This window comes from Sphingopyxis sp. (assembly GCF_034380315.1).
Classification (GTDB): domain Bacteria; phylum Pseudomonadota; class Alphaproteobacteria; order Sphingomonadales; family Sphingomonadaceae; genus Sphingopyxis.
The window spans coordinates 1-43,246 of record NZ_JAXMPB010000014.1; the positions used below are offsets into that span (position 1 = coordinate 1).

Annotated in this window: 32 protein-coding genes and 1 pseudogene; 22 read left to right on the plus strand and 11 right to left on the minus strand. The window is 63.7% G+C overall.

Annotated elements, in window-relative coordinates:
- Positions 1 to 432: hypothetical protein (locus U0S50_RS17545; protein ID WP_322309973.1), on the minus strand; the 432-nt coding region annotated here is incomplete at its 3' end.
- A gap of 67 nt (positions 433 to 499) precedes the next feature.
- Here U0S50_RS17545 and U0S50_RS17550 point away from each other — a divergent pair.
- The 6 genes from U0S50_RS17550 to U0S50_RS17575 all read left to right on the plus strand — a co-directional run bounded on the left by U0S50_RS17550 (position 500) and on the right by U0S50_RS17575 (position 6,680).
- Positions 500 to 1,186 carry a response regulator gene (locus U0S50_RS17550; RefSeq protein WP_322309974.1) on the plus strand — a complete coding sequence of 229 codons (687 nt, stop codon included), beginning with the start codon at positions 500 to 502 and terminating at the stop codon, positions 1,184 to 1,186.
- 41 nt (positions 1,187 to 1,227) lie between these two features.
- Positions 1,228 to 2,484 carry a sensor histidine kinase gene (locus tag U0S50_RS17555; RefSeq protein WP_322309975.1) on the plus strand — a complete coding sequence of 419 codons (1,257 nt, stop codon included), beginning with the start codon at positions 1,228 to 1,230 and terminating at the stop codon, positions 2,482 to 2,484.
- A 69-nt stretch (positions 2,485 to 2,553) separates the two neighbouring features.
- Complete coding sequence (locus U0S50_RS17560; RefSeq protein WP_322309976.1) at positions 2,554 to 3,687, plus strand: ABC transporter permease; 1,134 nt, start codon at positions 2,554 to 2,556, stop codon at positions 3,685 to 3,687.
- Position 3,688: 1 nt separating this feature from the next.
- The gene (locus tag U0S50_RS17565; RefSeq protein WP_322309977.1) at positions 3,689 to 4,438 is read left to right on the plus strand and encodes an ABC transporter ATP-binding protein; all 750 of its coding nucleotides are present in this window, start codon (positions 3,689 to 3,691) and stop codon (positions 4,436 to 4,438) included.
- A 2-nt stretch (positions 4,439 to 4,440) separates the two neighbouring features.
- Entirely contained in the window at positions 4,441 to 5,343 is a 903-nt protein-coding gene (locus U0S50_RS17570; RefSeq protein WP_322310004.1) for an efflux RND transporter periplasmic adaptor subunit, read from the plus strand.
- A complete protein-coding gene (locus U0S50_RS17575; protein WP_322309978.1) occupies positions 5,340 to 6,680 on the plus strand; it encodes a TolC family protein in 1,341 nt (446 codons plus the stop codon). Before U0S50_RS17570 ends, U0S50_RS17575 begins: the two co-directional genes overlap by 4 nt.
- Before the next feature lie 20 nt (positions 6,681 to 6,700).
- On the opposite strand, the gene U0S50_RS17580 is transcribed toward U0S50_RS17575, so the two are convergent.
- Both U0S50_RS17580 and U0S50_RS17585 read right to left on the minus strand, forming a co-directional pair.
- Positions 6,701 to 7,771: a M14 family metallopeptidase gene (locus tag U0S50_RS17580; protein WP_322309979.1), complete on the minus strand. Its 1,071-nt coding sequence runs from the start codon at positions 7,769 to 7,771 to the stop codon at positions 6,701 to 6,703.
- An 82-nt stretch (positions 7,772 to 7,853) separates the two neighbouring features.
- Positions 7,854 to 8,459 (minus strand): TetR/AcrR family transcriptional regulator, encoded by a 606-nt coding sequence (locus U0S50_RS17585; RefSeq protein WP_322309980.1) that lies wholly within the window; start codon positions 8,457 to 8,459, stop codon positions 7,854 to 7,856.
- Positions 8,460 to 8,666: 207 nt separating this feature from the next.
- Here U0S50_RS17585 and U0S50_RS17590 point away from each other — a divergent pair, with 207 nt between their 5' ends.
- The 6 genes from U0S50_RS17590 (at position 8,667) to U0S50_RS17615 (ending at position 20,267) form a co-directional block, all read left to right on the plus strand.
- Complete coding sequence (locus U0S50_RS17590) at positions 8,667 to 10,838, plus strand: TonB-dependent receptor (protein ID WP_322309981.1); 2,172 nt, start codon at positions 8,667 to 8,669, stop codon at positions 10,836 to 10,838.
- Between the two features lie 28 nt (positions 10,839 to 10,866).
- Positions 10,867 to 12,201: an MFS transporter gene (locus U0S50_RS17595; protein ID WP_322309982.1), complete on the plus strand. Its 1,335-nt coding sequence runs from the start codon at positions 10,867 to 10,869 to the stop codon at positions 12,199 to 12,201.
- A 1-nt stretch (position 12,202) separates the two neighbouring features.
- On the plus strand, positions 12,203 to 14,575 hold the full coding sequence (locus U0S50_RS17600; RefSeq protein ID WP_322309983.1) for a S9 family peptidase: 2,373 nt from the start codon (positions 12,203 to 12,205) through the stop codon (positions 14,573 to 14,575).
- A gap of 76 nt (positions 14,576 to 14,651) precedes the next feature.
- Positions 14,652 to 15,776, plus strand: coding sequence for a serine hydrolase domain-containing protein (locus tag U0S50_RS17605; RefSeq protein WP_322309984.1), 1,125 nt, complete (start codon positions 14,652 to 14,654; stop codon positions 15,774 to 15,776).
- 64 nt (positions 15,777 to 15,840) lie between these two features.
- Entirely contained in the window at positions 15,841 to 17,337 is a 1,497-nt protein-coding gene (locus U0S50_RS17610) for a M81 family metallopeptidase (protein WP_322309985.1), read from the plus strand.
- A 146-nt stretch (positions 17,338 to 17,483) separates the two neighbouring features.
- The gene (locus tag U0S50_RS17615; RefSeq protein WP_322309986.1) at positions 17,484 to 20,267 is read left to right on the plus strand and encodes an EAL domain-containing protein; all 2,784 of its coding nucleotides are present in this window, start codon (positions 17,484 to 17,486) and stop codon (positions 20,265 to 20,267) included.
- 164 nt (positions 20,268 to 20,431) lie between these two features.
- Here the strand turns inward: U0S50_RS17615 and U0S50_RS17620 are convergent, their stop codons facing one another.
- Positions 20,432 to 20,692 carry a YjhX family toxin gene (locus tag U0S50_RS17620; RefSeq protein WP_322309987.1) on the minus strand — a complete coding sequence of 87 codons (261 nt, stop codon included), beginning with the start codon at positions 20,690 to 20,692 and terminating at the stop codon, positions 20,432 to 20,434.
- A 532-nt stretch (positions 20,693 to 21,224) separates the two neighbouring features.
- Here U0S50_RS17620 and U0S50_RS17625 point away from each other — a divergent pair.
- Positions 21,225 to 22,001 (plus strand): SDR family NAD(P)-dependent oxidoreductase, encoded by a 777-nt coding sequence (locus U0S50_RS17625; RefSeq protein WP_322309988.1) that lies wholly within the window; start codon positions 21,225 to 21,227, stop codon positions 21,999 to 22,001.
- The gene (locus U0S50_RS17630) at positions 21,998 to 22,789 is read left to right on the plus strand and encodes an enoyl-CoA hydratase/isomerase family protein (protein WP_322309989.1); all 792 of its coding nucleotides are present in this window, start codon (positions 21,998 to 22,000) and stop codon (positions 22,787 to 22,789) included. The genes U0S50_RS17625 and U0S50_RS17630 overlap by 4 nt, the downstream gene beginning before the upstream one ends.
- Positions 22,790 to 22,793: 4 nt before the next feature.
- On the opposite strand, the gene U0S50_RS17635 is transcribed toward U0S50_RS17630, so the two are convergent.
- Complete coding sequence (locus tag U0S50_RS17635; RefSeq protein WP_322309990.1) at positions 22,794 to 23,651, minus strand: FAS1-like dehydratase domain-containing protein; 858 nt, start codon at positions 23,649 to 23,651, stop codon at positions 22,794 to 22,796.
- Positions 23,652 to 23,742: 91 nt separating this feature from the next.
- Here U0S50_RS17635 and U0S50_RS17640 point away from each other — a divergent pair, with 91 nt between their 5' ends.
- On the plus strand, positions 23,743 to 25,626 hold the full coding sequence (locus U0S50_RS17640; protein ID WP_322309991.1) for an arylsulfatase: 1,884 nt from the start codon (positions 23,743 to 23,745) through the stop codon (positions 25,624 to 25,626).
- Here the strand turns inward: U0S50_RS17640 and U0S50_RS17645 are convergent.
- Together U0S50_RS17645 and U0S50_RS17650 are read right to left on the minus strand one after the other, a co-directional pair.
- Complete coding sequence (locus U0S50_RS17645) at positions 25,555 to 26,496, minus strand: formylglycine-generating enzyme family protein (protein ID WP_322309992.1); 942 nt, start codon at positions 26,494 to 26,496, stop codon at positions 25,555 to 25,557. The two genes, U0S50_RS17640 and U0S50_RS17645, sit on opposite strands and share 72 nt — an antisense overlap.
- Complete coding sequence (locus tag U0S50_RS17650) at positions 26,493 to 27,122, minus strand: TetR/AcrR family transcriptional regulator (RefSeq protein ID WP_322309993.1); 630 nt, start codon at positions 27,120 to 27,122, stop codon at positions 26,493 to 26,495. Before U0S50_RS17650 ends, U0S50_RS17645 begins: the two co-directional genes overlap by 4 nt.
- A gap of 199 nt (positions 27,123 to 27,321) precedes the next feature.
- On the opposite strand from U0S50_RS17650, the gene U0S50_RS17655 reads away from it, so the two are divergent.
- Entirely contained in the window at positions 27,322 to 28,956 is a 1,635-nt protein-coding gene (locus tag U0S50_RS17655; protein ID WP_322309994.1) for a sulfatase-like hydrolase/transferase, read from the plus strand.
- 45 nt (positions 28,957 to 29,001) lie between these two features.
- Here the strand turns inward: U0S50_RS17655 and U0S50_RS17660 are convergent, their stop codons facing one another.
- Positions 29,002 to 29,610, minus strand: coding sequence for a DUF6151 family protein (locus tag U0S50_RS17660; RefSeq protein WP_322309995.1), 609 nt, complete (start codon positions 29,608 to 29,610; stop codon positions 29,002 to 29,004).
- Between the two features lie 77 nt (positions 29,611 to 29,687).
- Positions 29,688 to 31,568 carry a M1 family metallopeptidase gene (locus U0S50_RS17665; RefSeq protein WP_322309996.1) on the minus strand — a complete coding sequence of 627 codons (1,881 nt, stop codon included), beginning with the start codon at positions 31,566 to 31,568 and terminating at the stop codon, positions 29,688 to 29,690.
- Between the two features lie 211 nt (positions 31,569 to 31,779).
- Between U0S50_RS17665 and U0S50_RS17670 the strand changes: the two genes are divergently transcribed.
- Positions 31,780 to 33,177, plus strand: coding sequence for a carotenoid oxygenase family protein (locus U0S50_RS17670; RefSeq protein ID WP_322309997.1), 1,398 nt, complete (start codon positions 31,780 to 31,782; stop codon positions 33,175 to 33,177).
- A gap of 76 nt (positions 33,178 to 33,253) precedes the next feature.
- Here the strand turns inward: U0S50_RS17670 and U0S50_RS17675 are convergent, their stop codons facing one another.
- A complete protein-coding gene (locus U0S50_RS17675; protein ID WP_322309998.1) occupies positions 33,254 to 33,853 on the minus strand; it encodes a TetR/AcrR family transcriptional regulator in 600 nt (199 codons plus the stop codon).
- A 148-nt stretch (positions 33,854 to 34,001) separates the two neighbouring features.
- Entirely contained in the window at positions 34,002 to 34,595 is a 594-nt protein-coding gene (locus U0S50_RS17680; protein WP_322309999.1) for a PadR family transcriptional regulator, read from the minus strand.
- 170 nt (positions 34,596 to 34,765) lie between these two features.
- Here U0S50_RS17680 and U0S50_RS17685 point away from each other — a divergent pair, with 170 nt between their 5' ends.
- The 5 genes and pseudogenes from U0S50_RS17685 (at position 34,766) to U0S50_RS17705 (ending at position 43,092) form a co-directional block, all read left to right on the plus strand.
- The gene (locus U0S50_RS17685) at positions 34,766 to 37,540 is read left to right on the plus strand and encodes a TonB-dependent receptor plug domain-containing protein (RefSeq protein WP_322310000.1); all 2,775 of its coding nucleotides are present in this window, start codon (positions 34,766 to 34,768) and stop codon (positions 37,538 to 37,540) included.
- 120 nt (positions 37,541 to 37,660) lie between these two features.
- Entirely contained in the window at positions 37,661 to 38,998 is a 1,338-nt protein-coding gene (locus U0S50_RS17690; protein ID WP_322310001.1) for an amidohydrolase, read from the plus strand.
- Between the two features lie 77 nt (positions 38,999 to 39,075).
- Positions 39,076 to 40,050, plus strand: a pseudogene (locus tag U0S50_RS17695) (NAD(P)H-dependent flavin oxidoreductase); the annotation flags it as partial.
- 103 nt (positions 40,051 to 40,153) lie between these two features.
- Positions 40,154 to 41,683, plus strand: coding sequence for an AMP-binding protein (locus U0S50_RS17700; protein WP_322310002.1), 1,530 nt, complete (start codon positions 40,154 to 40,156; stop codon positions 41,681 to 41,683).
- A 56-nt stretch (positions 41,684 to 41,739) separates the two neighbouring features.
- The gene (locus tag U0S50_RS17705; protein ID WP_322310003.1) at positions 41,740 to 43,092 is read left to right on the plus strand and encodes an MFS transporter; all 1,353 of its coding nucleotides are present in this window, start codon (positions 41,740 to 41,742) and stop codon (positions 43,090 to 43,092) included.
- The last annotated feature ends 154 nt before the right edge of the window (positions 43,093 to 43,246 follow it).

A 43,246-nucleotide genomic window follows, 5' to 3' on the forward strand; every position in this document is an offset into this window, starting at 1 on the left:
GCACAACCTCCGCCTCACGTAGCTTGCCGATAATCTCTTCCGGGCGATGCTTTTTGCTCGGCATTCTATATCTCCTTCGTCGTCCAAAATATCATCAATTTTGGACCACTCAGAAGGGGGCAGATCAATCGCGTGAAGTTCAACAATGAACTGAAGCGCAATCGTTTCCTGGTCGGTGCGGCTGTCCGCTTCTGACCCTGATCGCCCCGCACTTTCGGGTGCAGGCGTCACGCTTTGGCGATGCGGGGCCGACCGGTCCTGGCCGGTCCCGCATTGCCCCCCGCGCTGGACGAGAATGTCTCGGTCGTCCGGCGTCGATGCGGCATCGTTCTCCCTTGCCCCCATTTTGGCGGTGCCTGCGAAACTGAGGCGGTCCATCCCCCGATGGACCGCCTCCATTGTGCCGGAGCGTTCGCTCCGGCCTTTCTCCATCAAATCTCCACAATTCGTCCGCTTAGTCTCGACCTTGTGATTGTGGGGCGATTCCAAGGAGCTGGACATGGAAAGTGCGCTGATTCTGATCGCGGAGGACGAGCCGGAAATCGCCTCGATTCTCGAAGCCTATTTCGCCCGCGACGGTTTTCGGACCGTGACGGCGTCGGACGGCGATATCGCGCTGCAGCACCACCTGCGCCTGGCGCCCGACCTGATGGTCCTTGACGTCAAAATGCCCAAGGCGGACGGCTTTGCCGTGCTGGCCGAGATCCGGCGGCGCGGCGGAACCCCCGTCATCATGGCGACCGCGCTCGCCGAGGATCTCGACAAATTGTCGGCGCTGCGGCTGGGCGCCGATGATTATGTGGTCAAACCCTTCAATCCGCTGGAAGTGGTCGAGCGCGCCAAGGCAATTCTGCGCCGCGGCCGGCTCAACGGCGATGCGCCCGTCCGGCACGGTCCGCTGGAACTCGACGGTACGGCCCATGCCGCCTATGTGCTCGACGGCGACCGGCGGACGTTGCTTCAACTCACCGCCACCGAATTCAAGCTGCTCGCGCACATGATGCGCACGCCGACCAAGGTTTTCGGTCGCGGCGAATTGCTCGATGCGTGCATGCCCGAAAGCGACGCGCTCGAACGGACCGTCGACAGCCATGTCAGCAACCTGCGCCGCAAGCTGCAGGCGGCGGGCGGCGGCGAACTGCTCGGCGGGGTGCGCGGGATCGGCTATCGCCTTCTGCCGCCTTGATGGCTGGACGGCAGAATGACAGGGCGAACAGGAGACAGGGCATGAGCGTCGGCGACAAGACGGAAGGCACGGCACCGGACAGGGCCGTCGCCACGGAACCCAGTCCGGCCAGTCTCGCCGGTCTGGGGCCGATGCTGGGAAAGGCGCGCCGCCGCCGCCCCGCGATGCTCGCCACCCAGATGACCGTCGCGATGAGCGTCGTCGCGGCGCTGTCGGTGATCGTTCTGGCCGGGGGGATGCAGGCGTTCTACATTCTGTCCTTTGAAATTTATCGCAGCGAATTGTCGCCCAATGTGGTTCAGGCGCTCGACATGCTCGAACAGCATCGCCTGCCCGATCATAATGATCTTGGCGAACTGCTCCGGGTTCTCAGCGAATGGGAACGGCAGGTGCTGGTTCATGAAGTGGTGGCGCTGGCCGTTTTCGCGGCCATCGCGCTGGTGGTCGGCATCGTCACGGGGCGGCGGCTGGCGGGACGGATCAGCGATCCCGTGCACCGCGTCGCCGCCGCCGCGCGGCGGGTGGCGGCCGGCGACCGGACGGTCCGGGTGCCGAGCGCGGCGCATGGCGCCGGGGAAACGCACCAGCTGATCGTCGACTTCAACCTGATGGCGCGCGAAATGGAGCGTTCGGAACGCAATATGCGCGAAAGCATCGCGGCGATCGCGCACGAACTGCGTACCCCGCTCACGATTCTGCGCGGCCGCCTTCAGGGCATGTCCGACGGCATTTTTCCAGTCGACGGCGGCGGTATCGGGGGACTGATCTTTCAGGTCGATTCGCTGACGCGCATCGTCGAGGATCTTCGGATATTGAGCCTGGCGATGGCGGGGCGCCTGACGATGACGCCGACCGTGATCGACCTTGCCGAAGAGGCGGAGCGGGCGCTCGATGCCTTCACCATCGAACTCGGCGCCGCGGGCATGGCGGTCGAACGCCAGTTGCAACCGGTGCGCCTGGTCGCCGATGGCGCACGCCTGCGCCAGATCCTGCTCGCACTGCTCGATAATGCGCGGCGCTATGCGGCGTCGGGCGGCGTGGTGCGGGTCGAAACCGACCATGATCACGAGGGCGGCTATCTGCGGGTGCTCGATCGCGGACCCGGGGTGTCGGCGCGCGATGCCGAACGCATGTTCCAGCGCTTTTGGCGCGCCGATGAATCGCGCTCGCGCGATTCGGGCGGGACGGGGCTGGGGCTGGCGGTGGTCAAGGCGATCGCGGAGGCCCATGGCGGGCGCGTGATCGCCGCGCCGCGCGCCGGCGGCGGCATCTGTTTCGAGGTTCGCCTGCCGCGTTAGCGGCCTTCTTCGCAAACTCTCCACCTTTCGCGAACTGCTGCTCCACCGAAGGCCGCCATTCGGCGCGGCATGATATCTCTGGCTCGCAAATCCATCCTTCACGAATGGCGTCGCTTCGCGCCCGCCATCTTTGCCATTGCCTTCTCCGGCATTTTGCTCGTGATCCAGGCGGCGCTTGCCGTCGGCATTTTTTCGACCGTCGCGGTTTACATCGAGAAATCCGATGCCGAGCTGTGGGTCGGATTTCCGGGCACGCCGAGCATCGACCAGGGCCGCTATATCCCCAACCGGGTCGAATCCTTTGTCCGGATGCACCCCGATGTCGCGCGAACCGAGCCCTTTTCCTGGGCCGGCGGCGTGTGGCGGTCGCGCCCCGGCATGGGGGACGTCAGCGTCGTTCTGGCCGGGATTGATTCGCGCCCCGGATCGCTGACCTTCGCCCATGCGGTGACGCCGGTTCTGCGGGCCCGACTGGCGATGCCCGGCGCCGTGCTCGTCGATATCGCCGACCGGGACAAGCTGGGCGTGGGTATCGGTTCGAGCGCCGAAATCAACGGCCGGAAAGTGCATGTCGTCGGTTTTACCCAGGGCCTGCGCGGCATGGGCAGCGTCAATATCATCTCGTCGCTTGCCACCGCGCGCTACCTCGATCCCGGGCTCCAGTCCGCCGACGAAGTCGCCTATTATCTGGTGAAACTGCGCCCCGGTGCGGATGCCGCCAAGGTGCAGCAGGCCCTGTCGCCCAAGGGGAGCAACATCCGCTACGAGGCCTGGACGGCGAAGGATTTCGCCAGCAGGACCACCCATTACTGGCTGTTCGAATCGGGGATGGGCACCGCCTTTGGCCTGTCGTCGCTGATCGCCGTTTGCGTCGCGATCGTGATCACCAGCCAGACGTTGATGGCGGCGGTGGCCGCATCGATCCGCGAATTTGCGACGCTGCGCGCGCTGGGCGCACCGACCAGCCATTTGCGCGGCGTCGTGCTGCAGCAGGCGCTGTGGGTCGGGGTTGCGGGGCTGGTGATCGCCGGAATTCTTTCGGCGCTTGTCCTGTGGCTCGCCAAGCTGGCCCACATTCCCATCGCCCTGTCGGTGCCAGTCACGGCGGGCTGCGCCTTCCTTGTCCTGTGCGTCGCCGTCCTGTCGGGCATCGCCGCGCTCAGCCAGCTTTCCAAGGCCGATCCGGCCGCTCTGTTGAGGTGATATGATGGCCCAGAGCCCCACCGCCGCCGGCACCGCCTCCGCGATCGCGGCGCACGCCATATCGAAATCCTACACCGTCGGCAGCGTCCGCACCCAGATCTTGTTCGATATCAGCGTCGCGATCGCCCCCGGCGAGCTGACGCTGGTGGTCGGCCCTTCCGGGTGCGGGAAAAGCACCCTGCTCGCCATATTGTCGGGATTGACGCAGCCCGATCGCGGCGAGGTGGAAACGCTGGGCGAAAATATCTGGCAGCTGCGCAACGATGCGCGCGACGCCTTTCGCCTCGCGCACACGGGATTCGTCTTTCAGGGCTTCAACCTGTTCAACGCGCTTACCGCCGAAGAACAGGTGGCCTATGTCCTTGAGCGCATGAAGGTGAAGCCTGCCGACGCCGCAGAGCGGGCGCGCGCGGCGCTCGATGCGGTGGGGCTCGGCGCGCGGATGAACTTGCGGCCGCTGGAATTGTCGGGCGGCGAGAAACAGCGTGTTGCAATCGCCCGCGCCCTCGCCAAGCGACCGCGCCTGCTGTTCGCCGACGAGCCCACCAGCGCGCTCGACTCGCACAACGGTCATGCCGTGATCGCCCTGCTTCGTGACATCGCCCACAATCACGGCGCCGCCGTGCTGTGCGTCACCCACGACCCGCGGCTGCTCGGCTTCGCCGACCGCATCATCCGAATGGAAGATGGGCGGATCATCGGCGACGAGCGCCCGAACCCCAATTCTTCCGATCAACAAGAGGCCCATTGACCATGTCCATCCGGATTTCGCTGCCGTCGGCGGCGTTCCTTCTTTTGTCCGCGACCGCGCTGTCGGGATGCGGCGAGACATCCGATCAGGCGGCGGCAGCGCCCGTCGTGAGCAATGTCGCGGCGATCGCCAAAGGCAAGATCGATGTCGAAGGCGGGGTCATCCGCCTTGCCGCCCAACGCGAAGGGCTGATCCAGTCGGTGTTCGTCGAAGAAGGAGACCGCGTGAAGAAGGGTCAGATTCTGGCCCAGATCGATACGCGCCAGGCCGAGTTGGGCGTGGCGCGCGCGCGCGCCGACCTGTCGGAAGCAAAGGCCCGCGAAACCATTGCCGGGGCCCGCTCGGTCGCCGCCGATCGCGAGGCGCGCCGCCTGTCCGAACTCGCACGTTCGGGCGCAGGGCCGGCGGTCGATGCCGACAAGGCAGCCGATGATGCGCGGGTCCAGCGCGGCGAACTGGCCGCCGCCCGCGCAACCGTCGCCGTCGCCAGTGAACGGTTGCGCCAGGAATTGTTCGAGATTGAGGCCCGGCGCATTCGGGCACCGCTCGACGGCCGGATCGTGCGGCGGTCGGCAAAACCGGGCGACGGGGCGTCGACCCTGAACGTCACCGAATTATTCCTGCTGGCGCCCGAGACCGAGCGCATTGTCCGCGCCGAACTGGACGAACAGTTTGTTACCGCTGTGCGCCCGGGACAAAAGGCCCGCATCCTGTTCGAATATGATGAGAAGAAGAGTTTCGACGGGCGCGTGCTGCGGTTGGGAGAGGTGTTCGGAATGCGCAAGCTGGCGAACGACGATCCCAATGAACGCCAGGATATGCGCGTCGTCGAAATGGTGGTCAGCGTCAGCAACAGCCAGGCGCTGCGCATCGGACAGCGCGTCCAGGTGCAGGTGCTGAAATGATCCGTCTTCCCATGCTTCTTGCGGGCGCGGCGGCGTTGCTGCTGCCCGCCTGTGCGAGCTTTCCCGATACGAACGGCGGCGGGCGCGTTGTCCGTGCCGCCGACCTTGCCAGCGAAATGCCGCGTCGCTGGTCCTATGACCTTGGTGATCCCGCCTTTGCCGCTTTTCTCGATCGTGCGGACCTTGGCTCGCTCGATGTGAAGGCGGCGCTGGCCCGCGCGGCGGCGAGCGATGCCGCCTTGCGGGCGGCACGCAGCGGCGGCCGCCCAAAAATCGATGCGGTGAGCGGGTGGCAGCGCGCCATCGCTGGCCCCGACCGCGCCGCCGGGGGCGTCGATGTCGGTGTGACCGCCGAGTGGACGCCCGACCTTTCCGGCGAAATCAGCGCGGCGGTCGAGGCCGCCCATTTCGAAGCGCGCGCCGCCGGCCATGAAGTCGAGGCGGCACGGGCGCGGCTGGCGGCGGAACTTGCGCGGGCCTGGCTGGCGCTGGCGGCGTCCGACGACCGCCTGGCCAGGATCGCCCGGCGCGAGGTGATGGAGAATGAAGGCGCCGGGCTGGCGCGCCGCCGTATCGCGGCCGGATATGCGACGCGCGATGAACTGTTGCTGCGCCAGACAGCGCTTGCCCGTCTGGCGGACGAAAGGTTGATCGCGAAAAACGAACGCGAAACGGTGCGCCTGCGCCTGCTTGCGCTTGCCGGGCTGGCCCCCGACGAGCATTTCGACGCGCCGCGCAGCCTGTCCGCGCTGACCCCTTTTGAACCGCCGCTGCTGTCGCTCGACGATCTCAACAGCCGCCCCGATGTGCTGGCGGCGGCCGAGCAACTGGCGGCCGCCGACATGCGGCGGCTGGAGGCGATACGCAGCGCCCGGCCGCGACTGGTGCTCAGCCTTGCGGGTCAGGGCGGAAACCTGTCGCTGTCGCGTTTTTTTGAAAATCCGGGGTTCGGTCTGATCCCCGGCGTGCGGCTGGAGGGCGCCATTTTCGATGGTGGGCGCGCCCGTGCGCGCGCCGATCGGGCCGCTGCCGAAGGGGCAGAGGTCGAGGCGCTTTATCTCAAGACGCTTCGCGGCGCCCAGCAGGATCTGGCGACGGCGCTTTCGGCGTTGGTATCGGCGCAGCAGCGGCAGCGGCCGGCCGCCGACGCCGTCCGCCACGCCCGCGAAAGGCTGCGGCTGGTCGACAGCCGTTTTGCCGGCGGCACCGCCAGCCGCCTCGACCGCATCGACAGCGAACAACAGCTGGTCGAGGCCGAAGATGCCGCGGCACAGGCGCGGCGCGCGATCATCGCGGCGGGGGTCGAAACCTATGCGGCGCTGGTCGGCGGCAGTTGACGCCGACCGCGCGGGCCGGGTCAGCGTTGCAGCGCGGCGATCGCCATGCGTGTATATTGCAGCGACTGGCCCAGCACCATTCCGCGCCACAGGTCGTCGTCGATGTAAAAGGCATCGCGAACCTGCCGCTTGATCGCTTTCGCCTGATCGCTGCCCAGTTCGCCATGGGCATGGAGCCAGGCGTCGGCGCGCAGGGCGTCGAGCACTTGGGTGCCCGGCAATGTCCCGAATTCCAGCGCCAGCGGCACGATATGGGCTTGCGGTAACAGACCTGCTGCCGCCGACAGCCCGTCGCCGACGATCGGCGCCGACACCGAACTGCCGTCGTCCGATGAGGTGACATGGCCGCCGAATATCCGAACCGCATCGCCCAGCGCGGCGGTGCCCGAAATCGGCTCTGCATACCCCGCCGGGCCGAGGCCGCTGTGATAGTCGATGATGACGATCCGTTTCGCCTGACCCAGATAGCTTGAAAACAGCCGCGATTGCGTGACGCGCGACCAGCTGGGCGCGGCGCCGCCATAAAAAATCCCCGAGGGGTGACTGTGCTGGCCGCGGGTGATGGCGTGCTGGAGCGTGTCGAAACCCCGTTCCTGCGCGAAAGCGAACAGCCGTGCGGCCGATTGCTGGCGGGCCTCGTCCGACCAGGCGGACGGCAGCAGCGCGTCCGCCAGCGCGTCATATTCGGGATTGGCGGGCAAGGGGGCGGCAAAATCGACCCAGTTGCGGTTGAGGTCGATATTCTCGTGCGTCGTGCGTCGCAGCCAGGCAAAGCCCCATGGATTGACCGCGTGGATCAACAGCACCGCAACGTCGTTGCCCAGCCGGTCGGATTCCCCGCGCCTCAGCCAGTCGATCTGGGCGGCCGACCCGCAAAAACCTTCGACCCCGTGCGTCCCCGACAACAGGACGAGGACATGGGGTGCGTCGCGCCGCCCCAGCCAGGCGGCATCGACGGCCAGCGCGCCGCCGTCGGGGCCCTTCTCCGGATGGAGGACGGCTTCGCACGGCGCGCCCGCTGCGGCCGCGGCGGTCAGGAATTTGCGGCGCGCGTCGGGATAGTCGCGCGCGAAGGCGGTGTCGGATGTCATCGTGGTTCCTTTGCCGGTCGGCGAAACGGGAGGCGGCCCGGACGGCAGAGTGCACGCCATGGGCCGGGACGGGGGAGGGGAATCAGCCCGGGCGGGCGTCCGGAAGCCAGCGTTCGAGCAGGAAGTGAACGGCATCGCGCAGCGACGCCATATTGGCGCCGGGATCGAGACGGCTGCTCGACAGCCCGTCCCAGATCAGGCCGATGGCATTGACGAAACGGTCGACGTCCAGATCCTTTGGCAGGCGCCCCGCATCGATGGCCGACATCACCGCGGTCCGCATCGCCGCCGCAAGCCGGGCCGAATATTCGTCGCGGTGCGTGGTCAGCAACTGGTTGCGCTGAAAATAGCATTCCAGCTCGATGCGGACGGCGGGGGTCAGGCCATAGGACAGGCGCCCTTCCTCGGCCTTTACATGCACGTCGAAGATCTGTGAGGCGATGTCCTGACCGTCGAGCATATGCTCGATCGTTTCGATCACCTCGTTGCGGTTGCGCAGCAGGACCGCTTCCAGCAACGTGTCCTTGTTCTCGAAATAATAATAGATGTGGCCCGAGCGCATTCCCGCCTCGCGGCAGATGTCGCTCATGCTCGTCTTGGCCACGCCGTTCCGGGCCAGGCAACGGGTCGTCGCCTCTATGATATGCCTGCGCCGCGTTTCGGTATTCGCTTCATCGACTTCGCGCATGGCGCGCCCCTCCCGTCTTTCCTGACTCGATCCGCCGGGTCGATAGATGCCCTAGTTTTCCCGCAAGGGTAAACCTTTCAACGTCTTTTGCCGCGACACCCGACAAGCCGCTTGACAAGAAACGAAGTTGGTAGAAGATAGTTTGAACGATCAACCTAATCAAGAGTCGTCGTGAAGGCGACCGAATTGCACGGGAGAATGGACAGCATGTTGAGGGGTGTTTCCTATATCGCGATCATCGGGGCGCTGGCCGGCGTGCCGATTGCCGCCACGGCGCAGGAAGCCGATGGCGATGAGATCGTCGTGACCGCGAACCGGCGGTCGGAGGCCGTGCAGGATGTTGCCGCCTCTGTCACCGCCATTTCCGAACAGCAGCTGCAGGCGCGCGGCGCCGACAGTTTCGAAGGCTTTGCGCGCTCGGTTCCCGGGTTGACGATGAACCAGGCGGTCAAGAACCGCGCCATCTTCAACATTCGCGGCATTGCGACCGACGTGATCAGCGGCAACACCCAGGACCCGGTGTCGGTCTATGTCAACGATACGCCGATCACCGACACGTTTGCCGCGGTGGCACAGCCGGACCTGCGCCTGTTCGACGTGAACCGGGTCGAAGTGCTGCGCGGACCGCAAGGCACCTTGTTCGGATCGGGGTCGCTTGGCGGCACGGTGCGCATCATCACCAACAAGCCCAATGCGGCGGCGTTCGAGGCGGCGGGGCGCGTCGATTTCGGCACGACGAAGGGCGGCGCCTTTCGTCAGCGCTATGACGCGATGGTCAACGTCCCGCTGATCACCGATCGCCTCGCGCTGCGGGTCGTCGGCTATTATCGCGACGAAGAGGGCTGGGTCGAAAATATCCGCCTGGGAACCCGCAACGACACGGTCGACTGGGGCGGGCGCGTCGCCTTGCAATGGACGCCCGCCGACGATCTGACGGTCCGGGCGGAGGTGTTTCATCAGGACAGCGACCCCAGGGACGGCGACAGCTGGAACCCCGCTCTCGGCAAGTTCAAGCGCGATTCCGCCATTCCCGAACCGCGCCCCAACCGGATCACCAATTATAATCTGGCGGTCGATTATGACATGGCGGGCTTTGCGACGCTCAACTGGTCGTCGACCTATCAGGAAAGCAAATCGGGATCGTTCCGGGATATCGGCCCGTTGCTCGGGCCGGGGACGCCGCATTTCATCGGGAGGCTGAGCCCCTGGAACGCGCGGTTCCTGGTCCAGGAACTGCGGCTGGTATCGAACGGCAGCTCCCCCTTCCAATGGGTTGCGGGTGCCTTTTTCATCGATCGCAAGACGGGAATTCCCGACTATCGCGTCACCGCGCCGGGGCTCGACGCGCTGTTCGGCGGGGCGCTGGGAAGCGATCTGTTCTTCGATACCGACATCACGACGAAATCGACCGAGATCGCTGGCTATTTCGACGGCAATTACGAGATTGCGTCCGGGCTGACGGTGCGCGGCGGGATGCGCATATTCCGCACGACGGCCGATTATATCGAACAGGAACGCACCTCGCTCAATCTCGCGACACTGCAATATGACGTGACACCCGCCTTTTCGAACCGGTCGAAGGGAACGAACACGACCTGGCGGGCGGGCCTGTCCTATGAACCCGACCAGGATCTGTTGTTCTTCGCCAATGTCAGCAAGGGCTTCCGGATCGGGCAGGTCAATTCGAACCGCGGCCCCAGCATGGTCGACCCGAGCGATTATGTGATCCGCGAAGGATATGATCCCGATTCGACGATCAACTATGAACTGGGAGCCAAGACAAGCTGGCTGCAGGGTGCGCTGACGCTGAACCTCACCGGCTTTTACATCGACTGGAAGAATATCCAGATCGAAGGGACGCGCCGGTCGGATTTCGCGGCGTTCACCGCCAATGGCGGACGCGCCAGCGTCAAGGGCGTCGAATTCGAAATGAATGCGCGGCCCGGGCGCGGGGTGCATCTTTATACGGCGGTGACGATCCAGGACGGAAAGATCGATTCCATACCGGCCGACTTCACGGTCCCCGCCGCGGCAGGGGACCGTCTGCCGGGGCTGGCGCGCTGGAAGCTGGCCGGGGGCGCCGAATATCGGTGGGATATCGGTTCGAGCGAGGCGCATGTGCGCATCGACGGCCAGTTCACCGACGGTTCGCCGAACGCATTCCGCGATGCCGGGCGCAAGCCGGGCTTTGCGATGAACGATGCCTATGCGTCGCTGAACGCCGCGATCGGGATCGACCGCGGTTGGGGCAGCATTGCCCTTTATGGCGAGAATCTGACCGGGGAGGATGCGATCATTCTGCGCATCCCCAATGTTCCCGCGCCTTTCGTCACGCTGCGTCCCCGGACGTTCGGCGTGCGCCTGACGGTGCGTCACTGATGCGCAGCCCGACGCCGGAGGGCGCCCGATGAACGATCATTCCGTGGCGGCTGCCTATCCCAGCCTGCGCAGTGCGCGCTATGCGCAATATCTGCTGGCCTTCGTCACCCTTTACACGACGATGGACGTCGGCGTCGGCAAGCTGCTGCTCGAACCGATGAAGGTCGACCTTGGCATGAGCGATGTCGAGGTCGGCTTCGCCAATGTCACCGCCAATTATCTGACCTATGGATTGCTGGCGATTCCGGCCGGGCTGCTCGCCGACCGGTACAGCCGCGTGCGGTTGATGCTGTTGTCGCTGCTCTTGTGGACGGTGGGACTGATCGCCGTCGGCGCCGCCCCCAGCTTTGAGGCGGTGGTCGCGGGCAAGCTGGTGCTCGGCGCCGCCATGGCGCTCAGCTACCCGGCGATCATGTCGCTGTTCGCGGATTATTTCGCGCCCGACCGGCGCGCGACCGCGACCGCGACCATTCCGATCGCCCAGACGGTCGGCGCCGCGATGGCGGTGCTGATCGGCGGTCTCGGCTTTTCGGTGCTCACCGAATGGGTCGAACGCGATCCTGACATTCTGTGGGGTATCGCCCCCTGGCGCGCGCTGTTGATCGGTTTTGCGATCGGCGGGCTGCTGCTCATCCCCTTCCTCGCGCGGCTGAAAGAACCGCAGCGCATGGAGGCGGGCGAGGCGCAGGGCGGAAAATTGCGCGAGCTATGGGCCTATCGCCGCTTTCTGGCGCCGCTGATCGTCGGCATCATGGCGCTGTCGGGCGTCGCCTCTGGCGTCACCATCTGGATCGCGCCCGCGCTGATGCGGCTCTATGGCCAGGAGCCTGGCGATTTTGCGACGTGGATGAGCGCGCTGGCGCTCGTCACCGGGCTTGGCGGTGCCTATCTCAGCGGCCAGCTCGCCCAGCGCGCGCATGGCCGCGGCGTCAACATGATGGCCCCGGCGGCGATCGCGGCGGCGATCGGGACCATCGGTTCCTTTGTCGCGATGATGCCCGACGTGCTCTGGTTCGGCATCGCGATGGGTATCGCCAGCCTCGCCAATGCGGTCGCCATCGCGATCCCGGTGATCGCCGTCAATTATCGCATTCCCAATGAACTGCGCGGCCTGACGATGGGATTGTACATCGTCCTGCTGGCGATCGTCGGCGGCGTGATGGCGCCGCTGGTGGCTGTGGCAAGCGACTATCTGGGCGGAGAGATGATGCTCGGCCGGGCCATGGCGCTCGTCGGGGTGCCCTTTTCGCTGCTGGCGACCCTGTGTTTCTGGAAAGCCGCGCGGGCGCCGGGTGGCGCTGCCCCCGATCCCGCCCCGGCCTTTGACCATAATGACATGACGAATTTGACTGGAAAGGCATGAGATGAGTCCATTTATGTCACCCGAACGGCTGCCCGAGGAGCGGTACCTGGCTGCGGCCGAGGCGACCGCCGTCAAGCTGGGGGGCAAGCTGGCGGGTATCGTTCCCCATGGATATTGGGTCGACGATCATCGCTATTTCTATGTGCTGACCGAAATGGCGCGCGACGCGGACGGCCAGGACTATCTGACCGTCGTGCCCAAGATCGTCGATGCGCGCAACGGCGAGGCCCGCACGCTTTTGTCGGGCGAGGCGATCGCCGCCGCCATCGCGGCCGAAACCGGAAGCGCCTTTGATGCGGCCAGCCTTGCGGCGGCCGAATATGACATGCCGGACCCCGACACGCTGGTCGTCGGGCTGATGATCGTCGCCTATCACATCGCGGTCGATAGCGCGGCGGTGGTGAAGGTCGAACCGGTCAACCCCGCGATGGCGCTGTACTCGCCTGCCGGGGATCAGGTCTGTGTGCGCAAGGATTACGCCCTGTGGCTGCGCGACCGCGGAACCGGCGAGGAACGCCCGCTGTCGCCCGAAGGCGAAGAGAATTACGGCTATGGCTGTTCGCCGGAATCGGGAATTTCGCCGATCTCCGATCGTGAGCTGATGATGCCGTGCGGCCTGTGGTCACCCAATTCGGAATGGCTTGCGACCCATCGGATCGACGAGCGCGCGCTGCCCGAAAGCGGACTGGTCGAAAATGTGCCCGACGGCGGCAAGCGTCCGATCCTGCACCGTTACAAGGTTGCGGGCCCCGAAGACGAATTGCCCACGGTCGAGTATCTGGCCTTTCACGTGCCGACCGGTCGGACGCTCAGCACCGCCGGGCATCTGGTAAAGGCGGGCGCCTTTACGCCCTTTGCCTATCGTTGTGCCTGGTTCGCGGGCGACGCCTTTTACTATGTCGATATGGACCGTTGTTCTTCCGAGGTCGCCCTGATGGCGCTGGACCTCGCGGACGGGGCGGTTCGGACCGTCCTGACCGAAAAGGCGGAAAGCGGCTGGATCGATTTGCATCCCTTCGTGATCGGCCAGCCGATGGTTCGGCCGCTGGCCGCAACGAACGAACTGATCTGGTTTTCGGAGGCCGACGGTTGGGGGCATTTGTACCTCCACGACCTTGCGAGCGGCGCGCGCAAGAACCGGATCACGGGCGGCGAATGGATGGTGCGCGAAATCGTCCATGTCGATGAACCGGGACGGCGCATCCTGTTCCTGGCGAGCGGTTTTGGCGGCAGCGCCGATCTGGGCGACCGGCGCCTCTGCGCGATCGGTTTCGACGGCAGCGGTTTCGAAGAATTGCTTGCGATCGACGGCGACGTCGGGGTCAGCGCCGATCCGGTTTCGACGGTCGAACAGATCAAGCCTTTCCGTCCGTCCTATGCGCGGACCGGTATTTCGCCCGGCGGCCACTATGCCGTTGCCAGCCTGGGCAGCGCGGACACCCCGACCCGCGTGGCGCTCGTCGATCTGGAAAGCCGCGCGCAGGTCGAACTCGCCGTCGTCGATATCGCTCCGCACTGGAATGCGCCGCCGCCGCTGCCGTTCGAGGCGCTGGCCGCCGACGGCGTGACACGGCTGTTCGGGGCCATGTATTTCCCGACCGGTTTCGATCCGGCCAAGCGTTACCCCCTGGTCGACTATATTTATCCGGGACCGCAGGTGAACTGGTATGTGCGCCGCTTCCCCAATTTGATTGCCTCGACTCTTCAGTCGGTCGTGGAGGCGGGCATGGTCGGCATCGTCGTCGAATCGCGCGGCCTGCCGAACCGGAACCGCGCCTTTCACCAGGCGGGGAATGGCCAGCTGCATGAACCGCAGGTCGGCGATCATGCGGCGGTGGTCGCCCAGCTTTGCGAACGCCACGCCTTTCTCGACCGCGACCGGGTCGGCATTTTCGGCCAGTCGGGGGGTGGCTATGCCACGGCGCGTGCGCTGTTCGATTATCCCGACGTCTTTCGGGTCGGGGTTGCGATCTGCGGCAACCATGACAACCGCAACTATATCTCGTCGTGGATCGACAAATATGGCGGACGCCCCGGAACGCCCAATTATTCGGGCCAGTCCAATGCCGAACGGGCGCACAAGCTGCAGGGAAAATTGCTGCTGATCCACGGCGACATGGACGACAATGTGCATGTCGGACACAGCCTGGCGGTGTCGGCGGCGCTGATAGCGGCGGGCAAGGATTTCGACCAGCTGATCGTCCCCGGCGGCGGCCACGGCATCCTGTTTGAATCGCCCTATGTCCTCCAGCGCGTCTGGACCTATTTCGTCCGTCATCTGCTGGGCGTCGAGCCGCCGGCCGATTTTTCCTTCGAATATACGCTGGCGGAGGGGCTGGCCGCGAAGCGCATGATGCGCGCCGATCTGGGGTGAAGGCCCCGTAACCGCGGCGGCGATCGGTCGCCGCGGGAGACATTCAATCTGTTTCTTGAAAATCTGGGAGTGTGAAGTGATCCATTTTGACAGCGTCGAGCCCCGGTCCGAACGGTCGCGCGATGCGCTTGAGCGGTTCGAGCGCGTGGTATCCGATTTCGTGGAGCGTTTGGGCAATCTGGGCGCATTGGCGGCGATTTCGGTGCGCGGCGCCGGGCAGGTAACGGTGACGGCGGGCCATTCGGATCTGGAAAAGACCCGCGCGGTTCAACCCGACGATATTTATCAGGTGGGCAGCCAGAGCAAGACGGCGGTGGCGATGGCCCTGCTGCTGATGTCGCGCGACGGTCTGCTCGATCTCGACGATCCGGTTCACCGCTTCGTCGATCTGCCGATCGATCGCCGGATCACCGTGCGCAACCTGTTGATGAACAGTTCGGGTATCGGCGAATGCACGGTCGGTGGCGGCCCGCGTTTCGACATGCGGCTGGAATATACCCCGCGGGACCTGGTTGCGCTCGCGCTTCCGCAGGGCCAGCTGTTCGAACCCGGATCGCGCTTCGATTATTGCAACACCGGCTGGATCGTCGCCGCCATGGTGATCGAGGCGATCAGCGGCCAGCCCTATGGCGAGGTGTGCGATGAACGGATCGTACGCCCGCTTGGGCTGCGGAATACGGCATTCGGGATGCGGATGCCCGACGGCGAACCGATGCGGGGCTATGCGCGCTTGCCGCTGGTTCCGGAAACCATCGACATGACGCCGCATCTCAGCTGGGCCTATGGGGCGGGCGACGGCGTATCGAACGCGGCCGACATTCTGGCTTTCTATGGCAGCCTGTTGCGTCCGGACAGCCCGGCCGGCGTGACGCTCGACGACCTTGCGGGGCATACGCTGAAACCCGTGGCTGTGCCCTTTTTCCCGATGAGCCTGGGGACCGAATATGGCCTCGGCCTCGAACGGCGGGCCTGGGCCGGGCGCGAGGTTTGGGGACATCCGGGATCGACCGGCAGCTGTCGTACCTCGACCTGGATCGATGCCGGGCTGGGTGTCGGGGTTGCGACCGCGGTCACGCATCTGTGGGATCCCGCCGGGCCGCCCGACGATTTGCGCTATCCGCGCGCGCAGCTGTTCGCGATGGCGCTCGATACCGCCTATGCGCTCGCCGCCGACGAAGACATGCTGGCTGTCGCTGGCTGATCGCACCTTGCCCAGCGGACGTCGCCGCGCCGGTGCGGCGGCGTCCAGCAGCCGGAACAGAGTCATGACCTCATCGATCCCGTCGCCGACCCCGGCGAAAGCGCCCGTGTTCACCGCGCTTCTGTCCACCGAAACCAATGGTTTCTCCACAATCCCGACGGGCCTTGCCTCGTTCAGCGAGGCCTTTGTCCGCCGTGATGCCAGCCTGGAGCAACCGCACGGCATCGGCGCCTATCTGGGCGTGTTCCGGGCCCTCGCCGAAGCCGACGGCAGGGGGGTGATCGAAAGCGTGTCAGCGGGGGCGGAACCCGCCGGATTGACGGTGCAGGCGGTCTATGAATCGCTGCGCGATCATATCCTCGACGACCTTCGCGCCGCGGGACCGGTCGGTTTCGTTCTGCTCGGCCTGCACGGCGCGATGATGGCGACGGAATGCGACGATTGCGAAGGCGATCTTCTTGCCCGTGTCCGCGATATCGTCGGGCCCGCCGTGCCCATCGGGGTCGAACTCGATCCGCACTGCCACCTGACGAAAAAGATGCGGGACGCGGCGGACGTCATCGTGACGATGAAGGAATATCCGCATACCGACTGGGCGGCCCGGGGCAGGGAGGTTTATGCGATCTGCGCCGCCATGGCCGAAGGGCGCGCGCGCCCGGTTTCGGCGATGTTCGATTGCCGTATGGTCGGCTTTTATCCGACCACGGCCCAGCCGATGCACGGGTTTGTCGAGCGGCTGACGGGTGCGGAGCGCGAAGCCGGAATATTGTCGGTCAGCCTTGTTCACGGCTTTCCGTGGGGCGACCACCCCGATTGCGGAACGCGGCTGTTGGTCATCGCCGATGGCGACCAGGCGCTGGCTGAGCGCACGGCGGAGCGGCTGGGGCGCGAACTTTATGATCAGCGCCATCAACTGATCCCGGCCATGCCGTCGATCGACCAGGCGATCGACCAGGCACGTTCGCTCGCCGGGGTCGTGGTGATGGCCGACACTGCCGACAACAGCGGCGGCGGGGCGCCGGGTGACACGACCCATTTGCTGCGGGCGTTGATCGATGCGGACATTGGCCCGTGCGTGTTCGGGGCGATCTTTGACCCCGGTGCCGTGACCCTGTGTGCCGAAGCGGGCGTTGGCGCGCATGTGCCGCTTCGTATCGGTGGGAAGCTGGGGCCAAGCTCGGGCGATCCGTTCGACGTGTCGGTCGAGGTGGCGGGGCTTGTCGAGGATCTTCAGCAAACCGCCTTTGGCCATCGTTTTTCATTCGGTCCCAGCGCCTGGGTGCGCGTCGGGGCGGTCGACGTGCTGCTCGTATCGCGGCGCTCGCAGGTTTATGCCCGCGACGCCTTTACCGGCATGGGGATCGAGCTGGCGAACAAGCGGGTCGTCGCGGTCAAGTCGAGCGAGCATTTTCGCGCCGATTTCCAGGCGGTGGCGGATCATATCATTCCCGTCGCGACCCCTGGCGCGCTGCAAATGGATTTTGCCGCGCTACCCTATCGCCGCAAGCGCGACCTTGGCTTTTTCCCGCGTGTTGCCGATCCGCTCGGCGTCGACGACTGACGCGCGCGCCGTCGCGCCGAAGGACGCAACAGCGAGCGGCGACGCGGCGCTTGCCCGCCATATGCGGCGATAAATGCTGCCAAAATGGGGGGATATATTAACCATATCGGATGAAGGACGGTTCTCCGACCCCAAGGAGACTGTCATTGTTCGATATTTTATACTGCATCCGCGACGAGCACGACATGCGGCTCGTCTTTCTCGCGGCGGCGGTATGTCTGCTTTCGGCCATGACGGCGGTGCTGATGCTGCGGCAGTCGGGCCGGGCGCGGGCGCGCGCGGCGCGGGGCTGGGCCATTCTTGGCGGCTTTGCGACCGGTTTTGGCATCTGGGCGACCCATTTTATCGCCATGCTCGGCTATGATCCGGGGGTCGTCGCGGGTTACAAGGTCGATCTGACCGCAGCGTCGCTGCTGATCGTGCTCGCGACCACCATCAGCGCCTTTCTCGTCGCGACGCGCCACCGGACGACGGCGGCGCTTGCCGCCGCGTCGGTGCTGGCCGGCGGCGGGTTCGCGGCCATGCATTATGTCGGGGTGGCGGCGCTCGAAATGCCGGCGCTGATCCGCTGGCAGAGCGGCTATGTCCTGCTGTCGGTGATGCTCGCCATCCTTCCCTTGTTTCCCGCGCTTTGGCTCGCGCTGCGCGGCGGCACCCGCCTGTCGGGCGCAGCGGCGGCGCTGGTCATCACTGTGGCCATCGTCGGGCTCCACTTCAGCGGCATGACGGCGATCGACCTTTTGCCGTCGCGCATGGATGCGCAGGAGGCGCTGTTGTCGCCGCAGTCGATGTCGGCGCTGATCGGCGCGGTTTCGATCGCGCTGCTGGCGCTGTGCCTGGCAAGCTGGGTCGTCGCGCGGCGCACCGCCGCGACGATCGCGGCGAGCGAGCGCCAGTTCAGCCTGTTGATCAAGGGCGTGTCCGATTGTGCCATCTATATGCTCGATCGCGATGGTCGGGTGGCGAACTGGAACGTTGGAGCCCAGCGCCTCAAGGGCTATGCCGACGAAGAGGTGCTCGGCATGCCCTTCGGGCATTTCTATGAACCGCACGACCGTGCCTGCGGCGTGCCCGACCGGGCGCTCGCCACCGCAAACGACAGCGGAAAATATGCCAGCGAAGGCTGGCGGCTGCGCAAGGATGGCTCGCGCTTTTGGGCGCATGTCACCATCGAACGCATCCAGGACGATCAGGGGCGCCACCTGGGCTTTGCCAAGATAACCCGCGACATGAGCCTGTACAAGGAAGGACAGGACCGGATCGAGGAGGCGCACCGCTATCTCGATACCGCGCTTGAACATATGCATCAGGGCCTGTGCCTCTTTGACGCGCAAGAGCGGCTGATCCTGCGCAATCGCCGCTTTGCCGAATTGTGGATGCTGCCCGAACAAAGCTGTCGTCCCGGCTGGACCCTGTTCGAAGTCGCCGCCGCCGCGCTGGAGGCGCGAACGGGCAAGCAGGTGGTACAGGACAAGCTTGAGGAGATGCGCGCGACGCTGCGCCAATCGCTCGCCGATCCCAACCTGCCGCCGCTGGCGCTCGAGTTCGATGAAAATTTCGTCGTCGCGATCACCAGTCGCAACCTGCCCGATGGGGGATGGGTCACGACGTTCGAGGACATCACCGAACGCCGCCGGTCGGAGGCGCAGATCGCGCATATGGCGCTGCACGACGGGCTGACCGGCCTGCCCAACCGGACCAGTTTCAACCGCTGGCTGGACCGCGAGCTTGAACAGGCGGCCGCGCGCGCCGAACAGGTCGCGGTCGTCGCGATCGACCTCGACCGGTTCAAGGAGATCAACGATTCACAGGGCCACGCCGCCGGTGACGAGGTGTTGCAGCGGATCGCCGGCAACCTTCAGGCGAGCATGGGCGAGGGCGAAATCGTCGCGCGGCTGGGCGGCGATGAATTTGCCGCGGCCAAACAATTTTCCGATCAGGTCGAACTCGCCGATTTCGTCGCGCGGGTCAGCGGCTGCTTTGCCCCGCTGTCGGGCGCGCCGGACGGATTGCCCGTCGGAGGCAGCCTGGGGATCGCGATCTTCCCTGACGATGCCAGCGAGCGCGAGCCGCTGTTGAACAACGCCGATCTGGCGATGTACCGGGCAAAGGGCAGCCTGGGCGAGCATATCTGCTATTACGAGCCCGGCATGGATGAAAACGCGCGCAAGCGCCGCCAGCTTGCGAATGATCTGCGCCAGGCGGTCACGCGCGGCGAATTGCGTCTGCTCTATCAGCCGCAGACCTCGCTCAAGACGCACGCGATCAGCGGCTATGAAGCGCTGGTGCGCTGGCATCACCCACGGCTGGGCATCGTGTCACCGGTCGAGTTCATCCCGATTGCGGAGGAAACCGGCGAGATCATCCGGCTTGGCGAATGGGTGCTGCGGGCCGCTTGCGAAGAGGCGGCACGCTGGGCGCGTCCCGACAAGATCGCGGTCAATATCTCCCCGGTCCAGTTGCTGCAGCCCGACCTGCCCGAAATGGTCACGCGCATCCTGCTGGAAGCGGGGTTGTCGCCGCGCCGACTGGAACTGGAAATTACCGAAACGGCGATCATCGCCGACAAGGCGCGCGCGCTGCACAGCCTGCGGCGGATCAAGGCGCTGGGGGTCAGCGTCGCGATGGACGATTTCGGGACGGGCTATTCATCGCTCGACACGCTCCACTCCTTTCCCTTCGACAAGATCAAGATCGACAAATCCTTCCTGCTGCAGGCCGAGCAGAGCGGCCAGGCCCGCGCCATCATCCGCGCGGTGCTGGCGCTCGGCAAAAGCCTGGGGATTCCGGTTCTGGCCGAGGGGGTCGAAACCGAAAAACAGCTCGCGCTGCTCGTCGGTGAAGGGTGCGAAGAGGCGCAGGGATATTATTTCGGTCGGCCCGGACGCGAACCGAGCCTGGATGGGGAGGCTGCGGCAGCGGAAAGCTGACGGCGGCCGGACGACCGGGGGAAGGGCGATGCGCCCCGTGCACGCTGGGGACCACGTGCCGGCGCATCGCCCGCCCCAGCCTTCATCGGCGTGGCTTGCAGGCGTGCGCGGCGAGTGCCGATGGCCCCGCCCCCCGTTTTCCAGGGCGCGGAGCCATGCGGTCGCTAACGGTTGTCGGCCTGACTGCGCAGCGATTTCAGCCCGTCGCGCGTGATGCGATATGGCTGGCCGTCCTTGCTTGAAATCAGTCGCTTGCGCTTGAGGGCGCCAAACACCTCCAGAGTGCAGGTCGACAGGCGCCAACCCTCGCGGGTGAAACAATCGATTTCGTGAATGCGGCCGCTGTCTTCGTCGCGATAGTGCACAATGCGGCCACCGCGTGCCAGCACGTGCAATACGCGCTGTTCCGTCCTTGATATATTCATGATGGATCTTGTCCAAATCCTGCCGTCGCATCGCGGCCGCGCGGGGGCGGGCCAGATTTGCAACGGCCATGCCGAACCATCGGCAGAGCTGTTGCGCGCGGCGCAAAACTCTGCCGTCAATGGGGCAGCGGGCGGGGCGTCGGGCCCCGGGGCTGCCTATGTTCCGTGGACAATCTCAAAGATAGGCATGCGGCGCCTATAGGATTTACCGAGGCCGCGGGCAAGGGCTGGTTGATGCCGGACGGATGGCAAGTGCTTAAGGGGGTTCGGAAAAATCAACAGGGATGCTGATGATGGCGGGATGCGCCGCCACCCGATTGCTGGTCGATATCGACGCAGCTTTATCCCCCGTCCGCCGCCATTGGCGGCTGCAACGGGGGATGAGGTTCGTTGTGCACGATAAGAACATTAAGTGAACAAAGTGTCGCTGTCAAGCCCTTGGTCCTTGGGGTCGCTCTACGCACTGGCAGTTGACGTAAACGTCAATCGAGGGCAAGCCGACCGCAGCTTTCATGATGGAAGGAGAGGCGGAATGGCGCGGGAACCGGTGTTCGATCTGTCGGGGCGCGTGGCGCTGGTGACGGGAGCGTCGTCGGGTCTGGGCGCAGGGTTCGCGAGGGCGCTTGCCGCGGCGGGGGCAAAGGTTGTTCTGGCGGCACGGCGCGGCGACCGGCTGGCCGAACAGGTCGCGGCGATCGAGGCCGCGGGCGGCGCCGCGATCGCGGTCAGCATGGACGTCACCGACGAAGCATCGACCAAGGCGGCCTATGATGCGGCAGAGGCCGCCTTCGGCACCGTCGATACCATCATCGCCAATGCCGGGGTCGCGACCGAAAATCTGGCGCTGGGCCTTTCGGTGGCCGATGTCGACGGATTGCTCGCCGCCAATATCCGCGGCGTGTTCCTGACCGCGACCGAGGGTGCCCGGCGGCTCGATGCGGCGGGCAGCCGCGATCGCCAGCATGGACGCATCGTCATCATCGGGTCGATCACCGCCGACAAGCTGTTCCCCGCCACTTCGGTCTATGGCGCGACCAAGGCGGCGGTGCGCCATCTGGGCAAGAGCCTGGCGCGCGAATGGGCGCGGCGCGGCATCAATGTGAACATTATCCAGCCCGGCTATTTCGAATCCGAAATGACCGCCGCGCTGTTCGACAGCGATGTCGGGCGCAAGATGATCGACGCCTTTCCGCGCCGCCGGATGCGACCGGCCAGCGATCTTCACGCGCCCTTGCTGTTCCTCTGTTCCGATGCCGCGATCGGCGTAACGGGCAGCGTCCTGACCATCGACGACGGCCAGTCGTTGTGACAGGCGCGCTGCTGGTCGAGGCGCGCGGCGCGGTCGAGATCGCAACGCTCAACCGGCCAGATCGCCTGAACGCGCTGAACACCGGGCTGGTCGACGATCTCAACGCCTATTTCGGCGGGCTTGCCGACCGGCCAGAGGTGCGGGTCGTCATTCTGCGCGGCGCCGGGCGGGCGTTTTGCGCCGGGCTCGACATTCAGGAGGACCGGTCGGGCGACGAAACGCCGGTGCTGCGAACGCTGCGCACCCAGACCGCGATCGGCAATATCTATCGCAAGATGCGTGCATGTCCCCAGCCGATCATCGCGCTTGGCCACGGTGCGGCTGCGGGAGGCGGGCTGTCGCTGCTGCTCGCGTCCGACGTGCGCTATGCCGCGCCCGATTTTCGATGCAACGCCGCCTATATCCGTATCGGCCTCGGCGGGTGCGATATGGCGTCGAGCTATTTTCTGCCGCGCCTGGTCGGCGCCAGCCTGGCGTCGGAAATGATATTGACCGGCCGCTTCATCGATGCCGAGCGCGCGCGGGGGGCTGGACTTGTCAGCGAGATCGTCGCGGCGGACGCGCTGCTCGACCGGGGTCTCGCATTGGCGGACGAGATGCTGGCGACGAGCCCGCACGGACTGCGCCTTTCGAAGCAGGCGCTCAATCTCAATATCGATGCGCCCAGTCTCGATGCCGCGATGGCGATCGAGGATCGGCAGCAGGTGATCCTGTCGGCGACCGAGGATCACCGCGAAGCGCTGGCGGCCTTTCTCGAAAAGCGCGCGCCCGAATATCGCGAACGCTGATCGGTCAATTCGCGCTTGCGGTCATGACCGTGCGCCCGTCGGCGCCGATCGCCGCCAGTTCCCAGCCCGTCTCGGCGCGGCGCCCGACCAGATGGAGCGGCTCGCCCGCAAAGGCGGGTGCCTGTGCGCGCATCCGGAAATGCGACAGGGCATTGGAACCCAACTCGCGCTGCGCAAGGTCGAGCAACAGCGTCGCGGTCAGCGGTCCGTGGACGACCAGGCCGCGATACCCCTCTTCGCCTGTGGCATAGGGGCGGTCGTAATGAATGCGGTGGCTGTTGAAGGTCAGCGCCGAATATCGGAACAGCATCGGTTCGGACGGGATCAGCGTGCGCTGCCATGACCAGCCCGACAGGTCGGGCGTGCCGACCGGGGCGGGGGCCTGCATATCCGGGGACGGAACCGGGGCGGGTTCGCGGAAGACGATCGTTTGGCGCTCGCTCACCGCATGGATGCCGTCGGCATGGGTGTCGTGCATGACCTCGACAAAGATCAATTGGCCGCCGCTGCCGCGCTTTTCCTCGATGCCCGCAATCGCCGACTGCCGATCGATCGCGGCGCCCGCCCGGATCGGCACGTGAAAGCGCACGTCGCTCGCCGCCCACATCCGGCGCGGCAGGGGAATGGGCGGCAGGAAACTGTCGGGGTCGTCGGTGCGGCGCGGGTGGCCGTCGGTGCCCAGCGCGGCGGTCGGCGCGTCGGGCAGGCACAGGCACCAGTGGATCGCCTGTGGGGCGATGTCGTCCCTTTCCGCGCTGTCGATGGTGGCGCGGAACCGTGCCAGCGTCGCGGGGGTCAGCAGGTCGCGCTGCGTGCTGCGGCGCCCGATCCATTTCGTCCAGTCCATATCCCGTTCAAGCATGCCCGACCGCCGCTGCCAAGCGGGCCATTGCCTTGGTCGATATTATGGCATAGTCAGTGTCAATATATATGTGCATTGGGAGAGCGGAGCGATGGCGGGGCATGAGCCGGGGGGAAGCGCAAGGCGACGGACCGCGACGGGCAGGCGTGCCGGGCTTCTGCTGCTTTCCCTGATCTGCGCGGCGCGACCGGCGGCGGCCGAGGCGCCCTCGGCATCCGGCGCAGAGCGGGCGGCGATCGAACGCCCCAATATCGTCATCCTCCTCGCCGATGATTGGGGGTTCACCGATGTCGGCGCTTTTGGCGCCGAATTCGCGACGCCGAACATCGATGCGCTGGCGCGCTCCGGGATGCGCTTTTCCAACTTTCACGTGGCGGGATCCTGTTCGCCGACCCGTGCGATGCTGCAGACGGGGGTGATGAATCACCGCGCCGGGCTCGGCAACATGCCCGAAACCATCCCCGACGAGCATAAGGGAAAGCCGGGCTATGACACGGTAATGAACCACCGCGTCGTCACCATCGCCCAGATGCTGAAGGCGGCGGGATATCGCACCTACCTGACCGGCAAATGGCATCTCGGCAACGATCCGACGCGGTTGCCGGGCGCGCGCGGCTATGACCGGGCGTTCAGCCTGGGGGCGTCGGGGGCCGACAATTTTGCGCAGCGGCCGATCGAGGTGCTCTATGACAAGGCCGACTGGACCGAGGATGGCCGACCCGCGACACTGCCGCCCGGCTATTATTCGTCGCGTTTCGTCGTGCAAAAGGCACTCGACTATATCGAGGGGGATCGGGCGAGCGGCAGGCCATTTTTTGCGTCGATCAACTTTCTTGCCAATCATATTCCCATACAAGCGCCCGACGGCGACATCGCGCGTTATGCCGCCATGTATCGCGACGGCTGGACCGCGCTGCGCGCCGCACGGGCCCGGCGGGCGGCCGCGCTGGGCATCATCCCCGAAGGCACGGCGATGGTGACGATGCCGACCACGCGCGACTGGACGAAGCTGGATGAAAAAGAACGAAAATCCGCCATTCGCGTGATGCAGGCCTATGCCGGCATGGCAACCGCGATGGACCGCGAGGTCGGCCGTCTCGTGGCACATCTGAAGCGTACCGGCGACTATGAAAACACGATCTTCGTTTTCCTTTCCGACAATGGCGCGGAACCGACCAATCCCTATGCGACCCTGCGTGGCCGCGTGTTTCTGGGGCTGCGCTATAATACGGCGATCGAAAATATCGGCCGCCCCAACAGCTTCTCCAACATTGGAGCGGGGTGGGCGAGCGCCGCGGCATCGCCCTTGTCGGGATATAAGTTCAGCGCGACCGAAGGCGGTCTGCGCGTTCCGCTGATCATCGCCTGGCCGGGCAGCACTCGTGTCCAGTCGGGCGCTGTCAGCAATGGCTTTGCGCATGTCACCGACATTGTACCGACGCTTGCGGGTCTTGCCGACGTGCCTTTGCATGGCGGGACATGGCAGGGTAAGGCCGTCGAGCCGATCACGGGGCGCAGCCTGATCCCGATGCTTGGCGATGCGGGCGCCAGCGTGCATGGCGATAGGCCGCTTGGTTATGAATTGTCGGGAAACGCCGCGCTGTTTCGCGGGGATTACAAGCTGGTGCGCAATCTTGCTCCAACCGGCGACGGCCGCTGGCGACTTTTCAATATCCGCACCGATCCTGGGGAAACGAACGACCTTGCCGCGGCGCTGCCCGATCGCTTCTCCGCGATGATGGCGGACTATCGGGCCTATGCAAAGGCGAACGGCGTCCTCGATATGCCGGCGGGCTATACAGCGGACGCCCAGATTCAACGCTATGCCTTTGAACAGCGCGGGCGCAAGCAATTGATCCGGCTAGGCGCGGTTGCCGGGGGGCTGACGTTGCTGGTTTCGGCTCTAATCTGGGGCTGGCGTCGGCGCCGGGCGCGCCGTGTCAATCAGGCGAAAGCCGATATGGTCGGTGCCTAGCGAGCGTTCCTGAAACTGGCGTGCGGCCGGACGGTAACGGGCGCAATAATTGGCGGCGCACAGGAAACTGCCGCCCTTGATGATGTTGTGATCCTTTCCCGCCGTGCTGCGGGTCCATTCCCAGACATTGCCGATCAGGTCGTGAATGCCATGGCCATCGGCGGGAAAGCAGGCCACCGGCGCACGGCCCCGATAGCCATCGGTGCCAAGGTCTTTGACCGGGAACACACCCTGATAATAGTTGGCGCGTGGCTTGCCGTCGCGGCCCATCGGAATATTGCGATCAGCCCCGCCGGTCGATGCCGCAAGTTCCCATTGTTCCTCGCTCGGCAGATCCTTGCCTGCCCAACGGGCGTAGGCAAGGGCGTCGTCATAGGCAATCTGCACCACCGGATCGCGGGAATGGCCGTCGATGTCGGTTTCCGGACCGGCCGGATGGCGCCACTCGGCTCCGACGACCCAGCGCCACCAATTGGGGTTGCCATCGGTCGGGGCGGCAAAGACGGCGCCGCCGGGCACCAGCATTTCGGGCGGTGCGCCGGGCACGGGCGGCGGGTCGCGCTCGGCCAATGTCCTATAGCCTGTCGCGCGGACGAACTCGGCGAATTCGGCGTTGGTGACTTCGTGGGTCGCCATCCAGAATCCGGCGACGCGAACCTCGCGCGGCGGCCCCTCTTCGGACAAATGCGCGTCGGCGCCCATGACGAAGCGCCCGCCGGGAACCCAGGCATAATCCGCGCGGGGCATGGCGGGACAGGGCGCTGGAACGGCCGTGTCGATGGGGCCGTCGGAAGGAGAGGCTTCCCGACCGCATCCGGCAAGCGCAACGATCATCGTGACCGACAACAGCGCCCGGTCGCCTCGGTTCATGGCTTCTGGTCCGGCACCATCGCGATCAGCGCTTCGACCATGTGTGCCGTGACGGTTCCTGCTTCCTCTGCCGACAGGCTCTGGTCGTGGCGCAACGCGCGCCAGCTTTGAAAGGAGAGGGCTGCGCACAGCGCCTCGGCGGTGGTGCGGCGCGCCAGAATGTCCGGCGGCAAAAGCCGCAAGACAAGCTCGCGCTCGAGCGTGACGACCTGCCCATATTGGCCCATCAGAAAAGGAGACTGATAGCGTTTGATGTTCGCCGCGAGCCGAAAAGGCAGCATGGTTTCGAAAACCCGCACGCGGCGCCGCGCCAGATCGCGCAGATTGTCGCGCCAGTCCGTGCCCTGATACGGCGCGGTCACGATCGGCATGACCCGCTCCGTAATGGTCGCGGAAATTTCCGCATAGAGCGAGTCCATATCGTCAAAGTGCCGAAATACCGTACGCAGGCCGATGCCAGCTTCCTCCGCGACCCGCGCTGCGCTGGGCATCAGATCGCCGTTGGCGATCAGTTCCATCATCGCTTCGACGATGCGGCGATGGCTCGAACGGCTGCGTTCGCGGCGCCCGTCAACGGCCTTGCGCGCGCGCGCAAGCGTCGTCGTTTTTCCTTCCCCCTTTGTCATTCCATCTCCGCTGGCCCAGCTTGACGCCGGGGTCAATGGTTTCCAGCAAGACCCGCTTGCGCCGCATTCAATATAATGACACTTATCGTGTCATAATATTATGGGCAAGCGTTGGCTGGTCGGGTCGGTCGGATTATCTTGGCGCAGCCGATCCTCGCAGCGCCGAGCGCCATGGGATGGCAGAAGGGGAAGGGGCGATATGAAAAAGCGGTGGATCGCACTGGGCGTCCTCCTCATGCTGATGGCAACTAGCTATTGGGCGTTTCAGGAGAATAAATACCGCCTTCCGGGTCTGCTTTCGGATTGGCGAGACCCGGTGCAGCCGAACCGAATGATTGCCTGGCAGCAAGGCCCTGTTACCGCGCCGAATGGCGAGCGGCGGCCCAATATCATTCTGATTGTCGTGGACGATCTGGGATATAATGACATCAGCCTGAACGGCGGCGGGGTGGCTGGCGGAATCGTTCGCACGCCGAACATCGATGCGCTGGCGCGCGAGGGAGCCCATTTCACGACAGCCTATGCCGCGAATGCGACCTGTTCGCCATCGCGCGCGGCAATGATGACCGGACGCTATCCCACTCGTTTCGGTTTCGAATTCACCGCCGTTCCCGTCCAGTTTGCAGAAAATCTGGCGCACGGCGACGGTGTGGGGCCGCTTCGCGCGATCTTTCACAAGGACCGGATTACGCCCGATATACCGGACTATCCCGATATGGGCGTCCCGGCCAGCGAAGTGACCATCGCCGAACTGGTAAAGCAGGCCGGATATCACACGCTTCATATCGGCAAATGGCATCTGGGGGAGGCGCCAGCGCTCCAGCCGCAGGCACAGGGTTTTGACGAAAGCCTCGCCATATTGGCCGGCGGCGCGATGTTTCTGCCGGAGGATGATGCGCAGGCGGTCAATGCGAAGCTGCCCTGGGACCCGATCGACCGTTTCCTGTGGGCCAATCTGCGCCACGCCGTGACCTTCAATGGGGGAAAGCGCTTTCACCCCCAGGGGCATATGACCGACTATTTCGCCGACGAAGCGATCAAGGCGATCGAGGCGAACCGCAACCGTCCCTTTTTCCTCTATCTCGCCTTCAATGCGCCGCACACGCCGCTTCAGGCAACGCGCGCCGACTATGACCGGTTGTCTGGGATCAAGGATCACAAGACGCGCGTTTACGGCGCGATGATCGCGCAGATGGACCGGCGCATTGGCGATGTGATGGCAAAGCTGAAGCAACTGGGGATCGACGACAATACGCTCGTCCTATTCACCAGCGACAATGGCGGCGCCTGGTACACCGGCATCCCCGATCTCAACGCGCCCTATCGCGGGTGGAAGGCGACCTTTTTCGAAGGTGGCACGCGTACCCCCTTTTTCCTGCGCTGGCCGGCGCACATCGCGCCGGGAACGCGGCGCGCCGACATGACCGGCCATCTCGACATCTTCGCGACGATCGCTGCGGCGGCGGGCGCGGCGCTGCCCCGCGACCGGGTGATCGACAGCGAGAATATATTGGCGGGCCCGGCAAAGCGCGCCGCGCTTTACTGGCGTTCGGGCGATTATCGCGCGGTGCGCGCGGGCGACTGGAAATTGCAGGTGACAAAGCGTCCCGAAAAGGCGCGCCTTTATAATCTTGCGACCGATCCGACCGAGCAGCACGACCTGGCAGCGATAGAGCCCGCGCGCGTCGCCGAACTTCGCGCGATGATCGCGGCGCAGAACCGCGACATGGCGAAACCGATCTGGCCTGGGCTGATCGAGGGACCGGTGCGCATTGACGTTCCGCTCAACGCGCCGTGGCGGGCCGGTCAGGATTATATCTATTGGACCAATTGATCGCGGCGGCGGCGGGGCGGTGCCCGGCAGGCCCCCGGTCTCGCCTCAATCGCCGGCCAGCGCTTGCCGCTCGTCGGGGGTCAGGCGATGCGGCGCCGCGATTGGTTCGAGCGTCGCGGCATCGAACAACGCGCTTCGGCGCCGGTCGCCCGAGATCATGTCGCGGACCATCCGGCGGAAAAAGCGTCGCATCAGCTTTGCCATCGACATGCGCGGCACGTCGCCGACGTCGCGGCCCGCATCCTCGGTGAACAGATGGCCGATCACCGGGCCCAGCACGTCGTCCCTTCGTTCCGCATTGCAATTGGCGACCAGCGTGGTGACGTAGGGGATGCGGCCGTTGGCATAGGTGTTGAACATCGGCGTCCGGCAACAGGTTGCATACCAGCGCAGCGTCGGCTTGTCGGTCAGATGAAGGCTCGCCAGCCGGTCGCGTCCCTTCGACAGCCGCATGCGGGCGCAGCGACTTTGGAAAAGGGCCGTGCCCCCGCTGCCATCGAGCACTCGCTCTGCGGCTCCCAGATAGCGGGCGAATCCCTGACAATCGCTGCAATGGCAAACAATATGGTCGCCTTCCCGTGGCCCGGCGTTCAGCAAACGCCCCTCCACTTCGCCGCAGCTACAGGAAAAGCGAAGGTCGGAGCCTGTCGTCATGGAAGCCATCCTTCCGGTCATTGGGGCCAATGGGGGATTTATCTTTCGGCGGCCGGCCTGTCGACCCGGCGGCCGGGTCACTCGGCCTTCAAAATCTTCTCGATCCCGTTTGCGACGGCGGGGTGATAGGTCGGACGGGCTTCGGCGAACAGATTGCGGGCGATCGCATCGCCCCAGTCGTCCTGCCGCTTCAGCCCGCGATAAAGCGGATAGATCAGCAGGCCGCGTCCGACCGACGATGCGAACTGGCGCAGCGAGGGGAGCGCGGGGTCATAGCGGTTGGCGATCGCAAGCTCGAGCCAGGCCGAACGGACATAGGCGTTGTTCGATGCCGACAGCCCCAGCGTTTCGTCGAGTTCCTTGAGCCGGGCCGGGGATTGTTCGCGCGCGATGCCGTTCAGGAAGCGCAGCCATTGCTGGGTGCTCCACCCCTCGGGCTGCACCGCCCCTGCCGGACCGCCGGCGTTAAAGGCCGCCAGCTTTTGATCGACCGCGGCGAGCGTCGCGCTCCGATGGTGGACGGCATTGTCCGGCAGCCCGGCGGCATAGGCCCAGCGGTCGAGTTGCAGCTTCAGCTCCAGCTCCGCGTCGCCTTTGAGCAGATTTTCGCGCAGGTCGGTGAGGAAGCCGGCGGTGGTCTGCGGCTGAAAGGCGTGACGGTCGAAATAGGATTTGAGATAGGGATCCCAGCGCTCGCGCCCCACCTCCGTCTCGATCGTGCGGAGGAAGGTTGATCCCTTGGTATAATCGACCGCGCCATCGCCCGGCGTGCCGTGCAGCCGCGACTTCGCGCCGGTTTCGCCGCCATTCGCCTTGATGTCGCGGATCATATTGTCCCAGTCGAGATCGGCGTACATCGCGGCGCGCTCCTTGCCATAGAGCGCCTCCATGATCCGGTTTTCGAAATAGGTGGTGAAACCTTCGTTCAGCCAGCTGTCCGACCAGGTCGCATTGGTAACGAGATTGCCCGACCAGCTGTGCGCCAGTTCGTGCGCGACGACGTCGGTGTTCGACCGGTCGCCGGTGATGATCGTCGGCGTCAGAAAGGTCAGCATCGGATTTTCCATGCCGCCATAGGGAAAGGCAGGCGGCAGGACGAGCATGTCATAGCGGCCCCAGCGATAGGGACCGTATAGCGCGGTCGCGGCGTCGATCATTTTTTCGACATCGGTGAATTCGGCGGCTGCCTTTTCGAGCATCGCCGCCTCGGTCCATACCCCCGAACGGGGGCCGAGCGAGCGGAATTTAAGGTCGCCGACCGCAAAGGCGATCAGATAGGGCGGCACCGGCTTGTCCATGCGAAAGGCAAAGCGGCGGCGCCCGTCGGCAAGCCGCTCGCCTTTGTCGCCGCTCAGCTTCTCGCCGCTCATCACCGCGACAAGGTCGCCGGGGACGGTCAGCGTGGCATCCCATGTCTGGCGGATGCCGGGGCTGTCCTGGGTCGGAATCCAGCTGCGGTTGAGGATCGACTGACCCTGGCTGAACAGATAGGGCTTGGTTTTGCCCGCGGTCATCGCGGGCGGCAGCCATTGCAGCGCCGCGGCGCCCGGCGCGCTGGTATAGGCGATGCGAACCTTGCGCGATCCGCCGAGTTCGACGGTCATTGCCGATCCCAGTTCGCTATCGGGCGTGCCGATGGTGAAGGGCAGGCTCTGGCCGCGGTCGCCCGTCACCTCTTTTATTTCAAGTCCATCGACGTCGAGGATGATCGACTTGGCGTCCGGCTTGGCCAGGATGTCGAGCAATGCGGTTCCGCGCAGGCGCTGCGCCGTGAAATCGACATCGAGGTCCAGCGCGACATGGGTCACGCGCGCCTGCTCCGGCCTGGCATGCGTCCAGCTGTCCACCGCGTCAGGCGTCGTCAGGATAGGCGCGGGCGGCGCCAGCTTTTCAGCGGCAACGACGGGAAGGGAAGCGAGGGCGCCAGTCATCAGCAGCGCGGCCAGGAAGTTACGCATGGTTAGCGGGGTACGCCCTCGGCCACCAAACTGCAACCGCGGAGCAGCGTGGCGATGCTCGGGGTTCAAATTGTGGCTCTTGACCCGTGGATTTTATAATATACATCGTAAAATATAAGAGTGGCGCGGTCGGGATGATCCCGGCTGTTGTGCAGCGTGGCGTGCAGTCCGCCTGTCGGTGGTTAGGCGCCCTTATGTTGGAGGAAGGTCAATGCTGAATTCTGGTCATGGCAGCCCGTATCTGCAGGGGAATTTTGCCCCGATCCGGACCGAGGATGATTTCGAGCTGACGGCATCGGGCGACGTTCCGGTCGAGCTCTGCGGCGCCCTGTATAGGGTCGGGCCCAATCCGCAATTCGAGCCACGCGATCCCAATTATCACTGGTTTACCGGTGACGGGATGATGCACGGTTTCTATTTCGAGAACGGCAAGGTGCAGTACCGGAATCGCTATGTGCGCACGCCGCGCTGGAAGTTGGAGCATGAAGCAGGCCGTTCGTTGTTCGGATCTTTCGGCAATCCCATGACGACCGATCCCATCGCCCGTGGCAAGGATTCGGGCGGGGCCAACACCCATATTCTTTATCAGGCTGGAAAGCTGTTGGCATTGTCCGAAGCACATATGCCGATGGAGGTCGACCCCGTCACTCTCGAAACCAAAGGCTATGTCGAAAGCTATCGCTCGCGCGTCACCGCGCATCCCAAGATCGATCCCGTGACGGGAGAGATGATCTGGTTTGCGTATGATTCAGGCCCAGGTCCATTCACGAACGAACTGAGTTTCGGTATTACCGCTGCGGATGGTTCGGTGACGCGGCGTGATGGAATCATTGCACCCTTTTCGTCCATGATCCATGATTTCATGGTTACGCAGGATTACGCCATGATACCGGTGCTGCCGCTGACAGGCAGTTTTGATCGGGCCATGGGCGGCCAGTCAGCCTATGCTTGGGAACCTGATCTGGGCGGGCATATCGCTGTGATGCGCCGGGACGGCAGCGGCGATATTCGCTGGTTCAATGTCGATTCCTGTTACGTGTTTCACGTTCTGAATGCCTGGCAAGAGGGCGGAAAGCTGTTTGCCGACGTTCTGCGCTATGATCAGCCACCGCTTTTCCCGCGCGTCGATGGTAAGACAGGCGAACGTCATGCAGGTGAGCTAATGCGCTGGACCTTCGACCTCGACGCTCCGTCCAATGCCGTCAAGGAGGAGACGCTCGACGATTTGTTCGGTGAATTCCCGCGCATTGATCACCGTTTCGAAACACGCAAGAACGTGCATGGCTGGTATCTGGGGGATCCTGCGGGCTATGGCGCTGGCGGCCAGACTGCGGTGGTGCACAAGAATCTGCAGACCGGGAAGCGCGAAAAATTCGAGCTTGGGGCCGATAGCCCTGCTTCTGAACCCGTGTTCGTGCCGCGATCTCAAGAGGCGGGCGAGGGTGATGGCTACCTTATGACCGTGGTATATCGGACACCGGAAAATCGTTCCGATCTTCTGATCTTCGAGGCGACCGACTTAGAAAAGGGACCGATCGCAACGGTCCACGTTCCGCGCCGCATACCCTATGGTTTCCACGGTAGCTGGGTCGCGGGTGACATGGGGTGAGGGATGACAGTGCCGGCTTTGGATGTCCCGTCGGGAACAAGGTGCCGGGCCGGCGCCGGTCGTTGCGCGCCTGCGGTCAGACCTCTGCGCGCAACCCGTTGAATAGCGTTTTCGCAAAGGTCTTCTGAACGCGGCGGGCCGAGCCGGGGGGCATTTTTCCCGCCAGTTCGAGCACGACCGCGCCATGGATAGAGGCCCAGTACATGTCGCCTATTTCCTCAGCTTCGCCTTTGAAAACTTTGGCTGCGATCATTTCTCGCACCCAGGCGTGCGTCGGGGACTTGGCCCGCGCCGATGCTGCGGCCAACTCGGGATAGTCCCGGTCGCTGCTTTGGTTGAGGTCGAACATCAGCTTGTAGGTGTCTGGGCTGCCTAGCGCAAAATCGAGATAGGCGCCCGCAATGGCAAAGCCCCGCGTCCGCAAATCCTCGGCTCGCTGGCTGGCGGATTCCAGCGCGGTGGCAAAACGCTCGAAGCCGCGCGCCCGCACGGCCGCCAATATATCGTCCTTGTCCTGAAAATAGTGATAGGGCGTCATGGCAGAGACGTTCAGTGCGGAGGCGATCTGCCGCATAGACACAGCCTCTAGCCCCTTTTGAGAGAATAGTTTCTCGGCAACTTCGCAAAGCCTCCGTCGGAAATCTTCCTTGTCCTGCTCCGTCAAGATTTTCGGCATGCCTGACTTGTTCCCGATAGCTATGACCCCGCGCACGCCATGATGCTGCGGTGGTCATCGATAATGTTGTCAAGCGCTACACCAGCTTGACAAGCTGAGTCGATGGCATTGGCGGCTGGCAGCACAATGGATGCTTTCCCGAACGGGGTCAGGAGAGCGTGGATCGTGCCGGGTCGCTTGTTTCATCTTCCAGCATGGCAAGCGTTTCGTCGCACCAGCGTACCACGGCGCCATAGGTTGCAATTCCGTGATTGAGCGGGATCAGGAAGAACTTCAGGTCGGGATTTTCCTGAAGCGAACGCGAACTGAAGCTAGCCTTGTAATTCTCGAATATCGTAAGCTGGTCCTGCGTACGCGCACGATGCTCGTGAATATGGCGAATCAGAATCTCCGGTTCGACCAGCCGGCCGAAAAACAGCTTCAGCAGCATCTCGTTGCGCGTGACATTGGGTTCGACCTTGTCAGCGATCCACTTTTGCAGAGCGTCAAGTCCCGGCGGTGTGATCGCATATTTTTGTCGCGGACGTTTTCCTGTCAGTTCGGCTTCATCCTTGTGTATCCACCCTTCGGATTCGAGCTTTTTCAGGATTGGATATATCTGGCCGAAGCTTTCTTTCCAGAAATAGCCGGTGCTGCTCGATATCGATCGGTTGATGTCATACCCCGATTTGGGGCCACGGGCGAGAAAGCCCAGGATGGCGAAAGCCGTCCGCTTTTTACCGAATCTATTCTCCACGCTCATATCACTGCTTCCGCTGGTCTCTATACTGCCTAGTAGCAGCGCATGTTTCATTCACAAGGCAAGGGCGCCCTCCGGATTCCAGTATCAGTTTATAGTTGTCAGATATATCATCAAGATGTATCTGTTGACTCATCGAGCGTATTGGCGCCGATGTTCGGGAGGGTGAGGCAATGGGATTCAGGGGGATTTTACGAGCTCGGTCCGGGCTGCTTGCGTTGATCGCTGCGCTCGCTTCCGCGCCGGCTGCAGCACATCAGGGCACCGAAGGGTCTGCGGCCGATGGCGAGCCCGGAGGTGACACATCGCAGGAGCCGATCATTGTTACCGGCAGCTACCTAAACCCTCATGCCGTGGATCGGTCGTCGCCTATCCATGTCCTGGACAGCGGCGAACTGAAAAGCTCGGGTGTCAGTACGGTCGCCGATATCGCGCGTAACATGACCGTGAACACCGGGTCGCAGTTCAATACCGATGAGCGAACCCAGGGTGGAACGACGGGCACATCCAATTTCAACCTGCGCGGCCTGGGGGTCGGTTCGACGCTGGTGCTGGTCGATGGCCGGCGCCGTCCCAATTCCCTGCCCAACACCAACGACGGAGTAACTTTCGTCGACACGAATCTGCTGCTTCCGATGAACATGGTGGAACGGGTTGAAGTGCTCAAGGATGGTGCGGCTTCGCTTTATGGTTCCGATGCGGTGGCGGGCGTCGTGAACTTTATCAGCAAGCGCAAATTCAAGGGGCTGGAGGTCGAGGCCAACTACCGTGCCGCCGGAAACTCCAGCGCGACGCGCGATGTCGAATTCGGCGGGGTCTATGGCTATCAGGGCGGGCGTTTCGGTATCGTGATCGGCGCCAACTATCTCGATCGTAGCTTAATGACGGCTGACGAGGTCGATTTCGGAATGGGGTCGAGTTTCACGAGCCTTGGCGGCCCCGGTGCGTTCCAGCCTGCGTTCAAGCCGTTCACCGGCCCGGGCGTCCCGCTTCCTGACCGGCCGACTGTTGTCGTCGGGCCGCCTACGGCCGACCCAGGGTGCGTCGCCAACGGTGGTGTCGTGACTCGAGGAACCGGAACTGCGACCTTTTGTGGCTTTTCGCTCGATCCCTATTTGACGCTGGTGGCGGACGAGCAGCGCTTTCAGGCCGCCACGAACATGCATTATGAATTGTCCGACAATGCCCGGATGACGCTGGATATCAGCTATGCGCGGAACAAGAGCTATCGTGCCGCTGCGCCGTCCTACCCGCTTGTTTCGCTGCCATTCGTTCCGGCGAGCAATCCGGGTTTCCAGCCCGGCAGCGTGCCTGGCAGTGTCGCCGGCGCAGTCAATGCTCTCAACCTGCCGCCTAGCTTTACTCGCGGCGCGATCTTTTACGGCCGCGCATTCCCGACGGCAGGGGAGGCAAAGAAAGATCGTTTCGAGCACACATCGCTTTCGGTTGTCGCTGGCCTGGCGGGTACGATCGGCGGCGGTTGGGACTATGACCTCGGGCTCGGCTATACGCGCCTTGAGACCAGGACCGTTCTGGAGGATTTGCTGGAAGACCGCTTCCTTGCCGCGCTGGAAGGAAAGGGCGGGCCGAACAATAACCAGTATTTCAATCCCTTTGCGAGCGGGATTGGCGCATCGCCCGGTTCGCCCTTCTACAATGATCCTGCAGTAATTGCGGATTTTTCCAGCAGTTTGCGAACCAATTCCAGTGCGAACTTCCTGGTTCTCGATGCCGTGGTAACAGGCAAGCCCTTTGCTCTTGGCGGACGCGATGTCGGGCTCGCGGTCGGGCTGCAGTGGCGCGATGACAGTCGGCGGATGAACTTCAATCAGGAGGCGCTCGATAAGCGGCTGATGTTCCTTTACGGTCGGCAGAACGGACGGTTCCACCGTGATGTCGTTGCGGCATTTGGTGAACTGTCATGGCCGCTGACCGAAAGGTTGGAGGTGCAGACGGCGATCCGGCTCGAGGATCATGGCGGCGGTGTCGGTCGATCGGTGGATCCGAAGGTCGCCGCGCTTTGGCGTGCCAGTGATGCGATAACTTTCCGGGGATCCTATTCGACGGCCTTTCGCGCCCCGCAATATGCCCAGAACGGCGCATCCAGCCTTTTGGTTACGCAGGAGCGTGTGACCGATGCCGCCAACCCGACTGGTCAGGCAAGCTTTGTTCCGGTGGTTCGACGGGGGAATCCCGGTCTAAGGCCCGAAACGTCGGATTCGATCAATGTCGGTGCGACTTTCCGCCCGATACCGGGGCTGTTTCTGACCGTCGATCATTGGCGGTTCGACATCAAAAACCTGATTGCGGGACAGACGGCCCAGGACCTTGCCGATTCCGGAAATCCGGATAACGTCCTGCGCAGTCCGATCGGCAGCATAGAGCGGCTGGAAGGAACGTTTTTTAACGTTTCCAGCCTCAAGACAAACGGCATCGATGTCGAACTGTCCTATCGGGCGGATATTGGGGACGCCGGGAAAATCCGGTTCAATCTCGCTGCGACCAAGATACTGGACTATAAATTCCGGGAGGCGGCAGGTCAGCCACTGATCGATCGGGTCGGGCGAAGAAACTTCGGAACTATTGCCAGCCCCACCCCCGATTTGCGGGCCAATTTGACGGTGCAGTGGACGCTTGAGGGGCACAGCCTGACGACCAACTTCCGATATGTGGACTCCTATATCAACGATGAGTTGCTCGTCCGCATCCCGCCCCGACCCGTCGAAACCATTCGCAGTTGGACCACCATGGACGTGCAATATGCCGTGGACCTGGACGAAGCGTTCGGCAGCACCTTCGGGACGGGGACCCAATTTAGCATCGGGGCGCTGAACATATTCGATCGCGACCCTCCCCGGGCGAGCACCGAAAACGGACTGCCTTATGACTCACGGGTTCACGATCCGCGCGGGCGCGTTCTCTATGCTCGCATTGTTCAGTCCTTCTAGTCCTTCCACGGGTTCGCGCGGCGACATCAAGGACCCACATCTTCGTTGCCGCCGCGCGGACGACCGCCAGCGATGCGGGGATATGTCCGCGTTTCGCAGTCGATGGAACGAAAGAACACCATGACCTTTTCGACTTTTCGCAAATCGTTCTTCCTTGGCTGCGCGGCGTTCGGCGTCTTGCTGATGAGCCCGGCGTCAGCGAGCGAAGGCATCAAGGACGCCGTACAGCGCGATCTGCCGCTCCTGTTGTCAATCTATCGCCAGTTGCATGCCCATCCCGAATTGTCCGGGGAAGAGGTGCAGAGCGCCGCGACCATGGCCAAGCAGTTGCGGTCCATCGGCTTTGATGTGCACGAAAAAATTGGGGGGCACGGTCTTGTCGGGGTCATGCGCAACGGGCCGGGGCCGGTCGTTGCCATCCGCGCCGACATGGATGCCTTGCCGATCCTGGAGGAGACAGGCCTTCCGTTTGCCAGCCGACGCCGTGTGGTCGGTGTCGATGGTGTCGAAGTTCCCGTCATGCACGCCTGCGGCCATGACATGCATATGGTCAATCTGCTGGGAACGGCGCGGCGCCTGGCGGCGATGAAGGCCGAATGGAAAGGCACATTGCTGTTGTACCTCCAGCCGGCCGAAGAAACGCTGCAAGGCGCTCGGGCGATGCTCGCCGACGGCCTTTACACCCGGTTTCCTCGGCCGGACTTTCTGTTGGCCACGCATGTTTCCCCGTCGGCGCCGGCAGGATCGATCGGCTATGCCAGTGGCCGGGCCATGGCCGCCATGGCGGGTATCGATCTGCACGTGAGGGGGACAGGCGGTCACGGCGCGACGCCCGAAAAGACGCGCGATCCGGTCGTGCTGTCCGCCCAGATCATTATGGCTTTGCAATCGGTTATCAGCAGAGAAGTCGCGGCGAACGATGCCGCGGTAATCACCGTGGGGCGGGTCGATATTGGCCGCAAGCGCAACGTGATAGCGGAGGACGGGAAGCTTGATCTCTCGGTACGCGCTCACGATGACAAGACTCTCGCGACGATTGTCCGGCGCGTAAACGAAGTTGCGATCCACACGGCCCGCGCTTTCGGCATGCCGGAGGACCGCCTTCCACGTACCGAGATCGTTGAGCAATCCCCGGCCGTGGTCAACGATGGGAAGATGACAGAGCTGATCGTGGCCGACTGGACCATGCGCTTTGGGGCTCAGCGTGTCCGTCGTATCGATCCGGTGCTGGCAAGCGAGGATTTCGCCTTTCTCGGACGCGGCGAGCCCGCTGTTCCATCGTTTCTGTTCTTTTTGGGGACACGGAACATGGATGAGTTTCTGGCGCTGAGGCGGGGCGAAGGCGTCGCAGAGCAGGAACTGCACAGTTCGACCTTCCGGCCCGATGCGGCGCCGGCGCTCCTGACAGGCATTGAAGCGATGACCGGGGCGGCACTCACCCTGTTCAGCCAAAGCTGACCTGCTCCCTGCCCGAACGACGCGGCGCCGGACAATCGCGCCCGAACCGACAGGACTGACTTTTTCCGGAGACTGTAGAGATGAAAACGCGCTTTACCGAGTTGTTCGACGTTCAATATCCCATCGTCCAGGGCGGTATGCACTATGTCGGTTTTGCAGAAATGGCCGCTGCCGTTGCCAATGCGGGCGGTCTGGGGTTGATCACCGGTCTGACGCCTGGCTCGCCTGAAAAGCTGCGGGCTGAAATCGCGCGCTGCCGCGAAATGACTGACATGCCCTTTGGCGTCAATCTGACCTTTCTGCCGTCGGTCAATGCGCCGCCCTATGCCGAATATGTCCGCGTCATCGTCGAAAGCGGTATCCGTATCGTGGAAACGGCCGGCAATAACCCGGCCCCGGTCATGCCTGCATTCAACGCAGCCGGGATCAAGGTCATCCATAAATGCACATCGATACGTCATGCCCTGAAGGCAGAGAAAATCGGATGCGCCGCCGTCAGCGTGGACGGGTTTGAGTGTGGCGGACATCCAGGCGAGGATGATGTTACCAACTTCATCCTTCTCCCCCTTGCTGCAGAGCGTCTGTCGATCCCGTTTATCGCATCGGGCGGCATTGCGAACGGTCGCGGTCTGGCGGCGGCCCTTGCGCTAGGGGCCGATGGCATCAACATGGGAACTCGCTTTCTTGCGACCCAGGACGCTCCCGTTCATGCCAATGTGAAGCAGGCCATTCTCGATGCCGACGAACGCGATACCCGCCTTGTCATGCGGTCGTTGCGCAATACCGAACGGGTGTTGACCAATGAAGCGGTGGAACGCCTGCTGTTGAAAGAAAAGGCGCTGGGCGATCAGATTCGGTTTGCCGACATCGCGGACGAGGTTGCGGGGGTATATCCGCGCGTGATGGTCGATGGCGAAATGGATGTCGGCGCATGGAGTTGCGGAATGGTCGTCGGGCTGATTGATGATCTGCCGACGGTGAAGCAGCTGATCGATGCCATTGTGTCCGACGCTCGGGATATCATCCAAAAACGTCTGGCGGCGATGCTCTGAGCACCTGAAGGGCGCCGGTTTTTCTGTGCAATGCGGCGGTCGACAGGATTGCGCCAATGATGGTGCGTTCGGGTCGCGGCTCCCAATGCGGAAGGAAGTGCAAGTGACGAGCGGTATCTATCTCGGTGCGCGGTTGACTGCGCGTGCCATATGGACCGAGCGGGCAAGGCGGCTTGCTGCGGCTCTTCGCGACATGGGGGTCGGCGAGGATGATGTGATCGCCGTGCTGCTTCGTAACGATGTGGCCTATTTTGAGGTTGTCGAAGCCTGTCGATATCTGGGGGCCTATTATGTGCCGCTGAACTGGCACGGGTCGCGCGATGAGCTATTGTCGATCATTCAAGATTCGGGCGCTCGTCTGCTGATCGGCCATTCGGATTTGACGGTCGATTTCATGGCGGTAGCAGCGAGGTCGGTCCCGATCATCGCCGTGTCTACGCCAGACGAGATATTGGCGGCATATTCCGGCGTGGCGGTGACGCCCGACGGCCAGATCGACTATGATCGGCTGGTTGCCGAAACCGCGCCCATTGAAGGCCCGCCGCGTCGCTATCGAGGGGTGCTGGCCTACACCTCGGGGAGCACGGGACGCCCGAAAGGCATCCGGCGCATAGCTGCCGCCGAGACGCCCGACGCCTATACAAAATTCGCCGAACAGGCTTCCGCAGTGCTACAGTTGCGACCGAACGATCGCTTCTATGTGGCCGCGCCACTATACCATAGTGCGCCCAACGCTCTTTCGATATTCTGTCTGGCGGCGGGCTATGCCGACTTGTTCATCGCCCCGAAATTTGATCCCGAGCTTTTCCTCTCAGATGTCGCGTCCCATGGGATAACCCACTGTTACATTGTACCCACCATGATGGCGCGGCTGTTGAAGCTGCCAGAGGCGGTGCGCTCTCGTTATGATCTGTCGACGCTGCGGTTCGGTATATCGACGGGCTCGCCCTGGCCAGCGGACATGAAACGCGCGATGATCGATTGGCTGGGTCCCATCTTTTACGAAAGCTATGGGGCTAGCGAGCTGGGATTCATGACTCTCATTTCGTCTGCGGAGTCGCTTCGGAAACCGGGGTCGGTCGGACAGGTTTTGCCGGGCGGAGAGATCCGAATACTCGATGACAACGGGCGGCCGCTTCCTGCCGGACAAGAGGGGAGTATATTCGTCGATTTTCCGACGAGCGGCGGGTTTTCCTATTCGAACGTCGCGGGCGACCTCGATGGACAGCGCCAGGGCCGCTTCGCGACCGTCGGTGATGTCGGCTATCTGGACGAAGAAGGCTATCTGTTCATTTGCGATCGCAAGAAGGACATGATCATATCGGGCGGCGCCAATATCTTCCCTGCCGAGATCGAAGCGGCGCTGATAGAGATGCCTCAAGTTGCGGATTGCGCGGTCTTCGGCGCTCCGCATGACGAATTTGGCGAAATGGTTGTTGCTGCGGTGCAATGTGTGCCTGGTGAAACGCTGACCCAACAGGCCGTGGCGCAGTTTCTGTCCGCGCGGATCGCGCGTTTCAAAATTCCGCGTCAGATCGATCTGCATGGCGAATTGCCGCGCGAAGACAGCGGAAAGATATTCAAACAGCGGCTGCGCGCGCCCTATTGGGACAGTGCGGGCCGCCAGATTTGACCTCCCAGAAGCTGGGTCAGCATATGACAGCTGACGCGAGTCCGGATCGCTCGGAGATGAGCGGAGGGTCCGTGATCGATGTCGGCAAATTTGTCGGTGGGGCGCGGCTTGGTCGATACCATGTCGCGATCTGTCTGCTCTGCGCGATGGTTCTGGTCACAGGAGGCTTTTCCCTGACGTCGATGGGCATGGTCGTCCCGACGCTATCCGACGAATGGGGCCTGGACCAAGCAGCCTTTTCACGGGATATAATTTCGCCGCTTTCGGCCGTCATGTATGGCGTTGTCGGAGGGTCTGTCGCGGCGGGGTATCTGGCCGATCGGTATGGCCGCCGTCTGGTATTGATGGCGATGATGCTGCTGGCATCAATCGGTATGGCGGCGACCGCAACCGCCGACGGGTTTGGCGCGCTCATCTTGTTTCGCGTGATCACGGGGGTCGGGGCGGGCGGTGCAATTCCCATTGCGATTGCCGCCGTTTCGGACATCGTACCCGATCGGAAACGGAATCTTCTGATCATGACAATGTATGTCGGCGCCCCCCTCGGCACGTCGCTGGGCGGGATATCGGGGCCCGCCATCATCACGCAGTTCGGCTGGGAGGGCTTGTTTCTTTTCGGTTCCTTGGCATTGCTGTTGGTGACGGCAGGCGTTGTGGCGCTGTTGCCGGAATCCTTCCGATTTCTGGCCGCGCGCGCTGGGGGCGATCATTGCATAGGCGCCATATTGTCGCGCATTCGTCCCGCCGCTGGCACGGTTTCGGCGACGCGCTTCATTCTTGCCGATACTGACAAGGCCAAGGTCAGCGCGGCGGCGCTGTTCCGTAACGGGCGCGCCAGGATCACATTCACGCTGTGGCTAATTTTCGTCGGGATGCAATATGTGATGTTCTTCGTCAGCCTGATGATGCCTGCCTATCTCAAATCGAACGGATGGGCTGCGACCGATGCGCTTCTTCCGCTCGGCGTTTATAATTTGGGTGCCATTTTCGGCAGTATTGCTCTCGGACTTCTCGCTAACCGGATCGGTGCGGCCAGAAGCTTGCTGATCAGCTTACCGCTTGCCACGCTCCTGCTATGCCTCTTGGCCTTGGTCGTCAGCCCTACCAGAGCGTTTCTGGCGCTTGCGTTCGTCGCGGGGGCAATGACAACGGGAAGCGGCATGGCGCTCGCGCCTTTGGCGGCGGGGCTTTATCCGGCTGCGGTGAGATCCACGGGAGTGGGTTTTGCGCTGGGGATCGGAAGGCTGGGTTCCATCGCGGCTCCGTTGATCGGCGCTGTCGGGTTGAGCCACCATATCGGAGCGCGCGGTTTTTTTCTGGCTGCCGCAGCAGGGCCGCTGCTCTGCCTCTTGGGCGTTATACTGCTGCTCTCATTCCTGCGACGGCGCTCTGTCACCGCACACTCCTGACGAGTTTCGGGGTGATGGAGCGCGCGAGTGATCTGCCCCCTTCTGAGTGGTCCAAAATTGATGATATTTTGGACGACGAAGGAGATATAGAATGCCGAGCAAAAAGCATCGCCCGGAAGAGATTATCGGCAAGCTACGTGAGGCGGAGGTTGTG

Bases quoted from the DNA above. Each gene is read 5' to 3' on its own strand.
- U0S50_RS17550 (WP_322309974.1), top strand. From the start codon at position 500: ATGGAAAGTGCGCTGATTCTGATCGCGGAGGACGAGCCGGAAATCGCC.
- U0S50_RS17555 (WP_322309975.1), top strand. From the start codon at position 1,228: ATGAGCGTCGGCGACAAGACGGAAGGCACGGCACCGGACAGGGCCGTC.
- U0S50_RS17560 (WP_322309976.1), top strand. From the start codon at position 2,554: ATGATATCTCTGGCTCGCAAATCCATCCTTCACGAATGGCGTCGCTTC.
- U0S50_RS17565 (WP_322309977.1), top strand. From the start codon at position 3,689: ATGATGGCCCAGAGCCCCACCGCCGCCGGCACCGCCTCCGCGATCGCG.
- U0S50_RS17570 (WP_322310004.1), top strand. From the start codon at position 4,441: ATGTCCATCCGGATTTCGCTGCCGTCGGCGGCGTTCCTTCTTTTGTCC.
- U0S50_RS17575 (WP_322309978.1), top strand. From the start codon at position 5,340: ATGATCCGTCTTCCCATGCTTCTTGCGGGCGCGGCGGCGTTGCTGCTG.
- U0S50_RS17580 (WP_322309979.1), bottom strand. From the start codon at position 7,771: ATGACATCCGACACCGCCTTCGCGCGCGACTATCCCGACGCGCGCCGC.
- U0S50_RS17585 (WP_322309980.1), bottom strand. From the start codon at position 8,459: ATGCGCGAAGTCGATGAAGCGAATACCGAAACGCGGCGCAGGCATATC.
- U0S50_RS17590 (WP_322309981.1), top strand. From the start codon at position 8,667: ATGTTGAGGGGTGTTTCCTATATCGCGATCATCGGGGCGCTGGCCGGC.
- U0S50_RS17595 (WP_322309982.1), top strand. From the start codon at position 10,867: ATGAACGATCATTCCGTGGCGGCTGCCTATCCCAGCCTGCGCAGTGCG.
- U0S50_RS17600 (WP_322309983.1), top strand. From the start codon at position 12,203: ATGAGTCCATTTATGTCACCCGAACGGCTGCCCGAGGAGCGGTACCTG.
- U0S50_RS17610 (WP_322309985.1), top strand. From the start codon at position 15,841: ATGACCTCATCGATCCCGTCGCCGACCCCGGCGAAAGCGCCCGTGTTC.
- U0S50_RS17620 (WP_322309987.1), bottom strand. From the start codon at position 20,692: ATGAATATATCAAGGACGGAACAGCGCGTATTGCACGTGCTGGCACGC.
- U0S50_RS17625 (WP_322309988.1), top strand. From the start codon at position 21,225: ATGGCGCGGGAACCGGTGTTCGATCTGTCGGGGCGCGTGGCGCTGGTG.
- U0S50_RS17635 (WP_322309990.1), bottom strand. From the start codon at position 23,651: ATGCTTGAACGGGATATGGACTGGACGAAATGGATCGGGCGCCGCAGC.
- U0S50_RS17640 (WP_322309991.1), top strand. From the start codon at position 23,743: ATGGCGGGGCATGAGCCGGGGGGAAGCGCAAGGCGACGGACCGCGACG.
- U0S50_RS17645 (WP_322309992.1), bottom strand. From the start codon at position 26,496: ATGAACCGAGGCGACCGGGCGCTGTTGTCGGTCACGATGATCGTTGCG.
- U0S50_RS17650 (WP_322309993.1), bottom strand. From the start codon at position 27,122: ATGACAAAGGGGGAAGGAAAAACGACGACGCTTGCGCGCGCGCGCAAG.
- U0S50_RS17655 (WP_322309994.1), top strand. From the start codon at position 27,322: ATGAAAAAGCGGTGGATCGCACTGGGCGTCCTCCTCATGCTGATGGCA.
- U0S50_RS17660 (WP_322309995.1), bottom strand. From the start codon at position 29,610: ATGACGACAGGCTCCGACCTTCGCTTTTCCTGTAGCTGCGGCGAAGTG.
- U0S50_RS17665 (WP_322309996.1), bottom strand. From the start codon at position 31,568: ATGCGTAACTTCCTGGCCGCGCTGCTGATGACTGGCGCCCTCGCTTCC.
- U0S50_RS17670 (WP_322309997.1), top strand. From the start codon at position 31,780: ATGCTGAATTCTGGTCATGGCAGCCCGTATCTGCAGGGGAATTTTGCC.
- U0S50_RS17675 (WP_322309998.1), bottom strand. From the start codon at position 33,853: ATGCCGAAAATCTTGACGGAGCAGGACAAGGAAGATTTCCGACGGAGG.
- U0S50_RS17680 (WP_322309999.1), bottom strand. From the start codon at position 34,595: ATGAGCGTGGAGAATAGATTCGGTAAAAAGCGGACGGCTTTCGCCATC.
- U0S50_RS17685 (WP_322310000.1), top strand. From the start codon at position 34,766: ATGGGATTCAGGGGGATTTTACGAGCTCGGTCCGGGCTGCTTGCGTTG.
- U0S50_RS17690 (WP_322310001.1), top strand. From the start codon at position 37,661: ATGACCTTTTCGACTTTTCGCAAATCGTTCTTCCTTGGCTGCGCGGCG.
- U0S50_RS17705 (WP_322310003.1), top strand. From the start codon at position 41,740: ATGAGCGGAGGGTCCGTGATCGATGTCGGCAAATTTGTCGGTGGGGCG.